Origin of the sequence: Acidovorax soli (assembly GCF_014207955.1) — a bacterium.
Taxonomy (GTDB): domain Bacteria; phylum Pseudomonadota; class Gammaproteobacteria; order Burkholderiales; family Burkholderiaceae_C; genus Acidovorax; species Acidovorax soli_A.
On the sequence record NZ_JACHLK010000004.1, the window covers coordinates 166,445 to 222,917 of the forward strand.

Here is a 56,473-nt window from a genome sequence, read left to right on the forward strand (position 1 = left end):
GACGTGCCCTTCGTGGAGCTGAGCCGCGAGATCGAGAAGCTCGCGGGCTGCAGTGTGCGCGAAATCCACGACCTCTATGGCACCAACGCCTACCGCCGCTACGAGCGCCGCGCGCTCGAAGAGACCATCCAGATCTACAGCGAGGTGGTGATCGCCACCCCGGGCGGCATCGTCTCCGACCCCGCCACCTTCAATGAGCTGCTGGCCCACTGCACCACGGTCTGGCTGCAGGCCGCGCCCGAGGAGCACATGGGCCGCGTGGCCGCGCAGGGCGACACCCGCCCCATGGCTGCCAGCAAGGAGGCCATGGACGACCTGCGCCGCATTCTGAGCGGTCGCGCGGCCTTCTATTCCAAGGCCGATCTCTCGGTGGACACCAGTGGCAAGAGCCTGGCCCAAGCCTTCCAAGGATTGCGCTCGGTAGCCAAGCAGTCGATGAGCGCCTCCTGAGCGCCTGACCCCGCTCTCGGCGGGGACCCGTCACACCTTTCGCAACGAAAAAAGCAGTCCAGGCATTGACGCGTCCGTAAACATGCATCATGATGCATGTTATCGAAATCAAAAGCTGCATTATTTTTCTTGTTTTGAGGTTTGCAGCCGCCCCCCGGCCCCACAGGAGACATGCCATGACCGCCACCACCACCAGCGCCCCGGCGCGCGTCGACTACCGCACCGAACCCGGCCAGTACCGCCACTGGTCGCTCAGCGTCGAGGGCGCCATTGCGCGCCTGTCGCTCAACATCGCCGAGGACGGTGGCATCCGCCCCGGCTACAAGCTCAAGCTCAACAGCTACGACCTGGGCGTGGACATCGAGCTCAACGACGCGCTCAACCGCGTGCGCTTCGAGCACCCCGGCGTGCGCAGCGTGGTCGTCACCAGCGGCAAGGACCGCATCTTCTGCTCGGGCGCCAACATCTTCATGCTGGGTGTCTCCAGCCACGCCTGGAAGGTGAACTTCTGCAAGTTCACCAACGAGACGCGCAACGGCATCGAGGATTCGTCGAAGCACTCGGGCCTCAAGTTCCTCGCCGCCGTCAACGGCGCCTGCGCCGGCGGCGGCTACGAGCTGGCCCTGGCCTGCGACGAGATCCTGCTGGTGGACGACCGCTCGTCCGCCGTCTCCCTGCCCGAGGTGCCCCTCTTGGGCGTGCTGCCCGGCACCGGGGGCCTGACGCGCGTGACCGACAAGCGCCACGTGCGCCACGACCTGGCCGACATCTTCTGCACCAGCGTGGAAGGCGTGCGCGGCCAGCGCGCGGTGGACTGGCGCCTGGTGGATGCCGTGGCCAAGCCGGCCCAGTTCGCCGCCGCCGTGCAGGACCGCGCCGTGCAGCTGGCCGCGGGCAGCGACCGCCCGGCCGACGCCCAGGGCGTGGCCCTGACCCGCCTGGAGCGCGAAGACGGTGCCGACAGCCTGGGTTACTCGCATGTGCAGGTGCAGATCGACCGCGCCAAGCGCACGGCCACCCTGACCGTGAAGGCCCCCACGGGTGCGCAGCCGGCCGACATCGCCGCCATCGAGGCGGCCGGCACGGCCTGGTGGCCGCTGGCCCTGGCGCGTGAGCTCGACGACGCCATCCTCAACCTGCGCACCAACGAACTCGACATCGGCACCTGGCTGCTCAAGACCGAGGGCGACGCCAAGGCCGTGCTCGCCTCCGATGCCGTGATGCTGGCGCACAAGGACCACTGGCTGGTGCGCGAGACCATCGGCGCGCTGCGCCGCACGCTGGCGCGGCTGGACGTGTCCTCGCGCACGCTGTTCGCCGTGGTGCAGGAGGGTTCGTGCTTCGCCGGCACGCTGGCCGAGCTGGCCTTTGCGGCCGACCGCACCTACATGCTGGCCCTGCCCGACGATGCCGAGCGCGCACCGAAACTGGTGCTCAACGAATTCAACTTCGGCTTCTTCCCCATGGTCAACGACCAGAGCCGCCTGCAGCGCCGCTTCTACGAAGAGGCCGCGCCGCTGGACGCCGCGCGCGCCGCGGCCGGCAAGCCGCTCGACGCCGACGAGGCCCTGGCCCTGGGCCTGGTGACCGCCGCGCCTGACGACATCGACTGGGACGACGAGCTGCGCATGGCCATCGAGGAACGCGCCGCCATGTCGCCCGACGCCCTGACCGGCCTGGAAGCCAACCTGCGCTTTGCCAGCAAGGAGAACATGGCCACGCGCATCTTCGGCCGGCTCACCGCCTGGCAGAACTGGATCTTCAACCGCCCCAACGCCGTGGGCGACAAGGGCGCGCTCAAGGTCTATGGCACCGGCGAAAAGGCCGGCTTCGACTTGAACCGCGTCTGACCCGCCGCCCCCACCATCCAAGGAGACCTCCATGAGCACCATCAACTACAGCGAGAAGATCCCCAACAACGTCAACCTGAGCGAAGACCGCACGCTGCAGCGCGCGCTCGAAGGCTGGCAGCCCAACTTCATCAACTGGTGGGACGACGTGGGCCCCGAGGGTTCGACCAACCACGAGGTCTACCTGCGCACCGCCGTGAGCGTGGACCCGCAGGGCTGGGCCCAGTTCGGCCATGTGAAGATGCGCGACTACCGCTGGGGCATCTTCCTGAACCCGGGCGACGCCAACCGCGAGATCCACTTCGGCGACCACAAGGGCGAGAAGGCCTGGCAGGACGTGCCCGGCGAGCACCGCGCCAACCTGCGCCGCATCATCGTGACGCAGGGCGATACCGAGCCCGCTTCGGTCGAGCAGCAGCGCCACCTGGGCCTCACGGCGCCCAGCATGTACGACCTGCGCAACCTGTTCCAGATCAACGTGGAAGAGGGCCGCCACCTGTGGGCCATGGTCTACCTGCTGCACAAGCACTTCGGCCGCGACGGCCGCGAAGAGGCCGAGGCCCTGCTGCAGCGCACCTCGGGCGACGAGAACAACCCGCGCATCCTGGGGGCCTTCAACGAGGCCACGCCCGACTGGCTGGCGTTCTTCATGTTCACCTACTTCACGGACCGCGACGGCAAGTTCCAGCTCTCGGCCCTGGCCGAAAGCGCCTTCGACCCGCTGGCGCGCACCACCAAATTCATGCTGACCGAAGAGGCGCACCACATGTTCGTGGGCGAGAGCGGCGTCTCGCGCGTGCTCACGCGCACCGCCCAGGTCATGAACGAGCTCAAGACCGACGACCCGCAGAAGATCCGCGCCGCCGGCGCCATCGACCTGGGCACGGTGCAGCGCTACCTGAACTTCCACTACAGCGTCACCATCGACCTGTTCGGTGCCGACCAGTCGAGCAACGCCGCCATCTTCTACAGCTCGGGCCTCAAGGGCCGCTACGAGGAAGGCAAGCGCACCGACGACCATGTGCTCAAGGGCCAGACCTACAAGGTGCTGGAGGTCAAGGACGGCCAGCTCGTCGAGAAGGACGTGCCCATGCTCAACGCGCTCAACGAGGTACTGCGCGACGACTTCATCAAGGACTCGGTGGCCGGCGTGGGCCGCTGGAACAAGGTGCTGGAAAAAGCCGGCATCCCCACCCGCCTGGTGGTGCCGCACAAGGCCTTCAACCGCCAGATCGGTGCGCTCGCGGGCATCAAGATGTCGCCCGAGGGCCGTGTGGTGAACGACATGGAATGGGCCGCCAAGAAGAACGAGTGGCTGCCCAGCGCCGAGGATTTTGCCTTCGTCGCCTCGCTCATGGGCCGTGTGGTCGAGCCCGGAAAGTTCGCTGGCTGGATCGCGCCGCCGGTCATGGGCATCAACCGCCAGCCGGTCGACTTCGAATACGTGCGTTTCGGCTGATGGACAAAGCAGCGCCCTCGGCGTATGAACGAGGGCAGCAGGGACGGCGGCCGGCCCCACGAGCACGAAAGGCCCCGTCCCGACCCCCGCGCCTGCGGGGGTGACACAGGAGAACTACATGGACATGGCCGTTGAAGCCGGGGTCATCAAGCAGCACCTGATCGACCCGGAAATCTGCATCCGCTGCAACACCTGCGAGGCGACCTGCCCCGTCAACGCGATCACGCACGACGACAACAACTACGTTGTGCGCGCTGACGTCTGCAATGGCTGCATGGCCTGCATCTCGCCCTGCCCCACGGGCTCCATCGACAACTGGCGCACCATGCCCCTGGTGCGCGCCTATTCCATCGAGGAACAGCTGACCTGGGAGTCCCTGCCCGCCGAGCTCAGCCCCGAAGAACTGGCGGCGGCTGGTGTCGATGGCGATACGGCAGAGGCCCCTGTTGCCGTGCCGGCTGTGGCCACGACCGAGCCCGGCGTGCAGCCCCAGCCTCCCATGCACCGGGGCGCCACCGTGCCGCCCTGGTCGGCCGCGCACGCCTACACCAACCTCTACCCGCCCAAGTCGCCCACCACGGCCACCGTGGTCGGCAATTTCAACTGCACCGAGGCTGGGTTCGAGAGCGAGACGCACCATGTGGTGCTGGACTTCGGCAGCCTGCCCTTCCCCGTGCTCGAAGGCCAGTCCATCGGCATCATTCCCCCGGGCGCCGATGCCCTGGGCAAGCGCCACCATGCGCGCCAGTACTCGATCGCCAGCGCGCGCAATGGCGAGCGGCCGGGCTACAACAACTTGGCGCTCACCGTGAAGCGCGTCACCTCCGACCACGACGGCAACCCCGTGCGCGGCGTCGCGTCCAACTACGTCTGCGACCTCAAGGTGGGCGACAAGGTGGAGGTGGTGGGCCCGTTCGGCCACTCCTTCCTCATGCCCAACCACCCCAAATCGCATGTGGTGATGATCTGCACCGGCACGGGCAGCGCGCCCATGCGCGCCATGACCGAGTGGCGCCGGCGCCTGCGCAAGAGCGGCAAGTTCGAGGGCGGCAAGCTCATGCTGTTCTTTGGCGCGCGCACCCAGCAGGAGCTACCCTACTTCGGCCCGCTGCAAAGCCTGCCCAAGGACTTCATCGACATCAACCTGGCGTTCTCGCGCACGCCGGGCCAGCCCCGGCGCTATGTGCAGGACCTGATGCGCGAGCGCGCCCCCGATCTGGCCGAACTGCTGCGCGACGGCAACAGCCACTTCTATGTCTGCGGCCTCAAGAGCATGGAAGAGGGCGTGGTGCTGGCCTTGCGCGATGTGGCGGCCGAGGCCGGCCTGGACTGGGAGGCGCTGGCAAGCACCCTGGCGCGCGAAGGGCGCCTGCACCTGGAGACTTACTAGCCTCCGGTCAGGCTGGCCAGGCCTTCCTGCCGCAGCAGTTCCTCGTACCACTGCTGGTAGCCCGCGCTGCTCGGGTGCAGGCCGTCGGCGGCATGGAGCGCGTCGGCGCGCTGCACGAACGGGTCCTGCGCGCGCGGCTTGAGCAGGCGGATGTAGCGCACGCCGCTCTCCAGCGCCACCGCCTGCGCGGTGGCATGCAGGCGCTTGGAGCGGCCCTCCAGAAACCACGAGACGGGTGGCATGAACAGCGGCGCATGGCCGACATTGCCGCAGGGCATGAGCACCACCTGCTTGCCGCGCGCCTTGGCCGTGCGGATGGCCTGTTCCATATGGCCGTGCAACTGCTGTTCTGAAGTCAGCCGGATCACATCGTTGCCACCCGCGAGCACCAGCACCAGGTCGTACCCGGGACGCGCTTGCTCCAGCTGGGCCTGCACGTCCTCGAATTTGGCGCCGTTGCGGGCCAGGTTGTCGATCTGCCAGCGCGGGTGGGCGGCACCGATGCGCCCCGCCAGGCTGTCTTCGGGGCGCGCCGCGCCCGTGCCCACGGCCGTGCTGTCGCCGACCACGAGGATGCGCCGCTCGGGCTGGGCCGGCTGGGCTGCGTAGGGGCGTGATGCCTTGGCCAGGTCCGAGGCCGTCATCAGGCGCCAGGGCGCACAACCCGTGAGCAACAGGGCCCCGGCCGCCACGGCGGCCAAAGTCCACCAGCGGGGCCGCAGGGCATGGAAGGTGGAGTGGCGCAGCGTGGGCATGGGGCGGTGGTGCAGGCGACAGGGGTCGATACTGCAGAGTACGTGCCCGTGCCGGCACTGGATGTCGGCCGCATGAACGCCTGCGCGTAGGACGCTGGCTGCGTCCCCCGGTGTGCGCAGGGCCTACTTCTTGAACACCACGGCATCCAGCCCCATGCGCTGGATGGTCTGCGCGGCCGTGTCGGCCTCGGCCTTGGTCGCGAAGGGGCCCACGCGCACGCGGATGCGCGGGCCCTTGGCGCTTTCCAGTGGCTGGCGGAAGGCCGGCAGGCCCTCGTTGAGCAGGCGCGACTGGGTCTTGCGCGCATTGGCCTCTTCGGCGAACAGGCCCACATTGATGTAGAAGCCCGAGGCACTGCCCACCATGGCGAGTTCGGGGTCGCTGGCGGCCGAGGCGGCCGGACTGGCCGGGGCAGGGGCCGGACGGGCGGGCTTGCTCGCCGCCGGGGTGCTGGGCGTGGCCTTGGAGGCGGGGGCTGCCGGGGCGCTGGGCCTGGTCTTGGCTGGCGGGGCCGAGGCCGCTGGAGCGGGCGCCGGGGCCGGCTTGCTGGCCGCTACCGGGGGCGTGGCGGCCTTGGAGGCCGGGGGCGCTGGCGTGGTGGCTGCGGGGGCCTTGGCGGCAGCGACCGGGGCAGGCGCGCTGGGCGCAGCCTGGGCCGCGGGTGGATTGGCCGCCGGGTTGCGCGTTGCGGGTGCCGAGGCCGCCGGTGGTGTTGGGGGGGCGGGCGCAGGTGCGGGCGCTGGAGCCGGTGCCTGGGCGCTTGCGGTGGCGGCCGGCGCTGCGGCCTCGGGGGCTGCGGTGTCGCTGGCCGGGGCAGCGGGCGCGGCCGGTGTGGATGCCGCACCGCGCAGCACCGATACGGCCGCCAGGCCCGAGGTGGGTACGGCCGCGGACGCCGTGGCTGCGGGGGGCTGGGCCGTGGTGGCCTCCGTGCCGGTGGCACCCGGCGGGAACAGCAGGTAGGCGAGCACGGCCGTGGCCACCACGACCACATGCCCGATGATCACCGCGCTCAGCCGCTGGCGCGAGCTGGCCTGGCGCTCCAGCAGCGCCGCGGCTTCGGGCACGGTGCGCGAGGCCGAGAGGGCGCGTGCAATGCGCTTGCGGATCTCGGTGTGCAGCACTGCGTTGGCGAACAGCCCCGGCACGGCGCAGCTGAACAGCACGATGGCGGCCAGGAGGCCCCATTCCACCTGCGGCGGCAGGTGCAGGAACTGGCGGCCCAGGCCGAACACCAGCAGCGCCAGCCCCTCGGCGGCGGCCACATAGACCAGGGCCGCGCCCCAGAGCTGGCGAAACACCAGCCAGCTCAGCGTGCACAGTGCGGCCGGCCAGTTCCAGGTGGTGGTGGTGCGCCCCGCATCGTCGAAGCGCGCAAAGACCGGCAGGTAGTGCTCGGTGTTGACGGGGCCCAGGGCCACGCGGTACAGCGCCGTCATGGCATTGTCCGACGGGGAGTCCAGCGACATGGGTGCGATGGCGTTGGCAGGGTCCAGTGTCAAGGGCATGCCCGATTCTGGCATGGGCTGCGGCCCCTGTGAAAGAGGGAAGTGGCCGCGGGATTGGCAGTTCAAAGACCGATCAAGCGCCGCCCCTGACCATGGCCATGACCTTGGCGGCATCCAGGGTCGCAGCCTTCTCGCGGATCTGCGGCAGGTACTGCGTCTGCAGGTCCTTGGCCGGGCCGAGCAGGTTCTGGAAGCTCTCGCGCAGCACGGCGGTGCTCATCACGCGGCCGCCCGCGTAGTAGCGTTTGGCCACCTGGCCCAGGGCATAGGTGGTGGCGAACGAGAAGGCCATGCCCGTGGCCGCCTGGCCGATGCCGCCAATGGTGCGGCCCGCGACCTTGCCCAGCAGGCCGCCGAGCAGCTTGCGGCCGAACTGCTCGATGTACTGCGAGGCCATGCCCACGCCGGCCGCCGCGATGAAGTCCTTGATGTGGCCCTGGTCCAGCTCCACGCCATGCGCCTTGCCCACGGCGTAGACCATCTTCACCTGCAGGGGGATGATGGCCATCGACGCCCAGGACTGCGGCAGCAGCTCCAGCGCGCCGCACAGCAGCGCGTAGTTCAGGATGCTCTTGTCCAGCTCGGCGTCCGGCACCTGCGGCACATTGCGCACGGGCAAGGCCGCCGCTGCGGCGGCGGCCGCCGTGCCCGCAGCCACGGGGGCCAGGCCCCGGGCAATGGGCGCGGCGCGTTCGGCCACTTCCACCAGCGCATCGGCCTGCTGCTCGAAGGCCGCGGTGTCGCCGTCGCCCAGTTGCAGCCAGCCCTTGAGCTGCGCGAGGAAGGCGCGCTCGGTATCGGTCTGGCGCCCGTCCACATCGCAGACGCAGACCGCCATTTCATAGGCCAGCTGGCGCAGGCCCGGCTCGGCCAGGGCCCGGGCGGCGGCCTCGGCGCTGGTGCGCTGCAGCAGCACGTCCTGCACCAGGCGCGGCAGGTCGATGGCGGGCGCGTCCTGGGCCAGCGATTGGGCAATGCGCCGGATCTCCTCGCGCTCGCTGTCGCCCTTGTGGCCGTCGGCAAAGGCGGCGAACAGGGCGATGGTGAGAATGGCTTGTTGCTGGTCGAGTTGCATGGAGCGGTGGTTCCTTTCGGATCCAGGTTGGCAGAACAGGGCAACAGTGTGGCAAACCCGGGCTTTTCCACCAATGCGGTGGGGGCTTGCAGGGTGGCCAATGGCCGTACCGCTGCAAGGACGCGCCAATCGGCCTAGGATGTTGGCCAACCCATTTGACCTTTCGGTGACCGCATGACCACAGCCCTCAAGATCGATTTCGTCTCCGACGTCTCCTGCCCCTGGTGCATCATCGGCCTCAAGTCGCTGGAGCAGGCGGCCGAGCGCCTCAAGGGCGAGGTCGCGCTCGACCTGCACTTTCAACCCTTCGAGCTGAATCCGCAGATGGCCCCAGAAGGCCAGGACATCGCCGAGCACCTGCACGAGAAGTACGGCGCCACGCCCGAGCAGAGCCAGAAGAACCGCGACGCCATCGCCGCACGCGGCGCGGCCCTGGGCTTCACCTTCAACATGGCGCAGCGCAGCCGCATCTACAACACCTTCGACGCCCACCGCCTGCTGCACTGGGCCGAGGAAGAGAGCGACAAGCAGCCGGCCCTGAAGCACGCGCTGTTCAAGGCCTACTTCACCGATGGCCAGAGCCCTGGCGACCATGAGGTGCTGGCCCGCGTGGCGGGTGAGGTGGGGCTCGACGAGGCCGAGGCCCGTGCCGTGCTGGCGTCGGACCGCTATGCCGACGCGGTGCGCGAGCGCGAGCAGTTCTACCTGCAGCAGGGCATCCACTCGGTGCCGGCCATCATCATCAACGACCGCCACCTGATCTCGGGCGGCCAGCCGCCGGAGGTTTTCGAACAGGCTCTGCGCCAGATCGCATCCGGAAAAGCATGAAGAAAGGGCGCCGAGGCGCCCTTCGTCATTTCAGAGGAATCGGGGTGGCCCGGTCCACCGGCACGGCTGTCACACTGTTCTGCGGCGAGCCGTCCACCAGTTTTTCCGAGTAGGTGAGGTAGACCAGGGTGTTGCGTGCCGGGTCCACCATGCGCACCACGCGCAGGCGCTTGAACAGGATGGACAGGCGCTCGCTGAACACCTCTTCCTGCTTGCGCAGCGGCGCGGGGAAGTTCACCGGCCCGGTCTGGCGGCAGGCGATCGAGGCTTCGGAGCGGTCTTCGGCCAGGCCCAGCGATCCCTTGATGCCGCCCGTGCGGGCGCGCGAGACATAGCAGGTCACGCCCTGCACCGCGGGGTCGTCGTAGGCCTCGACGATGATGTCGTGGTCGCGGCCCAGCAGCTTGAAGGCCGTGTCCACCGTGCCGATCTTGTCGGGGGCGGCGCTGGCGGCGCCCGCCGCCAGCAGCGTGCAAGCGGCCAGGGCCGCCGTGCGCAGGGTGGCGCGCATCACGCGGCCGCCCCGGCTTCGGTGCAGCGCTTGGCCAGGTGGGCCAGCGCTTCTTCCACCTGGTCCACCAGCACCAGGCACAGGTCGCCCGGTTGCAGGCGGCCGAGGGCCGTGTCGATGGCGATGAACTCGCCGCGGATCTCTTCCACATGCGTGGTGCGCGCAGCACCGGCCAGGCCTTCGCGCAGCAGCGCCATCACCTCGCCGTCGCCACGGCCGCGCTGGGCCGCGTCCTGGTACAGGATCACGTCGTCGAAGGCGGCGCCCAGGATCACGGTCTGCTCGCGGATGTCTTCGTCGCGCCGGTCACCGGCACCGCTGATGACCACGCTGCGGCGCTTGCCGGGCAGGGCGTCCACGGCGGCCACCAGGGCGCGCATGGCGTCGGGGTTGTGGCCGTAGTCGGCGATCACCGTGGCGCCGTTGTAGTCCATGATGTTGAAGCGGCCGGGGGCGTTGTCGCTGTCGTTCACAAAGCCCGACAGGCCGCGGCGGATGGTCTGCCAGGGCAGGCCGGCGCCCCAGGCGGCGGCCACCGAGGCCATGACGTTCTCCACCTGGAAGCCGATGCGGCCGTTGCGCGTGATGGGCACGTCGCGCAGGTGGATGGTCTCGCGCCACGAGCCTTCGGAGGCGACGATGGAGTCGCCGTCCACGTACACCGTGCGGTTGCCCTGGGCGCGGTGGGTGGCCATCACGGGGTTGTGGCGGTCGCTCGCGAAGTAGATGATCTTGCCGGGGCAGACCGGCGCCATGGCCGCCACGATGGGGTCGGCCGCGTTGAGCACGCCGTAGCCATCGGGGGCCACGTTCTGCACGATCACGCGCTTGAGCACGGCCAGGTCTTCCACCGTGGTGATGTAGTTCAGGCCCAGGTGGTCGCCCGCGCCGATGTTGGTGACGACGGCCACCTGGCAGCGGTCAAAGCCCAGGCCTTCGCGCAGGATGCCGCCGCGCGCGGTCTCGAACACGGCCGCATCCACCTCGGGGTGCAGCAGCACGTTGCGTGCACTCTTGGGGCCGCTGCAGTCGCCGCTGTCGATCTGGCGGCCATTGACGTACACGCCATCGGTGTTGGTCATGCCCACGCGCAGGCCCTGGGCCGTGAACAGGTGGGCGATCAGGCGCGCCGTGGTGGTCTTGCCGTTGGTGCCGGTCACGGCCACCGTGGGGATGCGGCCGTCATCGCCATGGGCGTAGAGCTTGTCCACCATGGCCTGGCCCACATTGCGCGGCTTGCCGTACGAGGGTGCCAGGTGCATGCGCAGGCCGGGGGCGGCATTCACTTCGACGAAGCCGCCGCCTTGCTCCTCCAGCGGGCGCAGCACGGTCTCGGCCACCATGTCCACGCCGCAGATGTGCAGGCCCACCATCTGGGCCGCCGCAATGGCGCGTGCCGCCACCTCGGGGTGCACGTCGTCCGTCACATCGGTGGCGGTGCCGCCGGTGGACAGGTTGGCGTTGTTGCGCAGGATCACGCGCTGGCCCTTGGGCGGCACGGAGTCGGGCGTCAGGTCCTGGGCCGCGAGGCGCGCCACGGCGATGTCGTCCAGGCGGATCTTGGTGAGCGAGGTGGCATGGCCTTCGCCGCGGCGCGGGTCCAGGTTGACCTGCTCGACCAGCTCACGCACCGTGTGCTGGCCGTCACCCAGCACCTGGGGCGGCTCGCGGCGCGCGGCGGCCACCAATTGGTCGCCCACCACCAGCAGGCGGAAGTCGTGGCCGGGCAGGAAGCGCTCGACCATCACGGTGCCGTATTCCTCGGCGTTCTTGTAGGCGGCTTCGAGCTGGGTGCGGTCGGTGATGTTCACCGTCACGCCCTTGCCCTGGTTGCCGTCCTGCGGCTTCACGACCACGGGCATGCCCACCTTCTGGGCCACTTCCCAGGCCTCGTCGATGCTCTGCACCGGCTTGCCCAGCGGCACGGGCACGCCGGCGGCATGCAGCAGGCGCTTGGTCAGGTCCTTGTCCTGGCCGATGGATTCGGCCACGGCGCTGGTGGAGTCCACCTCGGCGGCCTGGATGCGGCGCTGCTTGGAGCCCCAGCCGAACTGCACCAGGCTGCCGCGCGTGAGGCGGCGGTAGGGAATGCCGCGCGCCACGGCAGCGTCCACGATGGAGCCGGTGCTCGGGCCCAGGCGCTCGTCCTCGTCGAGCTCGCGCAGCGCGGCAATGGCCTTTTCGGCGTCGAAGCTGCCGTTGCCCAGGGCGGCCTGGATGAGCTGCTGCGCATCCTCGAAGGCCTGGCGGCCCACGGCCTCTTCGCTGTACTCCACCACCACCTGGTACACGCCGGGGTCGGTGGTGGCCGTGGTGCGCGCAAAGGTCACGCGGCAGCCGGCCTGCGCCTGCAGTGCCAGCGCGGCGATCTGCAGCACATGGGCGAGCGAGATGTCGCCATCGCCGCCTTCGGGGTGCAGTGCGCCCACGGCCGGGAACAGGGCGCGCAGCCGTGCCTCGAACCCGTCCATCTGGCGGATGGCACGCTCGTTCTCATCGCAGGCCACGACGGCCTCGATGGCCATGTGGCGGCTCCACAGGTTGGGGCCGCGCAGGGCCCGGGTGCGGGATACATCCATGGAAAAATCTCTTTCAGTGTCCGTCGGGGCGGGCAGGCCCCGGAGTCATCGCAGTGTTCGGTCTCTCAGGCACTCAAGTGCGCAGTCCTGGGGGGGGCGGCAGGTCGGGCTCGAAGGTCTTGATGCCTGCACCGATCAGGTCGGGCGCAATGTCCAAAGCCCAGGCGGCGCCTGCGGCGGCCAGCAGGGCGTCGGTATCGGGTACCACGGCGTTGCGGCCGAAGGTCAGTTCGGTGAGCGAGCCCAGCACATGTTCGGCGCTGCCCGTGGCCAGCACCACGCGGCCGTTCTTCACGAGCACGGCACGGCCGTTGTCCTTGGCGCGGTGCTCGGCAATGGCCGGCAGGGTGTGGTCCTGCGCATACAGCACCACATCGCCGTCGCACAGGCGGGCCAGGTCCACGACCTGCGCCTCGGCGGCGTTGAGCACGGCGGCGCCATCGGCTAGCACCACGTCCACCTGGGTGCGCATGACCTTGGTCATCTGGTCCTGCTCGTGCACGTCGAACTCGGCCAGGGTGCTGGCGCCGTCCATGTCGGTCACCACGCCCACCTTGCAGCGGTCGTAGGCCAGGCCGTCGCGCAGGATGGTGCGGGCGTCGTTCTCGATCACGGCGGCCTGCACCATCTGGTTCATGAGCAGGCGGTGGGCAGCCTCCCAGTGGGCGCTGTCGGTGGCATCCACATGGCGGCGGTCCAGGAACAGGCCGTCGCGGCAGGCCACGCCCGTGTGGCGGCCGCTCAGGTGCAGCAGCCAGGCCACCAGGCGCGAGATGGTGGCGGTGTTGCGCGTGCCGGCCACGCCCACCACGGGGATGCGGCCGGCTGTGCCTTCGGCATGGTCCTCGGCCGGGAACAGGTGTTCCACGATGGCCTGGCCCACGGGGCGGGGCGCGCCCACGGCGGGCTTCAGGTGCATCAGCAGGCCTGGGCCGGCATTCACCTCGACGATGGCACCGCCCTGGGTGTGCAGGGGCTTGGAGATGTCCTGCGCCACCATGTCGATGCCGGCGATATCGAGGCCCACCACCTTGGCGGCGAGCTGGGCGATGTAGGCGACCTCGGGGTGCACGTCGTCCGTGCAGTCCACGGCCACGTTGCCGTTGCGCTGCACCACGATGACCCGGCCCGCTGCGGGCACGGAATCGGCCTCCAGCTCCTGGCGCTTGAGTTCGAGCTGCACCTTGGTGTCGGTGGCCAGGTCGATGATCTCCAGCGGGTATTCCTCTTCGTAGCCGCGGCGCGGGTCGGAGTTGAGCTGGCTGTCGATCAGCTCCTTGACGGTGGAGCGGCCGTTGCCGGTGATGCTCACCACCTCGCCGCGCGCGGCAGCCACCACCTTGCCGCCCACCACCAGCAGGCGGTGCTCGTCGCCGGGGATGAAGCGTTCGACCATCACGTCGCTGCCCTCGGGGTAGGCCACGTGGTAGGCGGCCTCGATATCTTCGCGCTTGCGCAGGTCCAGGGTCACGCCGCGGCCGTGGTTGCCGTCCGAGGGTTTGACCACCACGGGCAGGCCGATGTCCTCGGCCGCTTCCCAGGCTTCCTCGGGGCTGTTGACCACCTGGCCTTCGGGGATGGGCACGCCGCAGGCCTTGAGCAGGCCCTTGGTCAGGTCCTTGTCGCTGGCGATACCTTCGGCGATGGCGCTGGTGAATTCGGTCTCGGCCGTCCAGATGCGGCGCTGGCTTGCGCCATAGCCCAGCTGCACCAGGTTGCCGTCGTTCAGGCGGATGTGGGGGATGCTGCGGTCCGTGGCGGCCGTGACGATGCAGGCGGTGCTGGGGCCCAGGTACTGGTCGTCCACCTCGGTGCGCACCCGCGCCACGGCGGCGGCCACGTCGAAGGGCTCGTCGTTGATGGCCGACATCAGGAGCCGGTGGCCCTGGGCCAGGGCCACGCGGGCCACCTGTTCGTCACGCGCGCGGAACACCATGCGGTACACGCCGCGCTGCGAGGTGCTGCGCGTCTGGCCAAAGCCTGTGGGCATGCCGGCCAGGTTGAGCAGCTCGATCACGATGTGCTCCATCACGTGGCCGCACCAGGTGCCTTCTTCCAGGCGCTGCAGGAAGCCGCCGCGCTCGCCCACGCCGCAGTGGTGCTCGATCAGCGCGGGCAGCCAGGCCGTGAGCCGCTCGTTCAGGCCGGGCAGGGTGTGGGAGGGGTGGTCTTCCAGCACGCCCAGGTCCAGCCAGACTTCCAGCACGGGCCGGTAGGTCCAGATGTTGGGTCCACGCAGGTAATTGATGCGAAGCAGTTGGATGTCGTCGAATTTCGCCATGGTTGCAGCGGGTAGGTGTTCCGGCCTTTCGGAGGCTATGCGGGGGAGGGCAACGAGAATATGGGGAATATTGTGCTCCACTCGGATGGCAGCGGCGGCTGTCAGCCGGGGAGCGGTCGCAGACGTTACAGGTGGATGCCTTGGCGCTCCAACCCGCAGTATCGGGGAGAATTCGCGCTTTGGCGCCCTGGGTGACGGCTGGTTGCCAGGGGCGCAGAACCCAATACAACATGCAACATCACCATTCTGTGGACGCCTCCGGTGTCTTTTCTGGCCCCCAGGGGGCCGATCTGCGGGCCATGCTCGCTTCCCAAGAGAACGTGCTGGCCACGTTACAGGTTGACCTGAGTGCCGAACTGCGCTTCGCCACGGGCTGGGTGGTGGTGACTTCCGAGCGTCTGCTGGCCTGCGAGCCCGGCACCAACGCCTGGCGCGCCTGGCCCCGGGCCCCGGGCCTGGAACTGCGCATGCACGACCATGGGGGCATCGGCGCCCTGGAGCTGCACGATGCCGATGCGCGCCTGGCGCTGTGGCGCTTCACCCTGGGCCAGCACGCCCAGGCGCTGCGCCTGGTGCAGCGCTTCGAGCAGCCGGCCGGCGCCGCCGAATCGGACGAGGCTACCTGCCCCCAGTGCCACACCCCGCTGCCGCCCGATACCGAGGAATGCCCGGCCTGCGCACGCGCCCAGCCGCCGCAGACCTCCACCTGGGTGCTGTTGCGCCTGTGGCGCTTTGCCCGCCCCTACCGCAAGCAGCTGGCCGCGGGCTTTGCGCTGACCCTGGCCTCCACGGCCGCCACGCTGGTGCCGCCCTACCTGACCATCCCGCTGATGGACGACATCCTGATCCCGTTCCAGAACGGCCAGAAGATCGAGCCCGGCCTGGTCCTGCTGTACCTGAGCGGGCTGCTGCTGTCGGCCCTGGCGGCCTGGGGCCTTTCGTGGGCGCGCACCTACATCCTGGCCTTGGTGTCCGAGCGCATCGGCGCCGACCTGCGCACCACCACCTACGAGCACTTGCTGCGCCTGTCGCTCGACTATTTCGGCGGCAAGCGCACGGGCGACCTCATGGCGCGCATCGGCTCGGAGACGGACCGCATCAACGTTTTCCTTTCCTTGCATGCGCTGGATTTCGTGACCGACGTGCTCATGATCCTCATGACGGCGGCCATCCTGTTCTCCATCAACCCCTGGCTGGCGCTGGTCACCCTGGTGCCGCTGCCCTTCATCGCCTGGATGATCCACACCGTGCGCGACCGGCTGCGCACCGGCTTCGAGAAGATCGACCGTGTCTGGTCCGAGGTGACCAACGTGCTGGCCGACACCATCCCCGGCATCCGCGTGGTCAAGGCCTTCGCCCAGGAAAAGCGCGAGGCCCAGCGCTTCCGTGACGCCAACCAGCACAACCTGGAGGTCAACGACAAACTCAACAAGACCTGGTCGCTGTTCACCCCCACCGTGTCGCTGCTCACCGAGATCGGCCTGCTCGTGGTCTGGGCCTTCGGCATCTGGCTGGTCTCACGCAACCAGATCACCGTGGGTGTGCTCACGGCCTTCATCGCCTACATCGGGCGCTTCTACAGCCGGCTCGACTCCATGAGCCGCATCGTTTCGGTCACGCAGAAGGCCGCCGCCGGCGCCAAGCGCATCTTCGATATCCTGGACCACGTGAGCAACGTGCCCGACCCGGCCCAGCCCGTGCAGGTGGACAAGGTGCAGGGCGCGATCGCCATGCGCGGCGTGGGCTTCCGCTATGGCAGCCGCGCCGTCATCAAGGGGCTGGACCTCGACATCCGCCCCGGCGAGATGATCGGCCTGGTGGGCCACAGCGGCTCGGGCAAGAGCACGCTGGTCAACCTGATCAGCCGCTTCTACGATGTGACCGACGGCTCCATCCAGGTCGATGGCGTGGACATCCGCCGCTTCGCCGTGGCCGACTACCGGCGCCACATCGGCCTGGTGCTGCAGGAGCCCTTCCTCTTCTTCGGCACCATTGCCGAGAACATCGCCTACGGCAAGCCCGAGGCCACGCGCGAGGAGATCGTGGCAGCGGCCCGGGCGGCCCATGCGCACGAATTCATCCTGCGCCTGCCGCACGGCTACGACTCGCTGGTGGGCGAGCGTGGCCAGGGTCTGTCGGGCGGCGAGCGCCAACGCATCAGCATTGCGCGCGCGCTCCTGATCGACCCGCGCATCCTGATCCTGGACGAAGCCACCTCGGCCGTGGACACCGAAACCGAGAAGGAAATCCAGAAGGCCCTGGACAACCTGGTCAAGGGCCGTACCACCATCGCCATCGCCCACCGCCTGTCCACCCTGCGCAAGGCCGACCGCCTGGTGGTGATGGACCGCGGCGAAGTGGTGGAAGTGGGGCCGCACGACGAACTCATGGAACAGCAGGGCGCTTACTGGCGCCTCTACGAAGCCCAGGCGCGCCGTGCCGAGGAAGATGCCCAGGCGGCCGGCGTGCTGCTGGACAGCAGCCTGCTGCACCCGGCCCACCCTGCGGGCAGCGCCTGAGCGCCCGCCCACCGACGGATGACAACACCGCCATGACCGATCAGACCCCTTCTCCCGCCAGCCCGGTGCAGTTGCACCGCAACCCCCATGGGCGCCTGGTGCTCACCCTGCCCGACGGCACCCTGCACGAGGGCGTGGTGCCCGTGCGCGCCTTCCCCATTGCCGCGCCTGCCGAAGGCCTGTCCCTGGTGGGCAGCGATGGCCACGAACTGCTGTGGCTGGACCGCCTGGACCAGCTGCCCCCGGCCGGGCGTGCCCTGGTCGAGGAAGAACTGGCAGTGCGCGAGTTTGTGCCCACTATCGAAAAAATAACCGCGGTATCGAGTTTCTCGACCCCCAGCACCTGGGATGTGGAAACCGACCGGGGCCCCGCCCGCCTGGTGCTCAAGGCCGAAGAAGACATCCGCCGGCTCGGTGGAAGAACCCGCCTGCTCATCGCAGCCGGCGAGGGCGTGCAGTTCAAGGTGCCCGATACGACGCTGCTCGACCGCCAGTCGCGCCGCTTCCTCGAACGCTTTCTCTGAGCACCTGACGGGGAGCGCACCCGCCCGCCGCCTGCTTTTTGCGGGCGGCGGGCTTTTTTTTGCCTTCAAAGGGCTTTGAATCTAGGGGTAAACCCTTAAATTTGAGCTTAAAGGCAAAAAAGACCTCAATTTCCCCTTTTGTTTGCCGTTATGAATGTACGAAGAGTCCGGAAGTGCCTCTGTCCATTCCATCCACCACCTGGGGCCTGCCATGCAATTGCCACCTGTTGATCGATCGCCGACCTGGCGTCCTCCGGGCGCCGATTTGTATTCCACCGGCGCCTCGGGGGCGCCGCCGATACGTCCTGTCAATGCGCCGCTGCCCGTCGAGTCCATGGACCGGCTGGGGGAGGGGGCCATTGTGCGCGAGCCCGACAAGCCCTCGGCACCCGAGGCACCGAACCGCGACTGGACCGAGGTGAAGAAGAAGGAAACGGCGGAAGCGCCGCCCGAGCCGCCGCCGGAGCCCATCTACAAGCAACTGCTCGAATTCATCCAGTCCATGTGGCGCGCCAGCGGCAGCGCCGTCGAAATGGCCCAGGACATCAACAAGGTGACCCTGCAGGAGCGCCTGGCCCAGCAGGTCAAGAACGAGCCGCTGACCTACTCGGACCCCAAGGTCAAGCGCACGGCCGGGCTGTAGGCAGGGTGGCAGGTTGGGGCGCGGCGACGGCGCCCGGCAGGGTGGATTTGCTATTGAATCAATAGCGATTGGGATCAGGGAGCGCTGGCTGCAGGAGCGGGGGCAGCAGGCGCCTGTTGTTGCTTGGCGCGATCCCGTTCGGCGCGGTACTTGGCCGCGAAAGCGCGCACCTCTTCGTACGAGACAAAGCCATCGTGGTCGGTGTCGGCCTCGTCAAAGGCATTGGCCAGGCGCGGGAACAGCTTCACTTCGGTCCGGCTGAGCTTGCCGTCGCCGTTGAAATCCAGCATCTTGAATTCGCGGATGGCCTTGGCCTCGCCCTTGGACAGGCCTTCGGTGTCGGCGGGCGGCGGCGCAACCGGCGCCTGTGCGGAGGCCAGGCTGCACGCCACCAGGGCTGCAGCGCCCCAGGCCAGAAAAATCGTCTTCTTCATGCGCTCAAATCCTTGTGATGGGCCATGGTCCCACAGATGCAGCCCGCCGGTGTCCTTTGCAATCGGTCAGAGGCCATCTTTCACCACAAGTTGCACACCATTGCACAACTTTGCAGGCTGGGTGGCGCAGGGCGCCTGTACGGATTTGCGTTGAAGGCGAATCCGTATCAGCTATTCATTGCGCAGCGCGCCACCCGTTACGCATGAAACTGGCGCGGCCGAGGCCAGTGCCCCCGTGCAAGGGCCGCCCCGCCGCACCGGGGGCGTCCCCCTCCCAGATTGCGAAGCAATATGAGAGAGGGGGAAGGCGCGAAGCGACTCAGGGGGTGCTTCACTTCAGTCGGCCAGCAGCGTGACGGGGTTGGACACCCCGCTGTTCACATGCCCCGCGGGCACATGCAGCGAGGCCGAGTTGACATGGCCGGTCTGGTCGTCGAAGAAGAAGTCGGGCTCGAACTCGCGCAGGAACTCCCCCTTGGCCAGGCCGCCGAGGAACATGGCTTCGTCCACCGCAATGTCCCAGTCCATCAGCGTGCGGATCGCGCGCTCGTGCGCCGGTGCGCTGCGCGCCGTGACCAGCGCGGTGCGGATGCGCATGCCCGTGCCGCCTGCATGCTGCAGCCGGTGCAGGGCGGCCAGCAGGGGCTTGAAGGGGCCGTCGGGCAGGGGCTGCGCCGCCTTGTCGGTCTCGTGCCGCTGGAAGGCGGCCAGGCCTTCGGCCTGGTAGATGCGCTCGGCCTCGTCCGAGAACAGCACGGCGTCGCCGTCGAAGGCGATGCGCACCTCGTTGGGGTTGGAGTCGCCCGCCCGCACGGATTCGGTCAGCACCCGTGCCGCGGGGTAGCCCAGGTGCAGTGCCTCGCGCACATCGGCCTCGTTGGCCGAGAGGAACAGGTGCGCCCCCAGCGGGCGCAGGTAGCGGAACGGATCGCGCCCCTGGGTGAACACCCCGCGCTGCACCATGGGCAGGCCATGGGCCACGCAGGAGCGGAACACGCGCATGCCGCTCACCGGGTCGTTGCGCGACAGCAGCACCACCTCCACCCGCTGGTGCTCTGTGGTGTTGAAGGCCAGCAGCTTGCGCACCAGCGAAAACGCCACGCCGGGCGCCGCGGGAATGTCGATGCGCTGGCGCTGCAGTTCCACGTAGGCACGGTCGTCGCTGTCGTTGAAGACGCGGTTTTCTTCCTCGAAATTGAACAGCGCGCGCGAGGAGATCGCGACCACGAGCTTGTCGTCCAGGGTGGCAGCCATGGCTTTGTCTACTTCACGAACTGGTTGAGCTGGATGATGGGCAGCATCACGGCCAGCACGATGGCCATCACCACCAGGCCCATGGCCACGATGAGCAAGGGCTCCAGGATGGTCGCCAGCTGCATGGAGCGGCGCTGCACCTCGGCCGAGAGCTGGGCGGCGGCGCGCTGCAGCATCACGGGCAACTGGCCGGTCTGCTCGCCCAGGCGCGCAAACATCGACAGCAGGCCCGGAAAGCGCTTCTTCTGCGCCAGGGCTGATGCCAGGGGCGCGCCCTCGCGCACCAGCACCAGGGCGTCGAGTGCGTCGGCGCGCAGGGCACGGTTGTTCAGGGTCTCGGCAGCGGCCTGCAGGGCACGCAAAATGGGCACGCCGGCACTGGCCAGCATGGCCAGCGTGCCGGCAAAGCGCGCCGCGTTGTAGCCGCGCGCGAGCTTGCCCACCAGGGGCAGCTGGAGCCAGGCGGCATCGAAGCGCTCGCGCACGGCCTCCGATTTCAGCGACCAGCGCAGGCCGAGCGCGCCCAGCACCAGCACGCCGAACAGGGCCAGCCCGTAGCTGCGCACCAGCGCACTGATGCCCAGCATCACGGTGGTGATGAAGGGCAGGGCGCGCTTGGAGCCCGCGAACACGCTGGCCACCTGGGGCACCACATAGCCCAGCAGGAACATCACGATGGCGATCGCCACCAGGGTCACGATGGCCGGGTAGAGCGCGGCGCCGACCAGCTTGGCCTTGAGGGCCTGGCGGTCTTCGAGGTCATCGGCCAGGCGTTCGAGCACCAGGCCCAGGTTGCCGCTGTGCTCGCCGGCGCCGATCACCGCGCAGTAGATGTCGGAGAACTCGCGCGGGTGCTGGCCCAGCGCGCGCGCGAAGGTCGAGCCGGCGTTCACCTCGGCACGCAGGGCCGCCACCAGGTGGCGCTGGCGGTCGTCGTCGGCCTCGTCCGAGAGGGCGCTCAGGGCCCGCTCCAGCGGCAGGCCCGAACCCACCAGGCCGGCGATCTGCCGGGTCCAGATCGCCAGGCCGGTGGCGTTGAACACCGGCCGGGTGAACAGGCTGCGGTTCCAGCCCTGGGCAGAGCCGTCGCGGGACTGCCCGGTCTGGACCTGTTCCACTGCAATCGGCACCAGGGCCTGCGCGCGCAGCTGGCTGCGGGCGGACTTGGCGGTGTCGGCCTCCATCAGGCCTTTGCGGGTCTGGCCCTGGGCGTCCAGGGCTTCAAAGGAAAAAGCGGGCATGCAGCAGGTGGTGGTGGGCGGTTGGGAAGTGCCGGGGCAATGCACCCTCGTCAACCCAGGATGGTAGCGGCAATGGGCCCGCTGCCCGTGGGCTGGCCCGCAAACCTTGTCAGCGGCCGGTGCGCGGGGGCGGGGGCGGGGGCGGGGATTCTGGCGGCGGCACCCATTGCACGCGGAACGCGGCGCCTTGTCCGCCGATGCCGGCCGAAAGGTCGACCGTCGCCTCGATGCGCCTGGCGGCCGAGCGCACCACCGCCAGCCCCAGCCCGGAGCCGCTCGCGCCGCTGCCGGGGGCGCGCACGAAACGCTCGAAGACGGCCTCGCGCCAGGGCGGGGCAATACCAGGGCCATCGTCGCGCACTTCCAGCTGGATGCGCCCGGCCTGGCAGCCCAGCTGCAGTTCCACGCGCCCGCCCGGGTGCCCATGGCGGATGGCGTTGCCGATCAGGTTGTCGGTGATGGATTCGAACACCTGCAGCGGGCCCTGGGTGGGCAGGTGGTCGGGCCCGAGGTAGGCCAGCACGATGTCCCGCGTCGCCGCGGGGCCTGCGTGGGCCGCCAGGCAGTCGCGGGCGATGTCTGCCAGGTCCACGGGCACGGACTCGTGCTGCATGCCCGCATCGAGCCGTGCCAGCGTGAGCAACTGCCCGACCAGGCGGCCGGCGCGCTCGATGCCGACACCCAGGCGCTCGGCTGCCTCCTGGCGCTCTGGGGCACTGCCACTGTGCTGCAGCACATCGCGCTGCGCGCCGATGACGGCCAGCGGCGTGCGCAGTTCATGGGCGGCATCGGCCAGGAAGTTGCGCTCGCGCTGCAGCAACTCCCGCAGCCGTGCCAGCGTGGCATTGAGCTCGTGCACCACGGGCGCCAGCTCGGCATGCGGCGCGCTGACCGACAGCGGCTGCAGGTGCCCGGGCGGGCGCAGTGCGAGCTCCCGGGACAGCTGGCGCAGCGGCCGCAGCCCCGTATGCACCGAGAGCCAGACCGGCAGCAGCACCAGGGGGAAGGCGACCAGCAGGGGCTGGAGCAGGCCTTCGCTGCTGACCATGACCGAATCGAAGTTCAGGCGCCGGCTGTCGTGCGACTGGGTCACCTCGATGCGGTAGCGGCCATCGGCACTGTGCTGACGGTAGACCCGGTGCGGCTGGGCGCCGCCCTGGTCGGCATAGCCGTCCGGTCCGTCCGCCAGGGCATCGGGCCCGGTGCCGCCGCGCGCAAGCCGCCGTCCCTGGGTGTCCCGCACCTGAAAGCCCAGAAAGCCCACGGGGTAGTTGAGCAGTTCGGTATCGCTCTGGATGCGTGCGTCCAGGCCTTCGAGTGCCGCGGCGAAGCGCGCCTCGTCGCCGGCGGCAGCGCTGGCCAGGCGGTCGATGCTGCGCGCCAGGGCGAGCATTTCGCGGTCGAAGCTGCCCGTTTCCTCGGCATAGACCATGCCGTGCCCGAGCCCGTAGATGGCCGCCCAGACCAGCGCGCTTGCCAGCAGCAGCGACAGCAGCAGGCGCCGGGCGATGGAGGGGCGCAGCAGAGAGCGGGGCCGCAGCATCATGGCTGCAACCCGGCGATGCGGTAGCCCACGCCGCGCATGGTGTGGATGCTGTCTTCGCCCAGCTTGCGGCGCAGGTTGTGGATATGCCACTCCAGTGCGCTGAACTCCAGCGGCTCGCCCAGGGGCGCCAGCGCGCGCGCCAGCCGGTGCTTGGGCACCACGTCGCCGCCATGGCGCGCGAGCTCGGCCACGATGGCGAATTCGCGCGGCGACAGAGGCACGGGCCCATCGCAGGTGCGCACCTCGCGCCGGCCCATGTCGATGGTGAGCGGGCCCACATTCCAGGTGCTTGAGGACTGGCCCGCCGCCCGGCGCGTGACGGCCTGGACGCGGCTGGCCAGCTCGGCCACCTGCACCGGCTTGATGACGTAGTCGTCGGCCCCCGCATCGAGCCCGGCGATGCGCATCTCCAGCGCATCGCGCGCGGTCAGCACGATCACGGGCAGGGCGACCCCGGTCCGGCGCCAGCCCCGCAGCAGCGACAGGCCCTCGCCATCGGGCAGGCCCAGGTCGAGCACGGCGCAGGCATAGGGCAGGGGCTCGTCGCCGGCAGCCTCGCACAGCGCCTGGGCCTGGCCCAGGCTGCGCACCCATTCGCTGCTCAGCCCGTAGGCCTTGAGCGCCTTCTGGAGGTCGGCGCCCAGGTCCAGATCGTCTTCGATGAGAAGCAGGTGCATGTCGAAAGTCCCTTCTTAGAACGTGTTTACGATCTTTACGGGGCCGCGCAAGCGCCGCAACGCCGCAGACCGCCCGGCAAGGCACTTGCCCGAAGGGTTGGGGCGAAATCGGGCGATTGGACGCCCCGGCTGCTTGCATGGGCATGGGCCCATGCGGCGCACCCGAAGCATCCACTCATCCCGATTGCTCCCCAACGCGGCCCCGTAAAGATCGTAAACACGTTCTTAGGTCGGACCACAGCTTATGCGAGGCGGGCAAAGCTGGCGCAAAGGAAGCCCTGCCTAGCATGCGCGGGTTTTCAACCACCCATGGAGCCACCGCTGTGCGCCTTGTCCGAACCATGCCCCTTTCCATGACCGCCCTGCTGCTGGCCGGGGCCCTGCTGTCCGCCTGCGGCGGGGGCGGCGACGCACCGCCCCGCGAGCAGGCCGCGGTTCAGGCCCTGCTGGAGCGTGCCGTGCCCGCGACCACGCCACCTGGCGCGCTGGTGGCGGTGCGCGACGCCTCGGGGCAGGTCACCCGCTACGCGGCGGGCCTGGGGGCCATGGACCCTGCCACCCCCATGCGGCCCGAAGACCGCTTTCGCGCCGGCAGCGTGCTCAAGCTCATGGTTGCCACGGTGGTGCTGCAACTGGTCGAGGAGGGGCGGCTCGCACTTGGCACGCCGCTCGACCAGTTGCTGCCGGCCGCGCGCACCACCGGCTTCGCGCACCGCCGTGCCATCACCCTCGAACATCTGCTGAACCACACCAGCGGCCTGGGCGACACCGCCTCCAGCGAGGCCCACGATGCCGATGTGCTGGCCCACCCGGAGCGGCTGCGCAGCGAACAGGAGTACCTGGACATGGCCCTGCAGGAAGGCCAGAGCGCACCCGGCACGCATGCCTATGCCAACACCAACTACATCCTGCTCGGCCTGGTCATCGAGGAGGCCACGGGGAAGAGCTGGCGCAGCCAGGTGCGCGAGCGCCTGCTCACGCGCCTGGGCCTGGCGGATTCGTCGCTGCCCGAGCCGGCGGACCTGGAGATGCCCGCGCCCTTCGCCCATGGCTACCAGCCGATCCACGGCGAAGGCCTGCGCGACGTCAGCCGCATCTCTCCCTCGATGGCTGGGGCGGCGGGCGGCCATGCCCTGGTGACGAGCACGGCCGACCTGGCGCGCTTTGCCGCCGCGCTGTTCGGCGGTGAGCTCTACCGGCAGCCCGGCACCCTGGCGCAGATGCTGCGTTTTGTGCCGGCCGAGCCCATTGGCGACCTCACCTACGCCTATGGCCTGGGGGTCATGCGCCACCAGTTGCCCGACGGCACGGTGTTCCTGGGCCACGGGGGCTCCACGGCGGGCTATTCGTGCGCCATTGTTTACGACCCCGTGCGCCGGCTGACGGTGGTCGCGGCGCGCAATGCGCCGGACCTGGAGGCCACCTACATGGAGGTGGCCATACCGGTGGCGCGGGCCCTGCAGGGGCCGCGCTGAAGGGTCAAGCCGGCACCGTGGCCTGCAGCGCCGCGTGGGCCTGGGCTGCAATTTCCAGCGAGCGCAGGCGCAGGGCGGGGTCGTACACGTCGCTCACCAGCATCAGCTCGTTGGCGCCGGTCTCGCGCACCAGGTCGGCCAAACCGGCCTGCACCGTCTCGGGGCCGCCGATCACGGCCGCAGCCAGGAAGTCGCCGATGGCGGCGCGCTCCTGCGGCTGCAGGCGCGCCGCGAAGTTCTCCACAGGCGGCAGCAGCAGGCGCCGGTCGCCGGTGAGGATGCCCAGCACGCGCTGGTAGGTGCTGCTGGCCAGGAACTCGGCTTCCTCATCGGTGGGCGCCGCGATCAGCGGCACGCCGATGGCCAGGTAGGGCTTGGGCCAGGCCGCCGAGGGGCGGTACAGGTTGCGGTACAGGTCGATGGCCTGGTGCAGCAGGCGTGGCGCGAAATGCGAGGCAAAGGCATAGGGCAGGCCGCGCTCGGCCGCCAACTGCGCCGAGAACAGGCTCGAACCCAGCAGCCAGATCGGCACATTGGTGCCGGCCCCGGGCGTGGCCACCAGGCGCTGGCCGGGCTCGGGGGCCGCCAGCAGGCGCTGCAGCTCGGCCACGTCCTGCGGAAAATCGTCGGCGGTCTCCACGCGGCTGCGGCGCAGCGCGCGCATGGTGGCCGGGTCGGTGCCGGGCGCGCGGCCCAGGCCCAGGTCGATGCGGCCGGGGTAGAGCTCGGCCAGGGTGCCGAAGGCCTCGGCCACGACCAGCGGCGCATGGTTGGGCAGCATCACCCCGCCCGAGCCCACGCGGATGCGCGAGGTGCCGCCCGCGATGTGCCCCACCAGCACGGCCGTGGCCGAGCTGGCGATGCCGGCCATGTTGTGGTGCTCGGCCAGCCAGTAGCGCGCAAAACCGAGCTTTTCGGCATGCTGGGCGGTGCGCAGCGCGATCTGCAGGGCATCGGCCACGGTGCCGCCATCGCGGACGGCCACCAGGTCCAGCATGGACAGGGCGGTACGGGGGGAAACAGGTTCAGTCATGTGCCCATTGTGGTGCGGCCCGGCCGGCGCTGCTTGCACCGGGGCCGAGAGCCGAGGCTGGCAGCAGGGCTGCAGTGCACATGCCGACAGGGGTATGCCATTTTTTGGTAGCCAAAACGCAAAACGCTACACAGAATGTTTCAAATGGCGTGACCTCTCAGGCGCAGGGGCCTGCCGCACACCAAAAAAGCGGGATGGAAAATGGGTTTCTTCAGCCGACTGTTCAAGATGCGGGAGCAAGACCCGACCAGCCCGGACACCACCTGGGCCATGGAAGACAACGGCAGCGAACTGGTGCTCGATGCCGAGTACGCCACCATGCTCATGACCGAGATCGACATCGATGCGGCCATTGCCAGCCATGAGCGCTGGCGCCTGCAACTGCAGGACATGGTCAACGGAGTGAGCAGCGAAGTGATGCGCCCCGAGCGCGTCTGCCAGGACGACCGCTGCGACCTGGGCCGCTGGCTGTATGGAACGGGCCGCGTGCGCTTGGGCCACTACCCCGCCTTCAGCATGCTGGTGGCGCGGCACAAGTATTTCCACCAGCAGGCCGCCAACGTGGTGACCCTGTTCCAGGCGGGGCAAAGGCCCCAGGCCGTGCAAATGCTCAACAGCAGCTGCCGCCATGCGTCCAACCAGGTGCTGCTCTTGCTCAAGGAGCTCAAGCGCGGATTGGGCAGCGCAGGACCTGCGTCCTAGGGTGTGTCATCCATCATTTCACCCCCGCAAAATGATTGATGACACGGCCCTGGACCTTCAGTAACTTCTGCCGCCCTTGTACATGGCGTGCTGGCGCCTTTGCAGCGTGCCGGCCTCGCCCATGCGGGCCATGGCCGCCCCCGCATGGGCATGGGTGATGGCCATCCCCAGGCCGTCGGCGGCGTCGGTGCCCGGCAGGCCGGGCAGGGAGAGCAGGCGGCGCACCATCTCCTGCACCTGGGGCTTGGTGGCCCGGCCATGGCCGACCACGGCCTTCTTCATCTGCAGCGCGGTGTATTCGGCCACCGGCAGGTCGCTGGCCACCAGGGCCGTGATGCAGGCGCCGCGCGCCTGGCCCAGCAGCAGCGTGGACTGCGGGTTCACGTTGACGAAGACGATCTCGACCGACGAGGTGTCGGGCTCGTAGCGCGCCACCACCTCGGTGATGCCGTCGAACAGCATGCGCAGGCGCCCGGGCAGGTCGCCCAGCGCCAGGCTGGTGGTGCGGATGGTGCCGCTGGCCACGTAGCTCAGCCGGTGGCCGTCCACGTCGACCACGCCGAAGCCCGTGGTCTGCAGGCCGGGGTCGATGCCCAGAATCCTCATAGCCCGAAGTACCAGCGCACGGAGTGGAAGAACACCGGCGCTGCGAAGCACAGGGCATCGACCCGGTCGAGCAGGCCGCCGGCCCCGGTGACCGACATGCCCTGCATGCCCCAGCTGGTGATGCCGCGGTCGCGCTTGAGCGCCTTCATCACCAGGTGGCCCAGGCTGCCGGCCACGCAGGCCAGCAGGGCCATGCCCAGTGCCTGGCCGGGCTTGAACGGGGTGATGAAGCTCAGCAGCGCGCCCACCAGGCCGCCCACGGCCACGCCGGCCAGCCAGCTCACCCACTGGAAGCTCTGGCTCACCTGCGGCGCCACGGGCTTGTGCGGAAAACGCCGGCCCAGCAGGTGCTGTACGACCATGCAGGTCTGCACCACGAAGACCAGGAAGAACACCAGGAAGGCGCCCTTGTCCTGGTAGCCCGGGAAGTCGAGCAGCAGCAGCGCCGGCACATGGCTCATGCCGTAGACGCAGACCATGATGCCCCACTGCAGCTTGGCATTGCGCTCCAGGAAGCGCTGCGGGTCGTTGGCCAGCGCGCTCACCACAGGCAGGGCCAGGAACACATAGACCGGGATGAACACCGTGAACAGGTCGAAATGCCGGCTGCCCACGATCCAGAACTGCAGCGGCAGCACCACGAAGAAGGCCAGCACCAGGCTGCGGTGGTCGCCGCGGCGCGTGGGCGAGAGCGTGATGAACTCGCGCAGCGCGAAGAAGCCCACGATGGCGAACAGCACCGTGGCCACGGTGTCGCCCAGGGCCCAGCCGATCCAGAACACCGTGGCCATGGCCCAGGAGGTCTTGAGCAGGCCCCAGAAGCGCTTGGCCTCCAGGGCATCGGCTTCGGCCATGGGGTCGTCGGCATGCTGCTCGCGCAGCATGCGCACATAGGCCCAGATAGTGGTGATCGACAGGATGCCGAACACCACGAGGAACAGGGCACCGATCTGCTGGGTGGCGGTGAGGCTGCGAAGGAAGTTGTTCATCTCACACTTCCCTCAGGGCGATGACGGCGCGGCGCGCGCGGTCCAGGAAGGGGCGGCGCTCCTCGTCGGGTGCCAGCTCGATCGGTGCGCCGAAGGTCACCGAGCACAGGATGGGCACGGGCACGACTTCGCCCTTGGGCATCACGCGCTGCACGTTGTTGATCCAGGCCGGCACCAGCACCACCTGCGGGAACATCTGCGCCAGCTTGTACAGGCCCGACTTGAAGGCCTGGGGCTCCTCGCCATGGCCGCGCGTGCCCTCGGGGAAGATCACGATGGAGTCGCCGCTCTGCAGCGCCTTCACGAGCGGCGCGAGCGGGTCGCTTTCGGGCAGCGCGGCGCGCAGTTCCTCGGGCGTGGGCTTCCTGGGCGGGGCCTCGGGCGACGGGTCCGGCCCGCCGGCCGAGGCGGTTTCGGCCTCGGGCAGGGCGGTGGCGCCAGGGGCGGGCTCCACCGAGGCTGGGCGTGCCGGCGTGGCCTGGCGGTCCACATAGACCGCATTGAACACGGCCGTGGTGATCCACTGGCGAAACGGCGTCTTGGTCCAGTAGTCCTTGGCGGCGATCGGGCGCGTGATGCTGCGCAATTCCTCGGGCAGGGCCGCCCAGATCAGCACCATGTCGGCATGGCTCTGGTGGTTGGCAAAGTAGATGCGCTGCTCCGCCTTGGGCGGGCAACCATACCAGCGGGCCTGGGAGCCGGTGAGGAACCGCACTATTCCCAGCAGGAGAAGACTCATCAACTTGGCAAGCATGGCGCGCATGATACGGGTGAACCTGTGCGCCCCTGCCGGGTCGCCGGGGCTACCGCTGGACCCTGGCTGCGGCACGCCAGTATCATCCGGGCCCACGCCACCCCATGAAAAAGCCCCCCGCCTTCACCGTCCACGACGTCGCCCGCCTGGCGGGTGTCTCCGCCATGACGGTGTCGCGCGCGCTCAACCACCCCGAGCGGGTGGCCCCTGCCACGTTGCTCAAGGTGCGCGAGGTGGTCAGCCAGACCGGGTTCGTCCCCAACGGCATGGCGGGCGGCCTGCGCTCCTCGCGCGCCCGCCTGGTGGCCGCGGTGCTGCCCACGCTGACGGGGCCGGTGTTCCAGGAAACCGTGCGCGCGCTGAACCAGGCGCTGGACGAGCGCGGCTACCAGCTGATGATCGGCCAGAGCGGCTACGACGCCTCGCGCGAGGACGCGCTGCTCGATGCCATCATCCGGCGCCGGCCCGATGGCATCGTGCTGACCGGCATCATGCATTCGGTGGAAGGCCGGCGCCAGCTCCAGGCGGCGGGCATTCCGGTGGTCGAGACCTGGGACCTGACGCCCACCCCCATCGACATGCTGGTGGGCTTCTCCCACGAGCGCATCGGCGAATCCGTCTGCCATTTCCTGCACCAGCGCGGCTACCGGCATCCCTTGCTGCTGGGTGCCAACGACGACCGGGCGCGCCTGCGCATGGGCGGTTTCCGGCGCGCGGCGCGCGAGCTCGGCCTGGCGGCCGAGGTGCCCGCAGTGCTGGTGCCGGCGCCCACCACGCTGGGCTCGGGGCGCAGCGGGCTGGGGGAGGCGCTGGCCAGCCATCCCGGCACCGATGCCGTGTTCTGCAGCTCCGACATGCTGGCCCTGGGCGTACTGATCGAGGCCCAGGCGCGCGGCCTGTCGGTGCCTGGGCAACTGGCCGTCGTGGGCCTGGGTGACCTGGAGTTCGCCGCCAGCCTGCAGCCGGCCCTGACCACGGTGCGCATCGACGGCACGCGCATCGGCCGCACGGCGGCGCAGTTCATCGACGACCGTGCGGAAGGCCGCGCGATCGAGCAGCCGATTCTGGACATCGGCTTCGAGATCGTCTCGCGCGCCAGCGCCTGAGTGAGCACCCCATGAGTCGCTTCGCGCCTCGGTGCCACCGCCAGAGGCGGTGGCTCTTCGGGCACGTCCAAGCCTGCGCAGGCAGGCTTGGAGCCGCGGCCCTCAGCCCCTCTCTCGACTCGCTGCGCGAGTCGGGAGGGGGACGCCCCCAGCGCAAGCGCTGGATACGCCGCCTCCGCGGCGGGGCGGCCCTTGCGCGGGGCACTGGCCTTGGCAGTGCCAGTTTCAGGCATCGCAATGGATCGCCGATACGGCCGGGCGCCTCATGCCGCGTGTGTACGAGCCTCCAGAAAGGCCTGGAGCTGCTCGGCCGCCAGGGGCCGGCTGAACAGATAGCCCTGGTAGGCGTGGCAGCCATGCTCCGCCAGGAACTGCTGCTGGCTCTCGTTCTCCACGCCTTCGGCGATGACATGCAGCCCCAGGCTTTGGGCCAGGGCCACGATGGTGCGCACGATGGCAGCGTCGTTGGGGTCGCTCAGCAGGTCGCGCACGAAGGACTGGTCGATCTTGAGCTGGTCGAGCGGCAGCCGCTTGAGGTAGTAGAGCGAGGAGTACCCGGTGCCGAAATCGTCGAGCGAAAAGCAGACGCCGCGGCGCTTGAGCGCGGCCATCTTGGTGACGGTCTCCTCCATGTCGCTGACCAGCAGGCTTTCGGTGAGTTCGAGCTTGAGCCGGCGCGGGTTGGCGCCGGCCTTGTCGAGCTCGGCCAGCACCTGGTCGACGAAGTCGGGGTGGCGGAACTGCAGCACGCTGACATTGACGGCCACGGTGAGCCCGGCGGTCTCGGGCCGGGCCGCCCAGGCGGCGATCTGCGCGCACGCGGTCTCCAGCACCCAGCGCCCCAGCGGGAGGATGGTGCCCGTCTCCTCGGCCAGCGGGATGAACACCGCCGGCGACACCATGCCGCGCTGCGGGTGCTTCCAGCGCAGCAGGGCTTCGACGCCCAGCATCTCGCCCTGGCTGTCGACCTGGGGCTGCCAGTGCAGCAGGAACTCGTCTTGCGCGAGCGCCTGGCGCAGGTCGCTTTCCAGCGCGGCGCGGGCCGTCACGGCCTGCTGCATGTCCGGGTCGAAGAAGCGCAGGGTGTTGCGGCCCGCGGTCTTGGCCTGGTACATGGCCAGGTCCGCGCGCTTGAGCAGCTCGCCCACCTCCTCGGTCTGGACGAAGGGGGCGATGCCGATGCTGCAGGTGCCGCGGTGCTCATAGCCCATCAGGTCGAATGGCTGGTTCAGCGCGCCCAGCACGTTCTCCGCCACGGTGCGGCTTTGCAGGGCCGTCTCGTTCGCGCTCCCGCTGAGCTGCTCCAGCATCACGACGAACTCGTCACCGCCCAGGCGTGCCACCGTATCGCTCTCGCGCACGCAGGCCTTCAGGCGCGTGGCGACCTGCTGCAGCAGCAGGTCGCCCTTGTCATGCCCGAGCGTGTCGTTCAGCGTCTTGAAGTTGTCCAGGTCGATGAACAGCAGGGCGCCGCCACGGCCGTTGCGTGCCCCTGTGGCCAGCGCATGCTGCAGCCGGTCGACCAGCCGGATGCGGTTGGGCAGGCCGGTCAACGGGTCGAAGAAGGCCAGCTTCTGGATCTGCAGCTCGGTCACCTTGCGCTGCGTGATGTCGGTGTTGATCGCCAGGATGGAGCGCGGCGTGCCCTGCGCGTCGCGCACCAGCGTCCAGTGCGCCTCCACTGTGAGGCTGCTGCCATCCTTGCGGTGCTGGGTGAACTCACCGCTCCATTCCCCGAGGGCCAGCACATGGCGGATCGCCTGCTGGTAGGCCTGGGCATCGTCGTGGAGCAGGTGCGAGATCGACCGGCCCATGGCCTCCTGGGGTGTCCAGCCATACAGGCGCTCGGCGCTGCGGTTCCAGAACAGCACGCGGTCTTCGAGGCTGCGCACGATGATGGCGTCCTGGGCCTTGTCCAGCAGCGAGGCCTGGTCGCGGATCTGGGCATCGGCCTCCTGGCGCTCGATCTCGGCCGCCGCGCGCGTCGCGAAGATGTGCAGCGTGGAGGCCATCATGGCATCGAGCTCGCGGCTGCTGTCGAACAGCAGGGCCATCGCGCCCAGCGGGCGGCCTGAGGCGCTGTCGAGCCGGCGCCAGATGCAGGTATGGGACGGCAGCCCCGGCAGCACCCGGGCCGCAAACTGCTCCACCGCAGTACCTTGTACGGTGCCATGCGTTTCCTCTGGGGCCGGTGCCAGCGGCGACCCGTCGAGGGCGAAGTCGAAGTCGGCGACGGACTGGCCCAGCGCCACCGCCGCCAGCGTGCGGGCCTGCGCCGGTTCGCCGTCGCCGCCTGCATGCAGGCGTGCCACAAAGCCCCCGTAGGCCCCGAGGGTCTCGGTGCTGCTGCGCACCAGCTGCTCGAAAAACGCCGTCCCCGTGCCGGCGGAGACTGCGGCGGCGACCCGGGCCACCGCCGATTGCAGGGCCTGCTGGCGGGCCTGGGCGCGCAGGCCTTCGATGCCGAACGCCAGGTCGTTGGCCAGGTCCTGCAGCAGCTTGGCCTCTTCGGCCCCGATCACCAGCGGCTCCCGGGTGCACAGGCCCAGCAGGCCCAGCGCGCCCCCGGCGCGGCCCAGCGGCAGAAAGGCCGCACCCTGAAAACCGTGCGCCAGTGCCAAGCGCGCCCAGGGCTCGGGTGCCGGCTGGCCCGCGAGGTTTTCGGCCACCGCCAGTTGCCCGCTGGCCAGCGCCTGCTCCAGGGTGTGCCGCAAGGCCGCGTGCGCCGGGTCGCTCCAGGCGCCTTCCAGGGCCGTGAGCAGACCGCTGTCGTCGCCCACCTGGGCCGCCAGCTGCAGGCTGCCGCCGCGCAGCCACCCGGCCCAGGCCATGCCGTAGCCGCCGATCTCCACCGTGATGCGGCAGACCTCCTCGATCAGGGCCTGCTCGGTGCCGGCACGGATCTGCACCTCGTTGCAGGCGCTCAGCATGCGCTGCGCGCGGCTGGCTCGCGCCAGTTCGCGCTCGGCGCGCACGCGCAGGCTCACGTCGCTGGCGAGCACCAGGCGCGCACGCCGGCCATTGAAATCGACCAGGTCGGCCGAGATCTCGGTGTCGATGACCGAGCCGTCCTTGCGCCGGTGGCGCCGCTTGATGCCGGTGACCTTCTGCACCTCCTCCGTGCTGCGCAGCGTCTTTTCCCACTCCGGGCGGTCCTCGGGCAGCCACAGGTCGCGCACGTCCATGGCGAGGAATTCCTGCTCGCTGTAGCCATAGTGCAGCACCGCCGCCTGGTTCACGGCCAGGATCTGGCGCGAGCGCAGGTCCGACACCCACATGGGAAAGGGGTTGTGGTCGAACAGCAGCCGGTACTGCTCCCCCGCGGCCCGCCACTGCGCGGTGCTGCCGTGGCGCACCAGGGTGGCGGCAAACGATTCCCCCAGGACCTGAAGCTCGGCCAGCGCCTGCGCGCCGAAGGCGCCGTGCGGGCCGGCCGCCACGCAGACCCAGCCGAGCACTCCGGTGGCGGTGCGCAGCGGGGCCCTCAGCAGAGCCCCGTCGGTCTGGGGCATGGCCGCAGGTGCCTGGTCTCCGCCGGGCCCGGCCAGGGCATCGCCCACGGCCGCCGCAATGGCTCCGCCGACCGCGCGGCAGACGAACCCGCCGCCGTCTTCGCGCAGGTAGAGAGCGCATCCCGCCGCATCGGTCAGGGTGCGCGCCCAGCCAGTCATGCGGGCGAGCACGTCGGCCAGGGGTAGGCCCAGGTCCAGCGCCAGCATCTCCTGCTGCAGGCGCACCAGGCGGGCAGGGGCGGTGGCATCCTGGCCGGCATGCCGCAGCGGGTCGTCGGGGAGCAGGCCCATGGTGTCCTCTTTACCGTGGATGGGGGGCTCGGACGGCGGCAGTGCCGGGTGCCTGCCGCCGTTCGGGCGCTCCCCACTCTACCGCGCAGGGCCTGGGTGTCGGGATGTTCATGGGCCTGGCCACCGATCCGGCCTGGGGCCGCTGCTGCAGGGACAAGAAAGTTGAATGGGTGGAGGAGGCCGGTACACGCGCGCTATTGGTCCGCAAAGGCACTTGGGCTGAGAATGTAAGCAAATGAATCACCATTGAAAAGACAAGATTCTTCGGTGGGTGATCAAAAGATTTGATCACCAGAGCTGTTGCTGGGGCCGATACACGGGTACTGGAGTGGTATGGCGACCGATTCCCCGATCCGATTTAATCTGCGCCAACTGGGCGTCTTCCGCTCCGTGGCGGAGAGCGGCGGCATCCGTGCCGCGGCGCGCCGGCTGGGCCTGACCCAGCCCGCCGTCACGCACGCCGTGCGCGAGCTGGAGCAGGGCCTGGGCGTCGATCTGTTCGTGCGCAGCGCCAAGGGTGTGCGCCTGACCGCGCCCGGCGAAGCCCTGCTGCTGCGCACCCAGCGCATCCTGCACGAGGCGCAGAGCGCCCAGGCCGAGCTCGAACAGATGGGTGGGGGCCTGGGCGGGCGGCTGCGCATTGCGCTGAGTGCGGCCGCCAGCAGCGTGCTGCCGCAGGCCCTGAGCGACTTCCGCGCGCAGCGCCCCGACGTGGTGCTGGAGCTGCGCGAAATGACCTGGCCCACCCGCCTGGACGGGTGGAGGGAGGGGGAGTACGACTTTGCCGTGCTCGCGCAGGCCGATGTGCCGCACGTGCCGCACCAGGACGCCCTGGAGCGGGAGCTGCTCTTTGCCATCCCCGCCGTGCTGGCCGTGCGCACCGGGCACCCGCTGGCGGGTGCGCGCTCCATCGCCGAGCTGGCCCAGGCCCTGTGGCTGGCGCCGGGCTATGGCATGGAGGTCCTGGACCTGCTGTTCGCGCAGTGCCAGACGCCGCCGCCGCGGGACATCATCTACTGCCACTCCGTGTCGATTGCCCTGTCGCTGCTGCGGGCCACCGATGCCGTGGGCGTGGTCTCCTCGCGCCTGTTCCTGGACGCGGGCGCCAGCCGCGGGCTGGTGGCGCTTGCGGTCGCCGAGCCCCTGCCGGCCGCCCGCGTCTGCGTGGTGATCCGCGACCGCCAGGCCCTCACCCCGGCCGCCCGGCTGTTCATCGACTGCCTGCACCAGGCGGCCAAGGCCCTGTGAGCGGCAGGCGCGGTATGCTGGGTGCACCGATCTTCCACCCCCTCCATCCATGACCACCCTTCAGCGGCCCCTCGTCCTCGCACTGCTTGCGCTGTTGGTGGGGCCGGTCGCGGCCGAGCCGGTGCCGGGGCTCTGGGAGCGCCGCTTCACGGCCTTCCTGGCGGATCCCGTGACGGGCGAGCCAAAGCCCTGGGCCGAGCCCGCGCAGCAGCGTTGCATGTCCGAGGCCGATCTGCGCAAGCTGCCCTTCGTCAGCGCGGCAGCGAGCAAGGCCTCGTACGAATCGAACGGCAGTCGCTGCACGGTGTCGGACGAAACGCGGTCTGGTGCCGTGGCCTCCTGGAACCTGCAGTGCCGGGAAAAGGATGGCCGCAAGGCGCAGATGCGGGTGTCTGTCGAGGCCTCGGCGGAGCAGATGGTCTCCAGGAGCCGCCTGGCAATGGAAGACAAGGCGCCGGGTGCGAGCGACGTGGAGGCGGAAGTCCGCATGCAGCGGCTCGGTGCCTGCGACGCAGGCAAGCCGTGATGCCCGGCTGTGGCGCGGAAACACCAGGATCACGCGCCCCGCTTGAAAACATCGGCGCACGCCCGTAGCATTCGCCCTCTTCCAAAAACCTCACCTTTGCGAGACCGACATGCCCCGCACCCCCCGTTCCTGCTGAACGACACGCCACACGAAGCCCGCGGCCTCAAGCCCCGGGTTATGCCGCTCGTGTGGGCATGCAGACAAGCCAGCGCGTTCCCCCACGGCCGTCCCATCGGCGCGGGTTTCCCGAACCTCCTGACTTGATCACGCCACCCCCGGTCCCCCGCTGACCGCCTGCGTCGTCTTCGGCCCCTGTCCCAGGCCTTTTTCTGCCTGGTTCCCTGCCTGCCGGAGACTTCCATGACGCAATCGCTTTTGCACAACCGCGAACTCGCGAAATACCCCCGTACGCCCCATCTGCAGGGCTCCCGCTACCAGCCCGGCGACAAGGGCGATCCCGTGCCCTATGCCGAGCTGCTGGGCAAGACCCTCGTGGTGGAGGAAAAGCTTGATGCTGCCAACGCCGGCCTGAGCTTCGACGCCGCCGGCCAATTGCTGCTGCAGTCGCGCGGCCACTACCTCGACGTGGACCGCCTGGGCGGGCGTGAACGCCAGTTCAACCTGTTCAAGCAATGGGCCCGTGCGCACGAGGGCCGGCTGCTCGACGTGCTGGAAGACCGCTATGTGGTGTACGGCGAGTTCATGCACGCCAAGCACTCGGTCTACTACGACGCGCTGCCGCACCTGTTCTGCGAGTTCGACATCTGGGACCGCCAGGCAGAGGTGTTCCTCGACACGCCCGCACGCCATGCGCTGCTGGCCGGTGTGCCCGTGGTGTCGGTGCCGGTGCTCTATGCCGGGCTGGCGCCGCGGCGCATGCAGGCACTGCAGGCCCTGGTGGGCCCCTCGCTCGCGCGCACCACGCAGTGGCGCACGGCGTTCGAGGACGAGGTGGCGCGCCAGGGGCTGGACGTGGCCCTGTGCTGGCAGCAGACCGACCGGTCCGAGCTGGCCGAGGGCCTGTACATCAAGGTGGAGGAGGGCGGCCGCACCGTGGGGCGCTTCAAGCTCGTGCGGCCGGACTTTATCCAGACCATCCTGGATTCGCAGTCGCACCACAGCGAGCGCCCGGTGGTTCCCAACCGCCTGCGTGCCGGTGTGGACCTGTTCGCCCCCGAGGTCGACAAGCGCTGGCCCATCGCGGGCGGCGGCCGGCTCTGAACCCCATGGCGGGCCCGGTCCCGCCCAAGGAGAATTTCATGGCGATGTTCCAATGGAAAGACGTGCAGGGCCTGGTCCCTGCCGCAGGCGGCACGCCCGATCTGGCCGCCTGCCTGGAGGCCTTCCCGCAACTGCGGCTGGCCGCAACGACGCCGCAGGACCCCGTGTTCCATGCGGAAGGGGACGTGTGGACCCACACGGCCATGGTGCTGCGCTGCCTGCTGGACAGCGCAGACTACGCGGCGCTCGCGCAGGCCGACCAGGAGGTGGTGTTCCTCGCCGCGCTGCTGCACGACGTGGCCAAGTGCAGCACCACCGTGGTGGACGAGGCCACGGGCCGCATTGCGCAGCCCGGCCACTCGCGCAAGGGCGCGATCGACGCGCGCATCGCGCTGTGGGATGCGGGCGCGCCACTGGCCGTGCGCGAGGCCATCTGCCGCCTCATTGCCGTGCACCAGGTACCCTTCTTCGCGCTGGAGACCTCGCGCAAGGGCGCCTCACCCGAGTTCACCGTGCGCCAGTTGTCCTGGCAGGTGGACCTGCACCTGCTGGCGATGCTGGCCGAGGCGGACATGCGCGGGCGCATCTGCCCCGAGCCGCAGCGCACGCTCGATGCCATCGAGCTGTTCCGCGAACTGGCGCGTGAGGAGCAGTGCTACCGCCAGCCGCGCGCCTTTGCCGACGCGCACACGGCGCTCAGCTACTTCCGCGGCGCCAATGTGCACCCCGACTACGCGCTGCACCAGGAGCCGGGCTCGCGCGTGCTGGTGATGTGCGGCCTGCCGGCCTCGGGCAAGGACACCTGGGTCGCTACCCACCACCCCCGGCTGCCCGTGGTGTCGTTCGACGATGCGCGCGCCCAGCTGGGCCTGCGCCACGGCAAGAACGAAGGCCTGGTGGCCCACCATGCGGTGGACCAGGCCAAGGCCCTGCTGCGTGCGCACGCCCCCTTCGTGTGGAATGCCACGCACCTGTCCGACCAGATGCGGTCCAAGACGCTGGACCTGTGCCTGGCCTACCACGCCGAGGTGGAGATCGTGTACCTGGAGCAGCCGCGCGCAGCGCTGCTGGCGCGCAACCAGCGGCGCGACAGCTCGCTGCCGAACAAGCGCTTGCTGGAGATGCTGCTGCGCTGGGAGGTGCCGCTGCCGACCGAGGCACACCGGGTGGCTTACACCCAGATGCGGTAGGCCCAGAAGGCCTCGTCGCTGCGGATGCCCTCGTACAGCGCCTGCGGCGCGTAGCCCGTGATGCGGCGCGTGACGCGGCACATGTGCGATTGGTCGGAAAAGCCTGCGCCCGCCGCCACCTCGGCCCAGCGCACGGGCGATGCGGCCGCGTCCGCCGCGATGGTGTCGAAGAAGGCCTGCTCGGCCCGGCCGAAGCCGCGCAGCTCGCGCAGCGGCAGGCCGGCCCAGCGCTTGATGCGCCGCTCCAGCTGGCGCAGGCTGCGGCCGGGTGCCGACAGGGCTGCGCGCTGCGCCAGGTGGGCCGCCCAGTCGCCATAGCGCTGCGATGCCGTGGCGGGGCCGGGCCGGCAGGCCTGCCAGCGCGGCAGCAGAAACTGCTCCAGGCACTCCATGCGCGCCGCATCGCCCGCCTGGTGCTGCACGGCCTCGCACATGGCCAGCCAGTCGCGCGGCAGCAGCGTGGCGGCGTCCACCGTGCGGTCGGTCAGGTCCTCGGGGGCCAGGCCCGTGAGCAGGTGCAGCGCGTCGGGCATGAACATCACCATCATGGCGTGGGTGGGCTCGGGGCACCAACTGGTCGAGGGCCGGGTCTGCGGGCCCGCCAGCACCCAGCGCCCCGCGTAGGGCTCGCGCGGGCTGTCCAGGCCCGGCATGGTGTCGGGCCGCCCGGGGACCAGGCGCTCGCTGCGGCCGGTGAACCACCAGCTCAGGCTGCACAGCGGCGTGGCGGGAAAGCGGTTGATGCGCTGGGTATCGCTGAGCGCATGGCCCAGCGTGCTGCGCACGATGGTGGCGCGCAGGCAGGCCGACAGGCTGGCGTGCGGCAGCCACAGCTGGCCCGAGGGGATCAGTCCCTCGGGGTGCCGGGTGGGAGAGGTGGCGAGAAAGGCCATGGGGCGCGAGTGTAGGCCAGCGGCCATGTCGCAAACGTTCAATACGCGGGGGGCGGGCCGTACCACCATGCCGGCATGAACACGACGCTCTCCACCGATCCTGCACACGCTGCCGCCCCTGCGGTCCCTCAGCCATCGGGCCCGGTGTCACGCTGGTGGGGCATGCCGCTGCTGCGCGCCATGCGCGCCGACTACCTGGGCTTCGTCACGCGGCTGCAGCGCGAGCATGGCGACCTCACACGCATGCGCCTGGGCTACGAGGATGCCTGGGACCTGCTCTCGCCCGAGCTGGTGCGCGAAGCCCTGGTCACCCATGCCGAGCACCTGGTGCGCTGGGAGCGCGGCATCGAGGTCTTCGAGCAGGCCTTCGGCCAGAGCGTGCTGGTGACCGAGCACGCCACCTGGCAGCGCCAGCGCCGCATGCTGATGCCGGCCTTCACACCCAAGCGGGTGGCGGGCTATGCCCAGCTGATGGCCGAGGCCGCCTGCCGCGCACTCGATGGCGCCGTTCCCCCGGGCCAGCCCGACGCCCTGGTGCCCATGGACGGGCTGTGGTCGGGCGTGGCGATGGACGTGATCCTGCGCACCCTGTTCGGCGCGTCGGCGCAGGACGATGCGCGCGATGCCGCCTGGGCCACCCAGGTCCTGTCGGCCACGGCGTTCTCGGACATGTTCATGCCCTTTTCCCTGCCCGACTGGTTGCCCTTGCCCGGCAAGGCCGCCAAGCGCCGCGCGCTGAGGCTGCTGCGCGCGCTGGTGCAGCGCCACATCGACCAGCGGCATGCACAGGCACGGGAGTCGGCGCCGCGCACCGACCTGCTGCAGATGCTGCTGGACCTGCGCGACGAGGCGACGGGCGAAGCCTTGTCGGCACAGGAGGTGTTCGACCAGTGCATGGTGAGCTTCCAGGCCGGGCACGAGACCAGCGCCACGGCCCTGCTGTGGTGGAGCCGGCTCATGGCCGGGCACCCCGAAGCCGCGCAGCGCGCCCAGGCCGAAGTCGATACGGCGCTGCAGGGCCGCGTGCCGGGGCCGCAGGACATGGCGCAACTGTCCTGGCTCACTGCCACGCTCAAGGAGGCCATGCGCCTGTACCCGCCCGTGGCCGCCGTGATGAGCCGGCGCACCACCGCGCCCATCACCCTGGGCGGCGTGGCCGTGCCCCGGGGGGCGCTGCTGCGCATCACGCCCTGGGTGCTGCACCGCGACGCGCGCTGGTTCGCCGAGCCCGAGTGCTTTCGGCCTGAGCGTTTTCTGGGAGGTGCGCCCGAGCTGCCGCGCGGCGCGTTCATGCCCTTCGGCCTGGGCCCGCGCGTGTGCATCGGCCAGCACTTTGCGATGCTGGAGATGCAGTTGCTGGCGGCCATGCTGTTGCAGCGCTACACCCTGCAGGTGCCCGAGGGGGCTGCGCCGCTGCAGCCCCAGCTGCATGTGACCCTGCGGCCGCAGCAACCCATCGCGCTGCGGCTGCGCCGGCGCAGCTAGGGCAATTCCGCGCTGTTCATGCGCGCCAGAATGGTGCGCGTGCGCCCCGCCAGGTAGGCAGACCCTGGCGTCTTCTCGAAGCGCTTGGGCGCGGGCAGCATCACGGCCAGGCGGGCGGCCTCGCTGGGGCCCAGGCGGCTCGCGCTCTTGCGGAAGTAGTGCTGGGCTGCGGCCTCGGCGCCGAACACGCCTTCGCCCCATTCCACGCTGTTGAGGTAGATTTCCAGGATGCGCTCTTTGCTCAGCAACTGCTCCAGCAGCAGCGTGAGCACGAACTCCTGGCCCTTGCGCAAGAGCGTGCGCTCGCCCGAGAGCAGCAGGTTCTTGGCCAACTGCTGGGTGATGGTGGAGCCGCCGCGGATCTTGGGTGCGCGCTGCGGGCGGTCGGGGGCGCGGGCCTGGGTCTTGGCCGCTTGCGCTTCGGCCTTGGCGTTGCGCTCCCAGGCCTTTTCGATGGCGACCCAGTCCACACCGTCGTGGTTGGCAAAGCCATCGTCTTCCGAGGCGATCACGGCGCGTTTCAGGTGCTCGGAGATTTCGCCATAAGGCACCCACTCCTGGCGCCAGCGCACCTGGCCGCTGGCGGCCACCTGCACCCAGGCTTCGGAGCGCTGGAAGCTCGTCGATTCGGGGTTCATCACCACCATGGCCGCGATGCGCAGCACGAAGAACAGCTGCAGTGCCACGAAGGCGAACACCAGCAGGCCCAGCCAGCGCAGCACGGCTTTCATGGTGGAGTGCTTTCCTCGGGGCGGATCAGTGGGCCTGCAGCGCCAGTTGCGCCTGCAGTTCGGCCAGCACCTGGGCCGATGGGGGGCGCACGCCGCGCCAGAAGGCAAAGGCCTCGGCCGCCTGCTCCACCAGCATGCCCAGGCCATCGCGCGGCACGGCGCCGTGCGCGGCCGCCCAGTCGAGGAAGCCCTGGGCCGCGGGGCCGTACATCATGTCGTAGGCCAGGCCGCCCGGGCGCAGCACGCTGGCCGCCACGGGCACGGCGTCGCCGGCCAGGCTGCTGGCCGTGGCGTTGACGACCACGTCGAACGCGCCGGCCACCCCGTCCAGGCTGCTCGCTGCCAGCTGCGCGCCCAGGTGGGCGGCCAGTGCCTGGTGCGACTGCACCAGCGCCTCGGCCTTGGCCACGGTGCGGTTGGCGATGGTGACCTGGCATGCCCCGGCCTGCAGCAGCGGGCCCAGCACGCCGGCGGCAGCGCCACCGGCACCGACCAGCAGCACGCTCGCGCCCTGCAGGGCCACGCCCGCATTGCGCGTGATGTCGGCCACCAGGCCCAGGCCATCGGTGTTGTCGCAGTGGATGCTGCCGTCCGGCCGGAAGGCGAGGGTATTGGCCGCGCCCGCGAGCTGTACGCGCTCGCTGCAGTGCGTGGCCAGGGCCGGTGCCTCGGTCTTGAACGGCACGGTGACATTGCAGCCGCGCCCGCCCTGGGCCGCGAAATCGCGCACGCCCTCTGCAAATCCATCCAGCGCGACCAGGCGCCGTTCATAGGCCAGGACCTCGCCGGTGAGTTCGGCAAAGCGCGCATGGATGGCGGGCGAGCGGCTGTGCGCCACCGGGTTGCCCATCACGCAGTACAGATCGGTGGCTTGGCTCATCTCAAACAAAGAATGCAAAGGTGGGGCGCTGCCGCCAGGGCGTTGCGCTGGGGGGTCACCGGACGGTGGTTTCGAGGGTTTGGTCGCGGGTGAAGCGAAAGCGCGCCACCATGGCGATCTGGTCGGCCTTGGCACGCATTTCCTGGTTGAAGGTGCCGAACGGGCCGGCGGCGCGCGCGATGGCCTCGGCCCGGCGGTCCAGCGTGGCATTGCCCGAACCCTGCACGACCTCGGTTTCGAGCACGCGGCCATCGTGGTTGACCGTGACGATCATCGTCAGCTCGCCATAGAGCTTGCGGCCCGCCTGCTCGGGGAAGTTTTCGGTGCCCTTGTCCTCGACCTTGCGGCGCAGTGCGTCGTAGTAGATCGCGTAGGCCTCTTCGCGCGTGGCGGGGCTGATGTAGCGCTTCTTGGGGCGCGAATTCTCTTCGTTGATGCGCTTTTCGATCTCGGCCAGCAGCTTGACCAGCTGGCGGCGCTTTTCGTCCTGGGCCGACTGCTCGGCGCTCTGGCTGGGCTTGCGCGGATCGGGGGGCGGCATGCTGGCCAGCTGCTTGCGCAACTGCGTGAGCAGCTGGGTCTGCTGCTCCTGCATCGCATCCATCTTGCGCTGGGCTTCTTCGAGGTCGTCCCCCATGGCCGTGAGCGCCGAATAGGGCAGGGGGCTGGTGGCCCGGCCTTTTTCCGCATCGCCGCCGCCTGCCAGGTTGGACTGGGCGATGGCCTGGGCCTTCTCCGGCCGCTCATTGGACTTGGCATTGACCAGGATGACTTCGAGCGGCGTGTCCTGGAACACGCGGTTGAAGCCCTCGGGGTCGATGAAGCGCACTGTGATGAGCGCCGCATGCACGGCGATCGAGATGCCGAGCGCGAGCTGCAGCGTGCTGAAGGTGCGGAGGAAGGCAGGCAGTTTCACGGCGTCAGATTATCAGCGCTGGCAGGCGCGTCGGCTTCATTCACATCCACCGCAATGGCGATCGGGCCGGCCACGGTGTCCTCGTCTTCCTCGGCCGCCTCGTCGGCACCGGCTTCGGCGGCATCGCTGTCCAGGCGTTCCAGCACCGTGCCGTGGATGTCCAGCGTGATCTCGTCGATCTCGCCAAGCTTCACGCGCAGGCGTGCGCCGCGCGGCAGGTTCTGCGCGCCCAGCACCGGGAACACCAGCGGGATGTCGTCGGCCCGCACCAGGAAGCTGCCGCCCGGGCCTTCCTTGAAGACCGTGGCGGTCAGCTCGGTGAGGCCGTGCTGCTGCACGTACTTCAGCGTCCAGAAGCGCTCCATGCCGGCCTGGTAGCCGTTGTAGGCGCTGTAGGCCGCATCGAAGCTGCTGATGATGGAGAACAGGTCGGCGTCCTTGGGCTTGAACGGAGCGGCCAGCGCGGCCGTCTTGCCATGGCGCGCGCAGGCGATGATCTGCCACTGGTTGACCAGGTCGGTGTAGCGGCGCAGCGGCGAGGTGGCCCACGAGTAGCACTTGACCCCGATACCGGCGTGTGGCAGCGCCTTGGTGCCCATGCGCACCTTCACGCCCGGGGCCATGCTGGCCTGGCTGCGGTAGATGCCGGGCACGCCGAGCTCGGCCATCCAGGCGCCCCAGGTGCTGTTGGCCACGATGGCGGCCTCGGCCACGATCAGGTCCAGTGGCGCGCCGCGGCGGCGCGTGGTGATCTGCACGGTCTCCGAGCCATTGGGCTCGCCCCGGTCATTGCCCACCAGGCGGAAGTTGTAGTCCGGGCGGTTGAAGTTCTCGGGCTTGCCGCGCACGATTTCGCGCTGGGCCTTGAGGCTTTGCGCCAGGCGGAACAGGAAGGACAGCTCGGCGCGGCGCACCGCCAGTTCCTCCGGCGTGCCCTCCACCTGCACGCCGGGGTCGGTCAGCCAGGCTTCGGTCACGATGTGGTCGAGCTGGTCGTGGCGCAGGTTGGCCGCCACCGGCACGCGCTCCAGGCGCGTTTCGGTGGACTGGATCTCTAGTGTGTCCTCGTTGATGGTCACGTACAGCGACACCGCCGGGTTGGCCCGGCCTTCGTCCAGGGTGTAGATCTGCACCACCTCGTCGGGCAGCATGGTGATCTTGTAGCCCGGCATGTAGACCGTGGACAGGCGGGTGCGGCCCACCTGGTCGATGGCGCTGCCCGGCTGCACGGCCAGGCCGGGCGCCGCGATGTGGATGCCCAGCACCACGGTGCCGGTGCCCAGGCCCTGGACCGACAGTGCATCGTCGATTTCCGTGGTCTGCGAATCGTCGATGGAATAGGCCTGCACGTCGGCCAGGGGCAGGTCGTCCGGCGGCTGGGGTGCGGCCAGATTGGGGAAACCCGTGCCCTTGGGGAAGTTCTCGAACAGGAAACGCTTCCAGTGGAACTGGTAGGCCGAGTCGATGGCGCCGGCCTTTTGCAGCAGGTCGAGCGGGGCGGTGTGCGTGGCCCGGCTGGCCTCGACCACGGCCTTGTACTCGGGCGCGTTCTTGTCGGGTTTGAAAAGGATCTTGTAGAGCTGCTCGCGGATGGGTTGCGGGCATTCGCCGCGGCCGAGGGCCGCGGCCCATTCGTCGATCTGGGCCAGCACGGCCTTTTTCTTCTCGATGGCGGCCAGCGCCTGCTGCAGGATCTCGGCCGGCGCCTTCTTGAAGCGGCCTTTGCCTGCGCGGCGGAAGTAGTGCGGTGCCTCGTACAGGCGGAACAGCGCGCCGGCCTGCTGGACCAGCGTGGCGTTCTCGGAGAAATAGTCGCGCGCCAGGTCGGCGAAGCCGAAATCGTCCTCGGGCGCGAACTCCCAGGCCAGGTCCAGCTCGATGGTTTCGGCCATGGCCTGCGCCTGGGCCACGAGCTCGGCCGGGGCGGGTTTCTCGAACTTCAACAGGATGTTGGCGGCCTTGACCTTGACCCGCTTGCCCGAGTCGAGCTCGACCTGGGCCGAACTCTCGGCTTCCGACAGGATACGGCCGGCCATGAACTTGCCGGCTTCTTCAAACAATGCATGCATGGGCGGCATTGTCCCATGGGCGCCCGGTGCACTCGCCCGGTCGCTCAGGACTTGGCCGGGCCCATGCAGTCCAGGGGGGGGCAATGGCCGGGATACTGGTGGCATCCACCCCCTGGGCGGTCATCTTGTCCGGCACCTTGGCCTTGCCGCAGACCCAGGAAATGGGCACCTGCGGGAAATCGGTGACGATGGCCGGGCGCAGGGTCAGGACCTTGCCCGCGATGGCCTTGTTGGCCTTGTTGCCGTAGACGATGTTCACCGCGCCGCCCACCACGGTGACCTTGGCCACGTTGGTACCCACGATGCGGTCCTCGGGCGGCAGGCCGGCGGCGGCATTGTCGGCAGGCATGGCTTTCTTGAGCGCGTAGTGAACCGCTACGGCCTGCTTGACGAATTCCACCATCTCCCGGCCCTCCTTGACCTGGGTGCGCAGCACCCGGTCCTGGTAGGAGGGCAGGGCCATCAGGGCCAGCACGGCGATGACGGCAACCACCATCATCATCTCGATCATGGTGAAGCCCTGCAGGCGAAAGCGGGGCAGAAGGAACGTGCGCTGCGGGTGGGTCATGTCGGTGGTGTGGCCGGAGGGGCGCTGCTGGGGAGCGCCAATAGGGGGAATATAAGGGCTGGCGCCCCCTGGTCCCTGGGGCGGTGTCCCGGGTGGCCGGCGCGCCACGGAGCGGGGCTCTATGATTCGCGGCTTCCCTTGCCGCACAACCCGCTCCCGCGCCCGCCTTCCCGATGCCGATCGATGCCATTGCCGCACCGCTGACTTTGCTGGCAGTGGCCCTGCCCTTTCTCTTCTCCATCACCACGCCCCCGTCCACCAATGTCTGGCCGCTGCTGGCCTCGTGGACATGCATGCTGCTGCTGGCGGCGCTGGCCTGGCAACGCGCCCTGCGCTCGCGCCGCCACCCGGAGCTGTGCGACGGCGGCAGCACCATGGCCAACCGGCTGGCGCTGGGGCTGCTGCTGGCCGCGGTCGTGGGGGGCGTGGTCTGCCTTGTGCAGTACTTCGGGGGGGATGTGGGCCTGGCGCCCTGGATCAATGCCTCCACCCCGGGCCAGGCGGTGGGCAACCTGCGCCAGCGCAACCAGCAGGCCACGCTGGTGGCACTGGGGGCTTGGGCGCTGGCCTGGTCGGTGGCGCAATGGCAGGCCCGTGCGGACGTGAGGGGGCGGCGGCCGCCCCGTGCCGAGAGCCTGGTCGGCCTGGCTTTCGGCATGGCCTTGACCGTGCTGGCCCTGGCCAGCGCCGCCACCTCCTCGCGCACCGGCGCCGTGCAGTGGCTGGTCATCGTGGTGCTGCTGCTGTGGTGGCGCCGTTCGCTCGGGCGCATGGCACTTTCCGTGGCGCTCGGCGGGGTCGCGCTCTACATCGCGGCGGCCTGGCTGCTGCCACTGGCGCTGCAGAGCTTCAGCGGCGTGCAGGCCGAGGGCCTGTTCAACCGCTTCTCGGGCGATTCCCACCAGTGCACCAGCCGCCGCGTGCTCTGGTCCAACGTGCTCACCCTGATCGCGCAGAAGCCCTGGACGGGCTGGGGCTGGAACGAGCTCGACTACGCGCACTACACCACCCTGTTCCCCGGCGAGCGCTTTTGCGTGCTGCTGGACAACGCCCACAACCTGCCCCTGCACCTGGCGGTGGAGCTGGGCCTGCCCGCGGCGGTGCTGCTGTGCGGTGCGGCGCTGGCCTTCATCCTGCGGGCGCGGCCCTGGAGCGAGACCGACCCCGTGCGCCAACTGGCCTGGGGCATCCTGGCCCTCATCGGCGCCCACAGCATGCTGGAGTTTCCGCTCTGGTACGGGCCGTTCCAGCTGGCCGCCCTGGGCGCGCTGGCCCTGCTGTGGCCGCGCCGCCGTGTTCTGCGCGCGCCCTCTACGGCAGCGCTGGGGGCGGCGGGCATCGTGCTGATGGCGGGGGCCTTGTTCCTGGCCTGGGTGGCGCACGACTACCACCGCATCAGCCAGCTCTACCGGGTGCCCGAGAAGCGTGACCCCCTCTACCGTGACATGGCGCCGGCCACGACGGCACCTTCCCTGCTGTTCCAGGACCAGGTGGACTTCGCCCTCCTGCCCTCCATCGCGCTCACCCCCGCCACGGCGCAGCAGGTGTTCGACCTGTCCGGCCAACTGCTGCACTACTCGCCCGAACCCCGGGTCATCGAGAGGCGCATCGACAGCGCCGTCATGCTCGGCCGGGATGACGAGGCCGCCTACCACCTGCGCCGCTACCGCATTGCCTACCCCAAGGACCATGCGCGCTGGCTGAACAAGGCACCGGCTTCGTCCGCAAGCGCATCAAAGCCGCAGGAATGAGCCCACCAGGGGCAGGTGCACCTCGAAACCCGTGAGTGCATGGTCGCCGCCTTCGAGCACCTGTTGTTGCGCGGCCGGGTAGCGCGCCACCATCTCGCGCCAGTCCAGCACCTCGTCGCCCTGGGCGATGATGGCCAGCTCGGGGCCTGCGGGCGGCAGGCCGCGCACATCCAGCGCCTGCAGCTCGGCGATGTACTCGGGCCGGAAGAAAAAGCGCTCCGCCGGGTCGTGCCAGCTGGTTTGCTCGCCGATGTAGCGCGCCAGGTCGCGCGCCGGGTCGACGGCGGGGTTGAGCAGCACGCTCGGGCAGGCGAGCTGCTGCGCCACCCAGCTGGCATAGAAGCCGCCCAGCGAGGAGCCCACCACCGCACTCGTGGCCCGGGGCCAGTCTGCCACCGTGCTGGCCACCAGGGCCATGGCCTCGCGGGGCGAGGGGGGCAGCTGCGGGCACCAGAAATGCACGCCGGGGTGCTCGGCCGCCACATGGGCGGCCATCTGCCGCGCCTTGGCCGACTGGGGGGAAGAGCGGAAACCGTGCAGGTACAGGAGGTGGGTGGTGCGGTTCATGGAAACGGCGGCCAGGAAAGGCGTAACAGGGGTGGGGGCAGGGGAATCACTGCCTTGACAGGCCTTGCGCAGGCATAAGATGTTGCAAAGTGTATGTTGCAGCCTGCGGCACCGCACCGCCCTGATTCGCCCGACCATGACCGATTTTGCCCCGCCTTCCCCCGCGCGCCGCTCTGCCTGGGTGGTCGGAGACCGGGTGCCCCCACCCCAGGGGCGGTTCGAGCTGCAGCAGGCGCTGGTGGCCAACGGGCTTTTCACCCAATGGCGGGCGCTGGACCGGCGCGGCAAGCGCCCGGTCACCCTGCGGCAGTGGGCGGTGGCACCGCCGCATGCGGCGGCGGCACTCGAGCGCTGGCTGCAGGCCGCCGAGCAGGCCACCCGGCTGAGCCATGCCTTCCTCGTGCCGGTGCTGGAGGTCGACGTCCTCGCGCGCCAGCCCTACATCGTGCACGAGCCGGCGCCGGGCCCGACGCTGGCCGAGCACCTGGCGCGCCAGGGCCGCTGCACGCCGCACGATGCCGTGGCGCTGCTGGTGGATGTGCTCGATGCGCTGGAGGCCGTGCTCGGGGCCGGCCTGGTGCATGGCCGGGTGGACCTGGAGCACATCGCCATGGATCCGCAGCGCCACGCCCGCTTGCTGGGCCTGGGCTGGCATGCCCCGGCGTTCGGGGACGGGGACGCCGAGGCCAGTGCGGCCGACGACCTGCGCTCGGCCGCCCAGGTGCTGGTGCATCTGCTCACCGGCAGCCCCTGGGTCGGGGCTGCCGAGGCGGGGCGCGCCCTGCCTGCGGTGCTCGTGGGCGCCCTGGACGAGGGCTTGCGCGCCCTGCTGCAGCGCGCCCTGGGCCAGGACGGCGCGACCCCGTTCTCCGGCGCGACCGAGCTGCGCGATGCCCTGCGCGCCTGGGCGGCGCCCGTGAGCGCGCCGACGGCTGCCAGCAATGCCACGCTCGACTTCCTGCTGCGGCGCATGCGCCACAAGAGCGATTTTCCGGCCCTGTCCGACTCGGTGACGCGCATCCAGCGCGTGGCGCATTCCGAGGACGACAGCATCAGCGACCTCACGCACGAGATCCTCAAGGACGTGGCGCTGACCCACAAGCTGCTGCGCCTGGTCAACAGCGTGCACTACGCCCATGCTGGGCGCGGCACCATCAGCACGGTGTCGCGCGCGGTCAGCCTGGTGGGCTTCAATGCCGTGCGCAACATGGCCCTGAGCCTGGTGCTGCTCGACCACATGCAGGACAAGGCCCATGCCGAGCAGATGCGCGAGGAGTTCCTGCGCTCCATGATGGCCGGCTCGGTGGCGGCCGAGCTGTGCGGGCCCGGGCAGGGCGCCGAGGAGGCCTTCATCGGCGCCATGTTCCAGAACCTGGGGCGCATGCTGTGCAGCTTCTACTTCCCCGAAGAGGCCGAGCAGGTGCGCCACCTGGTGGCCGCAGGCCGGCTCGAGGGCGGGGAGGAGGCCGCCGCCATGCAGGTGCTGGGCCTGGGTTTCGAGGACCTGGGCACCGGCGTGGCCCGTGTCTGGGGCCTGCCCGAGAGCCTGCAGCGCTGCATGCGCAAGCCCCTGGGTTCGCCCACGGCGCGCCCGCCCGAGCAGGGCCCGGAGCGCCTGCGCTGGGTGGCGCTGGCCGCCAACGAGGTGGCCGACATGCTGCTGCACAGCGAGCCGGCCCGGCTCGAAGAGCGCCTGCAGGGCGTGGGCACCCGCTACAGCCGCACCCTGGCCCTGGCGCCCGCGGCCATTGGCGAGGCCACGCTGCGCGCGCGCCACAAGCTGGTGTCGCTGGCCGAAACCCTGGAGCTGCGGGTGCCGCCCGGCACGCCCGCCGCCCGTCTGCTGCAACTGCCCCGGGCGACGGAGGAGGGGGCGGCCGCCGTGCCGGACGACGCGCTGGCGCCCCATGAGCTGGGCGCGGGGGAGGCGCCGCCGCTGCCGGCGGTGCTGGCTTCGCAAGCCGGTGGCAGTGTCTCCGTGGCCCAGGTCAACGAGGTGCTGGCGGCGGGGGTGCAGGATGTCACCAACGCCATGGTGGACACCTTTGCGCTCAACGATGTGCTGCGCATGATCCTGGAGACCATGTTCCGGGCGCTGGGGTTCCGGCGCATGGTGTTCTGCCTGCGCGATGCCCGTACCGAGACGCTGGTGGGCCGCTTCGGCCTGGGCGAGGGCAGCGAGGCCGCCGTGCGCGCGATGCGGGTGCCCCTGAAGGTGCCCGGCGACCTGTTCGCCGCCGTCTGCCTGCGCGCGGCCGACACGCTGATCAACGATGCCACCGACCCGCGCATGCAGGCGCGCCTGCCCGAGTGGTACCGCGACGGGCTCAACGCCCCGTCCTTTCTGCTGCTGCCTCTGCAGATCAAGGGCCAGACCTTTGCGCTGATCTATGCCGACCAGTCGGTGGCCGGTGGCATCGTGGTGGACGACAAGGCCCTGGGCCTGCTGCGAACTCTGCGCAACCAGGCCGTGATGGCCTTCCGCCAGGCGGGTTGAGGTGCTTTTGCCGGCGGCCATGGCGGCCGGCCCCCGATAATCGGGGGATGGCCGCCGTTTTTGACAAGCCCTCCTTTGCCCAGCGCTTTCTCCCCCTGTTCCGGGGTTTCGACCTGCCGCTGGTGCTGATCATTCTGCTGCTCGCCAGTGCGGGCCTGCTGGCCATGTATTCCTCGGGCTATGACCATGGCACGCGCTTCATGGACCATGGGCGCAACATGCTGATCGCCTGTGCCATCCTGTTCGTGGTGGCCCAGGTGCCGCCCCAGAAGATCATGGTGTTTGCCGTGCCGCTGTACGCCGCGGGGGTGGCGTTGCTGATCGCGGTGGCGCTGTTCGGCATCACCAAGAAGGGCGCGCAGCGCTGGGTGAACCTGGGCATCGTCATCCAGCCCAGCGAAATCCTCAAGATCGCCATGCCGCTGATGCTGGCCTGGTGGTTCCAGAAGCGCGAGGGCACGCTGCGGCCGCTCGATTTCGCGGCGGCCGGGCTGCTGCTGGCGATTCCGGTGGGCCTGATCATGAAGCAGCCCGACCTGGGCACCTCGCTGCTGGTGCTGGCGGCCGGCCTGTCGGTGATCTTCTTTGCCGGCCTGCCCTGGAAGCTGGTGCTGCCGCCGGTGCTGATCGGTGGCATCGGCATCGCCATCCTGGTGGTCATGGGCGATCCCTGGTGCGCGGACGGGGTGCGCTGGCCGGTGCTGCACGACTACCAGCAGCAGCGCATCTGCACCCTGCTGGACCCCACACGCGACCCGCTGGGCAAGGGCTTTCACATCATCCAGGGCATGATCGCCATCGGCTCGGGCGGCATGTTCGGCAAGGGCTTCATGGCCGGCACCCAGACCCACCTGGAGTTCATTCCCGAGCGCACCACCGACTTCATCTTCGCCGCCTATTCCGAGGAGTTCGGCCTCGCGGGCAACCTGTTCCTGATCACCTGCTTCCTGCTGCTGGTCTGGCGCGGGCTGGCCATCGCCGTGGGCGCCACCAGCCTGTTCGGGCGCCTGATGGCGGGCGCCGTGTCCATGATCTTCTTCACCTATGCCTTCGTGAACATGGGCATGGTCAGCGGCATCCTCCCCGTGGTGGGGGTGCCGCTGCCCTTCGTCAGCTATGGCGGCACGGCCATGGTCACGCTGGGGCTGGCGCTGGGCATCCTGATGTCCGTTGCCCGCGCCCAGAGGGCCGACCCCAAGGATGCGCCGCCGGCCCTGCAGGCCGGCTGAAATGAATCACCCCCTGAGGCGCTTTGCGCCTTCACCCCTCTCTCATATTGCTTCGCAATCTGGGAGGGGGACGCCCCCAGCGCGGCGGGGCGGTCCTTGCGCGGGGGCACTGGCTTGGGCCGCGCCAGTTGCATGCGTCGCGGGTGGCGCGCAGCGAGATGAATAACTGATACGGCTTCGCCTCCAACCGTCCAACGTCGCCGGTTCGCCTTGCGGTGCTACAGCACTGTCTGCGGCTCCCGCCTGGCTACGATCCCAAGCAAATCCGTATGAGGCGATGAATCGGGGATGGGGCCATTGTCATGGCGGGCGCTTGGGGTTACAAATGCCGTTCACCGGCTTTTCGACCATCCCAGGGAGGTGCTTCCATGGCGTCCAAGTTCGAGCTCAAGAAGTCCAGGAACGACAAGTTCGTCTTCAACCTGCTGGCCGCCAATGGCCAGGTGATCCTCACCAGCGAGTTGTACGAATCCCGCGCCAGCGCCCTGAGCGGCATCGAATCCGTGCGCAAGAACGCATCCGATGACGGCCGCTATGGCCGCCTGTGCGCCAAGGACGGCTCGCCCTACTTCACCCTCAAGGCCGGCAACGGCCAGGTCATCGGCCAGAGCCAGCGCTATTCGGGCGAGAAGGCGCGCGAGGCGGGGATCGAGTCGGTCAAGGCCAATGCCCCGGGGGCCGTGGCCGACGATCAGAGCGCTTGAACCGCGCCGTGCGGGGGGCGGGTGCCCCTGTGCCGCACGGGGCATGCATGCGCGCCTAAAATGGCCGCATGAACCCCAGCTCCTCTACCGCCGCGCCCCAGAAGGCCTCCACCACCCAGCGCATCGACGTTGCCCGGCAACTGCTCCTGGCGCCTTTCGGCCTGGATGAGAGCCATCTGGCCCGTGCGCTGGCCGAGATCCGCACGCACCAGGTGGACGATGCGGACCTGTACTTCCAGTACACGCGCAGCGAAGGCTGGAGCCTGGAGGAGGGCATCGTCAAGACCGGTTCCTTCAGCATCGACCAGGGCGTGGGTGTGCGTGCCGTGAGCGGCGAGAAGACGGCATTTGCCTACTCCGACGACATTTCCGAGGCCTCGCTGCTCGATGCCGCGCGCACGGTGCGCACCATCGGCGCGGCCGCACAGTCGGGCCGCGTAAAGGTACCCGGCCAGAAGATCGCCACCAGCCGCAGCCTCTACCCCGGCGTGGACCCCATCGCCTCGCTGGACAGCACGGCCAAGGTGGCCTTGCTCGAACGCCTGGAAAAGCGCGCCCGGGCCAAGGACCCGCGCGTGGCCCAGGTCATGGCCGGCCTGGCCAGCGAATACGACGTGGTGCTGGTGGCGCGCGCCGACGGCACGCTGGCGGCCGACGTGCGCCCGCTGGTGCGCCTGTCGGTCACGGTGATCGCCGAGCAGAACGGCCGCCGCGAAATGGGCTCGGCCGGCGGCGGTGGCCGCTTCGGCCTGGCCTACTTCGACGATGAGCAGATGGGCAAGTACGTGGACGAGGCCGTGAATGCGGCCCTGGTCAACCTCGAATCGCGCCCCGCACCGGCGGGCGAGATGACGGTGGTGCTCGGTTCGGGCTGGCCCGGCATCCTGCTGCACGAGGCCATCGGCCACGGGCTCGAAGGCGACTTCAACCGCAAGGGCTCGTCGGCCTTCAGCGGCCGGGTGGGCCAGCGCGTGGCGGCCAAGGGCGTCACGGTGCTGGACGACGGCACCATCGCCGACCGCCGCGGCTCGCTCAACGTCGACGACGAAGGCAATGCCAGCCAGCGCAACGTGCTGATCGAGGACGGCATCCTCAAGGGCTACATCCAGGATTCCATGAATGCACGCCTGATGGGCGTGGCGCCCACCGGCAACGGCCGGCGCGAGAGCTATGCCCACATCCCCATGCCGCGCATGACCAACACCTACATGCTGGGCGGCGACAAGGATCCAGAGGAGATCATCGCCAGCATCAAGAAGGGGCTGTACGCCTCCAACTTCGGTGGTGGCCAGGTGGACATCACCTCGGGCAAGTTCGTGTTCTCTGCCAGCGAGGCCTACTGGGTCGAGAACGGCAAGATCCAGTACCCCGTGAAGGGCGCGACCATCATCGGCAGCGGCCCCGAGTCGCTCAAGAAGGTGACCCTGATCGGCAACGACATGCGCCTCGACAGCGGCGTGGGCACCTGCGGCAAGGAAGGCCAGAGCGTGCCCGTGGGCGTGGGCCAGCCCACGCTGCGCATCGAGGGCCTGACGGTCGGCGGAACAGCATAGGCTCCCCCTGAGTCGCTTCGCGCCATCCCCCTGAGGGGGACGCCCCCGGTGGCCCGGCAAAGCCGGTTCCACGGGGGCACTGGCCTGGGTCGCGCCAGTTTCACCGGCTGTGGAAATGGTGTGCGCGTCTGCATCACTTGTTGCGTAGCCACACCATTCGCGCCGCCCATTGCCCGCAATTGGCGGGTCTTCACCCGCCAATTGGCATGCCTGGGGCTTGCACGTAGCCGCACAGGGTCTGGGCGGCGCACAATGCCATCCATGACTGCCACGCGCCCCAGTCTGCAGCACACCCTCCAGTCGTTTGGCGACATCAGCCGCTTTCTGCGCGAGAGCGTGGCCGACGAGGATTCGCGCCTGCTGCGCGACAGCCTGAGCGGTCTGTCCAACCACATCGATGAGGCGGTGCGCACGCGCCGCACCAGCACCGATACGGTGGCCATCACGCGCCGCGTGGTGGGTTTGTCGCACTGCGCGCGCGAGCACCAGCTGTTCCTCACCGGGCTGGGATCGGCCTGGCATGCGCTCTACGAGTTCGGTGCCTACCAGCGCGCCCTGCGGGAATTGCGCCAGGCCATCACCGCCTGGCAGCAGGCGCTGGAGCAGCGCAACACGCGCGAAAGCGCCTGCTTCGACCAGTTCGAGCTGCTGGCCTGGCGCACGCTGGGCGAGGCCTTGCTGCTGGTGGACATGTACGAGCACCAGAGCGAGCCGGTGAGCGAGTTGCCCAGCGAGCCGCCGCCCCCGCGCTCGGCCTTGCAGCGCGCGGCTGCCTGGCTGCGCCGTCTGCGCAGCTGATTTTTCGGCTGCGCTTTTCGGCCCCGCAGCCGCCCCTGGATCGCCTGGCAGACCGCTGTTGCGTTGCAACTTCGCAACGCACGGGGGTTGTTGCAATGCGGCAAGACTGTGCTACATTGATTGCCATGCAAGTTCGCAGCGCGTTTTATTTTTGGTTTTTTATCTCAGTCCCCGGCGGATGAGAGGCGAACGCGCAAGCACACACAACCTCCCCATACCAACCGCCGACGCTGCAAAGCCCGGCGGTTTTTGTTTTTCTGCCCTCCCCTTTTCCATCCACTTTGCAGCCCACGAGGAAGACAACATGACGGCCCATTCCAACCCCACCAGCGATGCCTGGTACCGCAGCGTCGAGAAAACCAGCCAGACCGACGACGAACGTATCAAGGACATCACCGTGTTGCCCCCTCCCGAACACCTGATCCGCTTTTTCCCCATCAGCGGCACGCCGGTGGAATCGCTGATCACCCAGACCCGCAAGAACATCCACAACATCATGGCCGGCGAGGACGATCGCCTGCTGGTGGTCATCGGTCCCTGCTCCATCCACGACCCGGTGGCCGCGCTCGAGTACGCGCGCCGCCTCAAGGTGGCACGCGAGCAGTACAAGGACACGCTGGAGATCGTGATGCGCGTCTACTTCGAGAAGCCCCGCACCACGGTGGGCTGGAAGGGCCTGATCAACGACCCCTACCTCGATGAGACCTACCGCATTGACGAAGGCCTGCGCATCGCGCGCCAGCTGCTCATCGACATCAACCGCCTGGGCATGCCCGCGGGCAGCGAGTTCCTGGACGTGATCTCGCCCCAGTACATCGGCGACCTGATCTCCTGGGGCGCCATCGGCGCGCGCACCACCGAGAGCCAGGTGCACCGCGAGCTGGCCTCGGGCCTGTCGGCCCCCATCGGCTTCAAGAACGGCACGGACGGCAACATCCGCATCGCCACCGACGCCATCCAGTCGGCCAGCCGCGGCCACCACTTCCTGTCGGTGCACAAGAACGGCCAGGTCGCCATCGTCAACACCAATGGCAACAAGGACTGCCACGTGATCCTGCGCGGTGGCAAGGCGCCGAACTACGACGCCGACAGCGTGGCCGCGGCCTGCAAGGACCTCGAAGCCGCCAAGCTGCCCGCCACCCTGATGGTGGACTGCAGCCATGCCAACAGCAGCAAGCAGCACCAAAAGCAGATGGACGTGGCGCGCGACGTGGCCGGCCAGATCGCGGGCGGCTCGCGCAGCGTCTTCGGCCTGATGATCGAGAGCCACCTGTCGGCCGGTGCCCAGAAGTTCACGCCCGGCAAGGACGATGCCTCGGCCCTGGCCTATGGCCTGAGCATCACCGATGCCTGCCTGGGCTGGGACGATTCGCTGCAGTCGCTGGCCGACCTGTCGGCGGCAGTCCAAGCCCGCCGTTCGCGCTGAGGGCGCTTTTCAGCTGCTGCGTGTAAGCTCCTGGCATGGCCTTCGGCGGTCGCCGGGGGCTGGCACTCTGCAGAAAAAGAAAGGCACCCCATGCACAGCGAAGTCTCCGTCCGTCTGGCGGGCAACCAGGAATTCCGCTTCGACCTCGCCAGCGCCGAGCCCATGGCCCATGAGGAAGGGCGCCGCTGGCTCGACGAGCAGTTCACCCGCCTCGATTGCGAACCCCTG

47 protein-coding genes (2 of these 47 cut by a window edge) are annotated in these 56,473 nt (G+C 69.5%); 24 read left to right on the forward strand and 23 right to left on the reverse strand.

The features are described from left to right. From HNP48_RS12450 to boxA, 4 genes are all read left to right on the forward strand, one after another. On the forward strand, nt 1-450 hold the 3' end of the coding sequence (locus HNP48_RS12450; RefSeq protein ID WP_184857257.1) for a helix-turn-helix transcriptional regulator. Its footprint begins 489 nt before the window's first position; only the last 450 of its 939 coding nucleotides appear in the window; the start codon falls outside the window, past its left edge; the stop codon is at nt 448-450. Nucleotides 451-626: 176 nt separating this feature from the next. Continuing rightward, complete coding sequence (gene boxC / locus HNP48_RS12455) at nt 627-2,300, forward strand: 2,3-epoxybenzoyl-CoA dihydrolase (protein ID WP_184857258.1); 1,674 nt, start codon at nt 627-629, stop codon at nt 2,298-2,300. Nucleotides 2,301-2,331: 31 nt separating this feature from the next. After that, complete coding sequence (gene boxB / locus HNP48_RS12460; RefSeq protein WP_184857259.1) at nt 2,332-3,759, forward strand: benzoyl-CoA 2,3-epoxidase subunit BoxB; 1,428 nt, start codon at nt 2,332-2,334, stop codon at nt 3,757-3,759. Between the two features lie 118 nt (nt 3,760-3,877). After that, the gene (boxA, locus tag HNP48_RS12465; RefSeq protein ID WP_184857260.1) at nt 3,878-5,149 is read left to right on the forward strand and encodes a benzoyl-CoA 2,3-epoxidase subunit BoxA; all 1,272 of its coding nucleotides are present in this window, start codon (nt 3,878-3,880) and stop codon (nt 5,147-5,149) included. On the opposite strand, the gene HNP48_RS12470 is transcribed toward boxA, so the two are convergent. From HNP48_RS12470 to HNP48_RS12480, 3 genes are all read right to left on the reverse strand, one after another. Next, nucleotides 5,146-5,904, reverse strand: a complete 759-nt coding sequence (locus HNP48_RS12470; protein ID WP_184857261.1) for an SGNH/GDSL hydrolase family protein — start codon at nt 5,902-5,904, stop codon at nt 5,146-5,148. The genes boxA and HNP48_RS12470 overlap by 4 nt on opposite strands. 123 nt (nt 5,905-6,027) lie before the next feature. Further along, the gene (locus tag HNP48_RS12475) at nt 6,028-7,413 is read right to left on the reverse strand and encodes an SPOR domain-containing protein (protein ID WP_260420214.1); all 1,386 of its coding nucleotides are present in this window, start codon (nt 7,411-7,413) and stop codon (nt 6,028-6,030) included. A 73-nt stretch (nt 7,414-7,486) separates the two neighbouring features. Next, nucleotides 7,487-8,488 (reverse strand): YcjF family protein, encoded by a 1,002-nt coding sequence (locus HNP48_RS12480; RefSeq protein ID WP_184857263.1) that lies wholly within the window; start codon nt 8,486-8,488, stop codon nt 7,487-7,489. 174 nt (nt 8,489-8,662) lie between these two features. Here HNP48_RS12480 and HNP48_RS12485 point away from each other — a divergent pair, with 174 nt between their 5' ends. After that, a complete protein-coding gene (locus tag HNP48_RS12485; protein ID WP_184857264.1) occupies nt 8,663-9,316 on the forward strand; it encodes a DsbA family oxidoreductase in 654 nt (217 codons plus the stop codon). Between the two features lie 25 nt (nt 9,317-9,341). Here HNP48_RS12485 and HNP48_RS12490 read toward each other — a convergent pair whose 3' ends face one another. The 3 genes from HNP48_RS12490 to cphA (HNP48_RS12500) form a co-directional block, all read right to left on the reverse strand. Then, complete coding sequence (locus HNP48_RS12490) at nt 9,342-9,827, reverse strand: CreA family protein (protein ID WP_184857265.1); 486 nt, start codon at nt 9,825-9,827, stop codon at nt 9,342-9,344. Continuing rightward, nucleotides 9,827-12,406, reverse strand: a complete 2,580-nt coding sequence (cphA, locus tag HNP48_RS12495) for a cyanophycin synthetase (protein ID WP_184857266.1) — start codon at nt 12,404-12,406, stop codon at nt 9,827-9,829. The genes HNP48_RS12490 and cphA (HNP48_RS12495) overlap by 1 nt, the downstream gene beginning before the upstream one ends. A gap of 73 nt (nt 12,407-12,479) precedes the next feature. After that, the gene (gene cphA, locus HNP48_RS12500) at nt 12,480-14,687 is read right to left on the reverse strand and encodes a cyanophycin synthetase (RefSeq protein ID WP_184857267.1); all 2,208 of its coding nucleotides are present in this window, start codon (nt 14,685-14,687) and stop codon (nt 12,480-12,482) included. A 230-nt stretch (nt 14,688-14,917) separates the two neighbouring features. On the opposite strand from cphA (HNP48_RS12500), the gene HNP48_RS12505 reads away from it, so the two are divergent. From HNP48_RS12505 to HNP48_RS12515, 3 genes are all read left to right on the forward strand, one after another. Further along, nucleotides 14,918-17,206: an ABC transporter ATP-binding protein gene (locus HNP48_RS12505; RefSeq protein WP_184857268.1), complete on the forward strand. Its 2,289-nt coding sequence runs from the start codon at nt 14,918-14,920 to the stop codon at nt 17,204-17,206. A gap of 32 nt (nt 17,207-17,238) precedes the next feature. Further along, a complete protein-coding gene (locus HNP48_RS12510; RefSeq protein ID WP_184857269.1) occupies nt 17,239-17,730 on the forward strand; it encodes a DUF1854 domain-containing protein in 492 nt (163 codons plus the stop codon). Nucleotides 17,731-17,941: 211 nt separating this feature from the next. Continuing rightward, nucleotides 17,942-18,373 (forward strand): hypothetical protein, encoded by a 432-nt coding sequence (locus HNP48_RS12515; protein WP_184857270.1) that lies wholly within the window; start codon nt 17,942-17,944, stop codon nt 18,371-18,373. A 74-nt stretch (nt 18,374-18,447) separates the two neighbouring features. Here HNP48_RS12515 and HNP48_RS12520 read toward each other — a convergent pair whose 3' ends face one another. The 5 genes from HNP48_RS12520 to HNP48_RS12540 all read right to left on the reverse strand — a co-directional run bounded on the left by HNP48_RS12520 (nt 18,448) and on the right by HNP48_RS12540 (nt 23,525). Then, the gene (locus HNP48_RS12520) at nt 18,448-18,807 is read right to left on the reverse strand and encodes an EF-hand domain-containing protein (protein ID WP_184857271.1); all 360 of its coding nucleotides are present in this window, start codon (nt 18,805-18,807) and stop codon (nt 18,448-18,450) included. A gap of 336 nt (nt 18,808-19,143) precedes the next feature. Beyond that, entirely contained in the window at nt 19,144-20,061 is a 918-nt protein-coding gene (locus HNP48_RS12525) for a 5'-nucleotidase (RefSeq protein ID WP_184857273.1), read from the reverse strand. A gap of 8 nt (nt 20,062-20,069) precedes the next feature. After that, nucleotides 20,070-21,302 (reverse strand): type II secretion system inner membrane protein GspF, encoded by a 1,233-nt coding sequence (gene gspF / locus HNP48_RS12530; protein ID WP_184857275.1) that lies wholly within the window; start codon nt 21,300-21,302, stop codon nt 20,070-20,072. A gap of 109 nt (nt 21,303-21,411) precedes the next feature. Further along, nucleotides 21,412-22,848, reverse strand: a complete 1,437-nt coding sequence (locus HNP48_RS12535; RefSeq protein ID WP_184857277.1) for an ATP-binding protein — start codon at nt 22,846-22,848, stop codon at nt 21,412-21,414. Then, nucleotides 22,845-23,525, reverse strand: a complete 681-nt coding sequence (locus HNP48_RS12540; RefSeq protein ID WP_184857278.1) for a response regulator — start codon at nt 23,523-23,525, stop codon at nt 22,845-22,847. The genes HNP48_RS12535 and HNP48_RS12540 overlap by 4 nt, the downstream gene beginning before the upstream one ends. 353 nt (nt 23,526-23,878) lie before the next feature. On the opposite strand from HNP48_RS12540, the gene HNP48_RS12545 reads away from it, so the two are divergent. Next, on the forward strand, nt 23,879-25,000 hold the full coding sequence (locus tag HNP48_RS12545) for a serine hydrolase (RefSeq protein WP_184857280.1): 1,122 nt from the start codon (nt 23,879-23,881) through the stop codon (nt 24,998-25,000). Between the two features lie 4 nt (nt 25,001-25,004). Here HNP48_RS12545 and HNP48_RS12550 read toward each other — a convergent pair whose 3' ends face one another. Then, nucleotides 25,005-26,033 (reverse strand): LLM class flavin-dependent oxidoreductase, encoded by a 1,029-nt coding sequence (locus HNP48_RS12550; protein WP_221480187.1) that lies wholly within the window; start codon nt 26,031-26,033, stop codon nt 25,005-25,007. A gap of 201 nt (nt 26,034-26,234) precedes the next feature. On the opposite strand from HNP48_RS12550, the gene HNP48_RS12555 reads away from it, so the two are divergent. Continuing rightward, nucleotides 26,235-26,735, forward strand: coding sequence for a CZB domain-containing protein (locus HNP48_RS12555; RefSeq protein ID WP_184857282.1), 501 nt, complete (start codon nt 26,235-26,237; stop codon nt 26,733-26,735). A 57-nt stretch (nt 26,736-26,792) separates the two neighbouring features. Here the strand turns inward: HNP48_RS12555 and ruvC are convergent, their stop codons facing one another. The 3 genes from ruvC to HNP48_RS12570 are packed head-to-tail and all read right to left on the reverse strand — an operon-like array spanning nt 26,793 to nt 29,084. Beyond that, the gene (gene ruvC / locus HNP48_RS12560) at nt 26,793-27,341 is read right to left on the reverse strand and encodes a crossover junction endodeoxyribonuclease RuvC (protein WP_184857284.1); all 549 of its coding nucleotides are present in this window, start codon (nt 27,339-27,341) and stop codon (nt 26,793-26,795) included. Then, the gene (locus tag HNP48_RS12565) at nt 27,338-28,330 is read right to left on the reverse strand and encodes a phosphatidate cytidylyltransferase (RefSeq protein ID WP_184857286.1); all 993 of its coding nucleotides are present in this window, start codon (nt 28,328-28,330) and stop codon (nt 27,338-27,340) included. The genes ruvC and HNP48_RS12565 overlap by 4 nt, the downstream gene beginning before the upstream one ends. 1 nt (nt 28,331) lies before the next feature. Next, nucleotides 28,332-29,084 (reverse strand): 1-acyl-sn-glycerol-3-phosphate acyltransferase, encoded by a 753-nt coding sequence (locus HNP48_RS12570; RefSeq protein ID WP_184857288.1) that lies wholly within the window; start codon nt 29,082-29,084, stop codon nt 28,332-28,334. A gap of 104 nt (nt 29,085-29,188) precedes the next feature. Here HNP48_RS12570 and HNP48_RS12575 point away from each other — a divergent pair, with 104 nt between their 5' ends. Next, nucleotides 29,189-30,190, forward strand: coding sequence for a LacI family DNA-binding transcriptional regulator (locus HNP48_RS12575; protein ID WP_184857291.1), 1,002 nt, complete (start codon nt 29,189-29,191; stop codon nt 30,188-30,190). A 263-nt stretch (nt 30,191-30,453) separates the two neighbouring features. On the opposite strand, the gene HNP48_RS12580 is transcribed toward HNP48_RS12575, so the two are convergent. Continuing rightward, complete coding sequence (locus HNP48_RS12580; RefSeq protein ID WP_184857293.1) at nt 30,454-33,993, reverse strand: EAL domain-containing protein; 3,540 nt, start codon at nt 33,991-33,993, stop codon at nt 30,454-30,456. Between the two features lie 333 nt (nt 33,994-34,326). Here HNP48_RS12580 and HNP48_RS12585 point away from each other — a divergent pair, with 333 nt between their 5' ends. The 4 genes from HNP48_RS12585 to HNP48_RS12600 all read left to right on the forward strand — a co-directional run bounded on the left by HNP48_RS12585 (nt 34,327) and on the right by HNP48_RS12600 (nt 38,178). Further along, on the forward strand, nt 34,327-35,241 hold the full coding sequence (locus HNP48_RS12585) for a LysR family transcriptional regulator (RefSeq protein ID WP_184857295.1): 915 nt from the start codon (nt 34,327-34,329) through the stop codon (nt 35,239-35,241). 49 nt (nt 35,242-35,290) lie between these two features. Next, on the forward strand, nt 35,291-35,767 hold the full coding sequence (locus HNP48_RS12590; protein ID WP_184857297.1) for a DUF3617 family protein: 477 nt from the start codon (nt 35,291-35,293) through the stop codon (nt 35,765-35,767). Between the two features lie 360 nt (nt 35,768-36,127). Then, nucleotides 36,128-36,988 carry an RNA ligase family protein gene (locus HNP48_RS12595; RefSeq protein WP_184857299.1) on the forward strand — a complete coding sequence of 287 codons (861 nt, stop codon included), beginning with the start codon at nt 36,128-36,130 and terminating at the stop codon, nt 36,986-36,988. 44 nt (nt 36,989-37,032) lie between these two features. Further along, entirely contained in the window at nt 37,033-38,178 is a 1,146-nt protein-coding gene (locus HNP48_RS12600) for an AAA family ATPase (protein ID WP_184857874.1), read from the forward strand. Here HNP48_RS12600 and HNP48_RS12605 read toward each other — a convergent pair. Further along, nucleotides 38,160-39,071, reverse strand: a complete 912-nt coding sequence (locus HNP48_RS12605) for a helix-turn-helix domain-containing protein (RefSeq protein ID WP_260420215.1) — start codon at nt 39,069-39,071, stop codon at nt 38,160-38,162. The two genes, HNP48_RS12600 and HNP48_RS12605, sit on opposite strands and share 19 nt — an antisense overlap. A 75-nt stretch (nt 39,072-39,146) precedes the next feature. On the opposite strand from HNP48_RS12605, the gene HNP48_RS12610 reads away from it, so the two are divergent. Further along, the gene (locus tag HNP48_RS12610) at nt 39,147-40,556 is read left to right on the forward strand and encodes a cytochrome P450 (protein ID WP_184857303.1); all 1,410 of its coding nucleotides are present in this window, start codon (nt 39,147-39,149) and stop codon (nt 40,554-40,556) included. On the opposite strand, the gene mtgA is transcribed toward HNP48_RS12610, so the two are convergent. The 5 genes from mtgA to HNP48_RS12635 are packed head-to-tail and all read right to left on the reverse strand — an operon-like array spanning nt 40,553 to nt 45,720. Next, nucleotides 40,553-41,287: a monofunctional biosynthetic peptidoglycan transglycosylase gene (gene mtgA / locus HNP48_RS12615; protein WP_184857306.1), complete on the reverse strand. Its 735-nt coding sequence runs from the start codon at nt 41,285-41,287 to the stop codon at nt 40,553-40,555. The genes HNP48_RS12610 and mtgA overlap by 4 nt on opposite strands. Before the next feature lie 25 nt (nt 41,288-41,312). Next, nucleotides 41,313-42,167 (reverse strand): shikimate dehydrogenase, encoded by an 855-nt coding sequence (aroE, locus tag HNP48_RS12620; RefSeq protein ID WP_184857309.1) that lies wholly within the window; start codon nt 42,165-42,167, stop codon nt 41,313-41,315. Between the two features lie 55 nt (nt 42,168-42,222). Further along, entirely contained in the window at nt 42,223-43,083 is an 861-nt protein-coding gene (locus HNP48_RS12625) for an energy transducer TonB (RefSeq protein WP_184857311.1), read from the reverse strand. After that, nucleotides 43,080-45,152: a ribonuclease catalytic domain-containing protein gene (locus HNP48_RS12630; protein WP_184857313.1), complete on the reverse strand. Its 2,073-nt coding sequence runs from the start codon at nt 45,150-45,152 to the stop codon at nt 43,080-43,082. The genes HNP48_RS12625 and HNP48_RS12630 overlap by 4 nt, the downstream gene beginning before the upstream one ends. Continuing rightward, nucleotides 45,136-45,720 (reverse strand): pilin, encoded by a 585-nt coding sequence (locus tag HNP48_RS12635; RefSeq protein ID WP_184857315.1) that lies wholly within the window; start codon nt 45,718-45,720, stop codon nt 45,136-45,138. The genes HNP48_RS12630 and HNP48_RS12635 overlap by 17 nt, the downstream gene beginning before the upstream one ends. A gap of 173 nt (nt 45,721-45,893) precedes the next feature. On the opposite strand from HNP48_RS12635, the gene HNP48_RS12640 reads away from it, so the two are divergent. Then, complete coding sequence (locus HNP48_RS12640) at nt 45,894-47,471, forward strand: Wzy polymerase domain-containing protein (RefSeq protein ID WP_184857317.1); 1,578 nt, start codon at nt 45,894-45,896, stop codon at nt 47,469-47,471. On the opposite strand, the gene HNP48_RS12645 is transcribed toward HNP48_RS12640, so the two are convergent. Continuing rightward, nucleotides 47,454-48,038, reverse strand: a complete 585-nt coding sequence (locus HNP48_RS12645) for a YqiA/YcfP family alpha/beta fold hydrolase (protein ID WP_184857319.1) — start codon at nt 48,036-48,038, stop codon at nt 47,454-47,456. The two genes, HNP48_RS12640 and HNP48_RS12645, sit on opposite strands and share 18 nt — an antisense overlap. A 136-nt stretch (nt 48,039-48,174) precedes the next feature. On the opposite strand from HNP48_RS12645, the gene HNP48_RS12650 reads away from it, so the two are divergent. The 7 genes from HNP48_RS12650 to HNP48_RS12680 all read left to right on the forward strand — a co-directional run. Next, entirely contained in the window at nt 48,175-50,535 is a 2,361-nt protein-coding gene (locus tag HNP48_RS12650) for an HDOD domain-containing protein (protein ID WP_184857321.1), read from the forward strand. A 47-nt stretch (nt 50,536-50,582) separates the two neighbouring features. Continuing rightward, a complete protein-coding gene (gene rodA / locus HNP48_RS12655; RefSeq protein ID WP_184857323.1) occupies nt 50,583-51,764 on the forward strand; it encodes a rod shape-determining protein RodA in 1,182 nt (393 codons plus the stop codon). A 368-nt stretch (nt 51,765-52,132) separates the two neighbouring features. Beyond that, complete coding sequence (locus HNP48_RS12660) at nt 52,133-52,468, forward strand: YegP family protein (protein ID WP_184857325.1); 336 nt, start codon at nt 52,133-52,135, stop codon at nt 52,466-52,468. Nucleotides 52,469-52,536: 68 nt separating this feature from the next. After that, entirely contained in the window at nt 52,537-54,021 is a 1,485-nt protein-coding gene (tldD, locus tag HNP48_RS12665) for a metalloprotease TldD (RefSeq protein ID WP_184857327.1), read from the forward strand. A 261-nt stretch (nt 54,022-54,282) separates the two neighbouring features. Then, nucleotides 54,283-54,819: a hypothetical protein gene (locus HNP48_RS12670; protein WP_184857329.1), complete on the forward strand. Its 537-nt coding sequence runs from the start codon at nt 54,283-54,285 to the stop codon at nt 54,817-54,819. 304 nt (nt 54,820-55,123) lie between these two features. Continuing rightward, nucleotides 55,124-56,245, forward strand: a complete 1,122-nt coding sequence (locus HNP48_RS12675) for a 3-deoxy-7-phosphoheptulonate synthase (protein WP_184857331.1) — start codon at nt 55,124-55,126, stop codon at nt 56,243-56,245. A 90-nt stretch (nt 56,246-56,335) separates the two neighbouring features. Next, nucleotides 56,336-56,473: the beginning of a hypothetical protein gene (locus HNP48_RS12680; RefSeq protein ID WP_184857333.1), read on the forward strand. It continues 174 nt past the right edge of the window; only the first 138 of its 312 coding nucleotides appear in the window; the start codon lies at nt 56,336-56,338; its stop codon lies beyond the right edge, outside the window.

Bases quoted from the DNA above. Each gene is read 5' to 3' on its own strand.
- boxC (WP_184857258.1), top strand. From the start codon at position 627: ATGACCGCCACCACCACCAGCGCCCCGGCGCGCGTCGACTACCGCACC.
- boxB (WP_184857259.1), top strand. From the start codon at position 2,332: ATGAGCACCATCAACTACAGCGAGAAGATCCCCAACAACGTCAACCTG.
- boxA (WP_184857260.1), top strand. From the start codon at position 3,878: ATGGACATGGCCGTTGAAGCCGGGGTCATCAAGCAGCACCTGATCGAC.
- HNP48_RS12470 (WP_184857261.1), bottom strand. From the start codon at position 5,904: ATGCCCACGCTGCGCCACTCCACCTTCCATGCCCTGCGGCCCCGCTGG.
- HNP48_RS12475 (WP_260420214.1), bottom strand. From the start codon at position 7,413: ATGCCCTTGACACTGGACCCTGCCAACGCCATCGCACCCATGTCGCTG.
- HNP48_RS12480 (WP_184857263.1), bottom strand. From the start codon at position 8,488: ATGCAACTCGACCAGCAACAAGCCATTCTCACCATCGCCCTGTTCGCC.
- HNP48_RS12485 (WP_184857264.1), top strand. From the start codon at position 8,663: ATGACCACAGCCCTCAAGATCGATTTCGTCTCCGACGTCTCCTGCCCC.
- HNP48_RS12490 (WP_184857265.1), bottom strand. From the start codon at position 9,827: ATGCGCGCCACCCTGCGCACGGCGGCCCTGGCCGCTTGCACGCTGCTG.
- cphA (WP_184857266.1), bottom strand. From the start codon at position 12,406: ATGGATGTATCCCGCACCCGGGCCCTGCGCGGCCCCAACCTGTGGAGC.
- cphA (WP_184857267.1), bottom strand. From the start codon at position 14,687: ATGGCGAAATTCGACGACATCCAACTGCTTCGCATCAATTACCTGCGT.
- HNP48_RS12505 (WP_184857268.1), top strand. From the start codon at position 14,918: ATGCAACATCACCATTCTGTGGACGCCTCCGGTGTCTTTTCTGGCCCC.
- HNP48_RS12510 (WP_184857269.1), top strand. From the start codon at position 17,239: ATGACCGATCAGACCCCTTCTCCCGCCAGCCCGGTGCAGTTGCACCGC.
- HNP48_RS12515 (WP_184857270.1), top strand. From the start codon at position 17,942: ATGCAATTGCCACCTGTTGATCGATCGCCGACCTGGCGTCCTCCGGGC.
- HNP48_RS12520 (WP_184857271.1), bottom strand. From the start codon at position 18,807: ATGAAGAAGACGATTTTTCTGGCCTGGGGCGCTGCAGCCCTGGTGGCG.
- HNP48_RS12525 (WP_184857273.1), bottom strand. From the start codon at position 20,061: ATGGCTGCCACCCTGGACGACAAGCTCGTGGTCGCGATCTCCTCGCGC.
- gspF (WP_184857275.1), bottom strand. From the start codon at position 21,302: ATGCCCGCTTTTTCCTTTGAAGCCCTGGACGCCCAGGGCCAGACCCGC.
- HNP48_RS12535 (WP_184857277.1), bottom strand. From the start codon at position 22,848: ATGATGCTGCGGCCCCGCTCTCTGCTGCGCCCCTCCATCGCCCGGCGC.
- HNP48_RS12540 (WP_184857278.1), bottom strand. From the start codon at position 23,525: ATGCACCTGCTTCTCATCGAAGACGATCTGGACCTGGGCGCCGACCTC.
- HNP48_RS12545 (WP_184857280.1), top strand. From the start codon at position 23,879: ATGACCGCCCTGCTGCTGGCCGGGGCCCTGCTGTCCGCCTGCGGCGGG.
- HNP48_RS12550 (WP_221480187.1), bottom strand. From the start codon at position 26,033: ATGACTGAACCTGTTTCCCCCCGTACCGCCCTGTCCATGCTGGACCTG.
- HNP48_RS12555 (WP_184857282.1), top strand. From the start codon at position 26,235: ATGGGTTTCTTCAGCCGACTGTTCAAGATGCGGGAGCAAGACCCGACC.
- ruvC (WP_184857284.1), bottom strand. From the start codon at position 27,341: ATGAGGATTCTGGGCATCGACCCCGGCCTGCAGACCACGGGCTTCGGC.
- HNP48_RS12565 (WP_184857286.1), bottom strand. From the start codon at position 28,330: ATGAACAACTTCCTTCGCAGCCTCACCGCCACCCAGCAGATCGGTGCC.
- HNP48_RS12570 (WP_184857288.1), bottom strand. From the start codon at position 29,084: ATGCTTGCCAAGTTGATGAGTCTTCTCCTGCTGGGAATAGTGCGGTTC.
- HNP48_RS12575 (WP_184857291.1), top strand. From the start codon at position 29,189: ATGAAAAAGCCCCCCGCCTTCACCGTCCACGACGTCGCCCGCCTGGCG.
- HNP48_RS12580 (WP_184857293.1), bottom strand. From the start codon at position 33,993: ATGGGCCTGCTCCCCGACGACCCGCTGCGGCATGCCGGCCAGGATGCC.
- HNP48_RS12585 (WP_184857295.1), top strand. From the start codon at position 34,327: ATGGCGACCGATTCCCCGATCCGATTTAATCTGCGCCAACTGGGCGTC.
- HNP48_RS12590 (WP_184857297.1), top strand. From the start codon at position 35,291: ATGACCACCCTTCAGCGGCCCCTCGTCCTCGCACTGCTTGCGCTGTTG.
- HNP48_RS12595 (WP_184857299.1), top strand. From the start codon at position 36,128: ATGACGCAATCGCTTTTGCACAACCGCGAACTCGCGAAATACCCCCGT.
- HNP48_RS12600 (WP_184857874.1), top strand. From the start codon at position 37,033: ATGTTCCAATGGAAAGACGTGCAGGGCCTGGTCCCTGCCGCAGGCGGC.
- HNP48_RS12605 (WP_260420215.1), bottom strand. From the start codon at position 39,071: ATGGCCTTTCTCGCCACCTCTCCCACCCGGCACCCCGAGGGACTGATC.
- HNP48_RS12610 (WP_184857303.1), top strand. From the start codon at position 39,147: ATGAACACGACGCTCTCCACCGATCCTGCACACGCTGCCGCCCCTGCG.
- mtgA (WP_184857306.1), bottom strand. From the start codon at position 41,287: ATGAAAGCCGTGCTGCGCTGGCTGGGCCTGCTGGTGTTCGCCTTCGTG.
- aroE (WP_184857309.1), bottom strand. From the start codon at position 42,167: ATGAGCCAAGCCACCGATCTGTACTGCGTGATGGGCAACCCGGTGGCG.
- HNP48_RS12630 (WP_184857313.1), bottom strand. From the start codon at position 45,152: ATGCATGCATTGTTTGAAGAAGCCGGCAAGTTCATGGCCGGCCGTATC.
- HNP48_RS12635 (WP_184857315.1), bottom strand. From the start codon at position 45,720: ATGACCCACCCGCAGCGCACGTTCCTTCTGCCCCGCTTTCGCCTGCAG.
- HNP48_RS12640 (WP_184857317.1), top strand. From the start codon at position 45,894: ATGCCGATCGATGCCATTGCCGCACCGCTGACTTTGCTGGCAGTGGCC.
- HNP48_RS12645 (WP_184857319.1), bottom strand. From the start codon at position 48,038: ATGAACCGCACCACCCACCTCCTGTACCTGCACGGTTTCCGCTCTTCC.
- HNP48_RS12650 (WP_184857321.1), top strand. From the start codon at position 48,175: ATGACCGATTTTGCCCCGCCTTCCCCCGCGCGCCGCTCTGCCTGGGTG.
- rodA (WP_184857323.1), top strand. From the start codon at position 50,583: ATGGCCGCCGTTTTTGACAAGCCCTCCTTTGCCCAGCGCTTTCTCCCC.
- HNP48_RS12660 (WP_184857325.1), top strand. From the start codon at position 52,133: ATGGCGTCCAAGTTCGAGCTCAAGAAGTCCAGGAACGACAAGTTCGTC.
- tldD (WP_184857327.1), top strand. From the start codon at position 52,537: ATGAACCCCAGCTCCTCTACCGCCGCGCCCCAGAAGGCCTCCACCACC.
- HNP48_RS12670 (WP_184857329.1), top strand. From the start codon at position 54,283: ATGACTGCCACGCGCCCCAGTCTGCAGCACACCCTCCAGTCGTTTGGC.
- HNP48_RS12675 (WP_184857331.1), top strand. From the start codon at position 55,124: ATGACGGCCCATTCCAACCCCACCAGCGATGCCTGGTACCGCAGCGTC.